The sequence below is a fragment of the Streptomyces sp. NPDC020875 genome, from assembly GCF_040641415.1.
In the GTDB taxonomy this organism is placed as follows: domain Bacteria; phylum Actinomycetota; class Actinomycetes; order Streptomycetales; family Streptomycetaceae; genus Streptomyces.
The window spans coordinates 1-56,692 of the sequence record NZ_JBFADP010000042.1; the positions used below are offsets into that span (position 1 = coordinate 1).

The following is a 56,692-nucleotide window of genomic DNA, read 5'->3' on the forward strand; positions in this document are numbered from 1 at the left end:
AGCCGGGGGTCCTCGGCGATGGCGGCGGCGGCCCGGTATTCGGCGGCGTGGGCGTTCCCGGCGGCCGCGGCGGCGTCGGCGGCCCTGGCGGCGGCCAGTTCGGCCCGGGTTTCGGCGGCGGCGGTCTCCTTGGCGCGTTCGGCGGCGGTCCGGCCGGTCTCGCGGGCGGCGTCCCAGGCCGCGACGGCGGTCTTCTCGGCGTCGCTGGCGGCGAGGGCGGCCCTGGCGGGGTCGGCGTCGGGGGCCGTGTCGTCGAGCCAGCCGGCCCGTACCGCCTCGTCGGTCTCCTGGGCCACTTCGGCGAGTCGCTGGCGGAGGTGGCCGATCTCGCTCCGGGCGCGCTGGGCGGCCGTGGCGGCGGCGGTGGCGTCCCGGTGGGCGGCCTCGCCCGCCTCCTGGAGGGTCGCGGAGCGTTCCTCCTGTTCGTTGGCGAGCCCTTCGCCGCGTTCGGCGGCGGCGTGCAGGGCGCGGACGAGGTCGGCGGCGGCCCGGGCCCGGGCGGCGAGTGCGGGCGCCGCGTCGCGTTCGGCCTCGCGGATGGCCGCGGCGACCCGGGCGGAGCGGTCGGCGGCGGCCCGGTGGCGCAGGACGGCCTCGGCGGCCTGCCAGGCGGAGTGCAGGGTACGCGCCTCGGTGAGTTCGCGGCGCTGGGCGGCGGCGCCCTTCTCGGCCGCGGCGAGGGCCAGGGAGGCGTGCCGGTAGGCGAGTTCGGCGGCGACGAGGGCGCTGCGGCCGCGGGCGTGTTCGGCCTCGGTGACGGTGTGGGCGGCGGCGGTGACCTGCTGGGCGAGGTCGGCGGCGCGGCCCCGTTCGGCACCGGCGCGGGCGAGGAGGCGCCGGGCGAGTGTTCTGGTGCGGCGCTCGGCGGCGGTATGGATCTCCCGGGTCCGGCCGCGGCGGTCGGCGGCCTCGACGATCCGGTGGAGGAGGTCGACGGAGCCCGCGGTGAAGTCGCGTTCGGCGGTGAGTTCGGCCCGGCGGCCCAGTTTGTCGCCGAAGCCGCCGACGAGGTCGGCGAGACCGTCGGTGTCGCGGGTGTCGGTGACGGCCCGCAGCAGCAGATCGGTGAAGTCGGAGTCCTTCTTGACCGCGAAGAGTCCGGCGGCCTCGCCCTCGTCGGCGTTCATCTCGCGCTGGTAGCGGAAGAGTTCGGGGTCGAGGCCGAGATCTCCGAGGTGCTCGTTCCAGCGGTCGTGGATCTCCTCCCAGTGGACGTCGAGATGGGGGTACGCCTTGCCCGCGTCGGTCAGCGCGTCGCGGAAGCCCTTCATGGTGCGGCGGCGGCCCCGGGCTCCGGAGGCGCCTTCGGCGGCGGGCCGTACGGCGGTGGACTCGGCGACCGGGAGGGAGTCGAGGCCGAGTCCGGGGCCGGGCCGGAAGGAGTACCACGCCTCGGCGAACTTGCGGGGGTCGTTGGAGACCTGGCGGCCGCGCCATTCGCTGACCTTGCCGACGACGACCGGTTCGCCGGTGAGGGTGTGCTGCCATTCCAGGGCGACATGGCCGCAGTCGTCGGCGAGCAGGAATTTGCGCAGTACGCCCGAGCTGGCGCCGCCGAGGGTGTTGCGGTGGCCGGGCAGCATCACCGAGAAGATCAGCTTGAGGAGTACGGACTTGCCGCCGCCGTTCTCCAGGAACAGGACGCCCGCGGGGGCTGGGCGGCGGGGCGGGCCGACCGGCTCTTCCTCGAAGAACTCCGCCTGGGTGGGCGCGGGGTCGGGTACCGGGTCGCCGACTCCGCGCAGATCCAGCACGGTGTCGGCGTAGCGCGCACCCGCGGGCCCGATGGAGTAGAGGCGGACGCGGGACAGCTCGTACATGGCTACGGACTCTCAGGGGTCGACTGGTCGGGGCGGGCGGCGAGAAGGCGGTACGGGCGGCCCGGTGGGTGGCCGGGCCCGGTCAGGCGTGGAAGGGGAGACCGGCGTCGGCGGCCAGTTCGAGGTCGTCGCCGTCGGGCGGGGGCAGCAGGGTGGCGGTGCCGTCGCTGACGGGGACGACGCCGAGGTCGAGGAGTTCGGCCATGGCGGCGGTGCCCGCTAGATCGCGGACCTGGAGCTGGTAGCGGGCGGTCGTCCGATAGGTGCCTCCGGCGTCGTCGCCGGTGCGCTGGAGGAAGCCGGAGTCGGTGAGGAAGGCGGCGGCCTTGCCGACGATGCCGGTGGTGGAGCCGGCGAGTCTGCGGGCGTCCTTGGTGGCTCCGGTGGCGCTGCGGCGGGCGTAGACGCGCCAGGCGGATTCGAGGCCGGGGGCGCCGGTGGCCGGGTCGGTGTTCTCCCCGGCTTCGTCGGCGCGCTCCTCCAGTCGGCGGCACGCCTGGCGGACGAAGGCGTCGACGCCGTTGACGGTGACCCGGCCGATATAGCCGTCGTCGGCGAGGTCCTCGGGGCGGGGGAAGGCCATGGCGGCGACGGCGAGATGGGCCAGTCCGTGCAGAAAGCGGTCGGCGGAGTCGGCGGAGGCCCGGCGGGCGTAGTCGCCCATCCGGACGGCGAAGACGGAGTCCTCGCCCGCGGTGACGGCCATTCCGGCGCGCGGGGAGACCTCCAGGACGACGAGTCCCAGTCCGGTGGCGACGGCGTCGGCGAGCCGGGCGAAGGCGGTGTCCTCGCGGTAGCGGCGGAGGAGGTCGGCGTACTCCGCGTCGCGGGCGGGGAGCAGTTTGGGCTGGAGGCCGAAGGAGACCAGGCGCGCGGCGTCGGCGGCGTCGGCCGGGGTGATCGCGGGGGCGCCCGGGCCCGGGGACCCCGCGGGCGCGTCGGCCGTGTCGCGCCGGGGGTCGCGCTCGATCTGCGGTTCGGTCACTGGACGGGCTCCTCGTGCGGCTGCGGGGTGCGGTGGTACGGGGCGGTGCGCTCGGGTACGGCGCCGGGGGCGCGGCGGTCCGGGCGGGGCCCGCCGGGAGTCACGCGGCTTCCGTGCGGTCGGCGGCCATCCCGGCCGCGTCGAGCAGGGCGGTGCCCAAGATGAGATCGGCGCCGCCGAATTCGGGGTCGTCGAGCCGGGTGCCGTCGTCGACGGCGAACAGCAGCCGCTCCTCGCCCTGGCGGTAGGCGGTGCCGACCGGGGGGCTGGCGGCGTGTACGGCGAGCAGGGCGACGAGATACGGCAGGTCGGGGTCCTGGCGGCGGGCGTCGGCGAGCAGTCCGGAGAGGCGGCGCGGCGCGTCGTGTTCCAGGTCGAGCAGTTCCATCGCGCGGGCGAGCTGTTCCTCGGAGAAACGGCTGTCGTCGGGGGTGGCGATGAGATCGGGCTCGGGCATCTCGGCGCCCAGGTGTTCCCGTTCGACGGGGGGTGTGAGCAGCAGCTCGACCAGGTCGCCGACCCGGACGGACGAGGGGGTGCGCAGTCCGGTGCCCTGGGTGAAGAAGGCGTCGGTGACCCTGATCGCGGATTCCAGGGGCAGCGGCAGGAGGGGTGCGACGAGCTGGCCGTAGAGGTCGAGTCCGGTGCGGGTGGTGGGCCGGGCGAATGCCTGCCGGTCCTGTTCGGCGCGGAAGAGGGGGCCCGCCTCCAGCAGCCGGGACTGGAGCTGGGTGTGGCGGCGGATGCAGTCCTTGACGATGTCGACGAGTTCGGCGGCCCGCCGCTTGTGCTCGGGGTCCTCGGCCTCGTCGCGCGCCTTGCGGATGTTGGTGAGGATGGCGTTCTCGTGGCGGTAGCGGTCGGCGACGTGGTCGAGGGCTTCGGCGATCATGTCGGGGACCGTGTTGAGCCAGTCCACCGCGCGGACGTTGCGCCGGGTGGCCTCAAGGGTGCGGCGGAGGGTCTCCGAGTACTGCACGGTGCGGTAGCGGGCCTGTTCGGCGGCGAGCTGGGCGTCGGCCAGTCTGCCCCGGCTGATCAGGACCTCCAGCTTGACCTCGGCGGCGATCTGGGCGCTGGTGACATCGGTGTCGAGGGCGCCGACGAGGACGTTGACCGCCTCGTCCGTGGTGCGCAGATAGACCGCTCCGCCGTAGCCGGGGACCTCTTCGACGAGTTTGAAGTCGTAGTCCCGGCGGGTGTAGACACCGTCCGCGCCGAAGGTGCCGTAGACCGCGCGGAAGCCGCGGTCGACGCTGCCGACGTTGATCAGGTTCTCCAGCACCCAGCGGGCGACGCGCTCGTGTTCGGCGGCGGGACGCGCGGGGGCCTGGGCGGCGACCCGGGGCAGCAGTCTGGCGATGATCTGCTCGTGGTCGGCGCCGGTGTCGAAGTCCATGTTGAGGGTGACGAGGTCGATGGCGGCGAGGGCGACCTCCGCCATCGCGTAGACCGAGTACTCGCCGGCGAGGTTCGCCTTGCGGACGTCGAGGTCGTGCAGCGGGGCGGTACAGGCGAGCGCGCGGAGCCGCCGCGCCAGCCCTTCGTCGGCGGCCGGGCCCTGCGCGGGTCGCGGCCCCGGGCTGAGCTGGGGCGGAACGGGTTCCGTCGAGGCGGGCGAAGTCACGGTGGACAGATTAGGTCCTCGCACTGACAACGGTCGAAACGGCGAAACGCGACAGTTGTCCGGATGGCGTCGCCGGACGGCGGGGCCGGGGGCCCGCTCGCCCGGCGCGCCGCCCGCGGGGGCGGTCAGAACGCGTCGGTGTCCTCGTCGGCGACGACCCGGCCGTAGACCTCCACGAGCTGGGCGCGGGAGTCCTCCAGGTAGTCGGCGAGCAGCCGCTCGGCGGCGGTCCGGTCGCCGTCGCGGAGGGCCTCGAGGATCGTCCGGTTGCGCAGGAGGTAGGGGCGGTGGAGACCGCGGGGGTCGTCCACGACGTGGAAGGCGAGGCGCAGCTCGGCCAGGACGCCGCGCATCAGTTCGTCGGTGCGGGCGCTGCCGGCCAGGGCGACCAGCTCGCGGTGGAAGTGGATATTGGCGGTGGCGACCCCGGTCCAGTCCCTCTCGTGCTCATGGCGCTCGCCGGTGGCGACGGCCGCCTCGAGACCGTCGAGGGAGTAGGGGGGATCGCCCAGGTCGTGGACGACGGCGCATTCGACGAGCCGGCGGGTGCGGTAGATGTCGGCGACGTCGCGGACGGCGAGTCTGCGGACGAAGACGCCCCGGTTGAGCTGGTGGACCAGCAGCCGTTCGTGGGTCAGCAGCCGGAACGCCTCGCGGAGCGTGTTGCGGGAGACGTTGAGGGCCTTGCCGATGCCTTCCTCGGAGAGCCGTTCGCCCGGCCGGAAGTAGCCCTCGGCGATCCGGGTGCGCAGGATGTCCGCGACCCGTTCGGCGGTGCTGGTACGGCTCAGCAGCGCCCGGTCGTCCGCGAGACCGCCCTCGGTCGCGCCGGTTCCGCTCGTTCCCCGTCCGGTTGTCGCCACAACACCCCTTCTCTCCCGTCGCGGCCGTTTCAACCCGGCGCACGGTAGCCATCGTAGAAGGACGCAACGAGCCGACGCGCCCCTTGTCGGATCGTTCAACAATCCTCTAGCTTGACGGAACAGGGTCGCTGCCGCCCCGCGGGCGGTGCCGCCCGTGCTCCGCTCCGACGTCCCATGCGCTTCTTCCTGCTGCGAGGTGCAGATGAGTACGGTCCGGGTACAGCCGACGAAGGATGGATCCACCGAGGACACCGGCGCGTTCGCCTGGTTGAGGGCGCTCGGCCCGCGCGGACGCCGCGCTTTCGGCGGTGCGTTCGGGGGCTATGCCCTCGACTCGTACGACTACTTCACGCTGCCGCTGAGCATGATGGCCATCTCGGCCTACTTCTCCCTCGACAACGGGCAGACGGGGCTGCTGACCACGGTCACGCTGGTGGTCTCCGCCGTGGGCGGCGCGCTGGCCGGGATCCTGGCCGACCGGATCGGCCGGGTGAAGGCGCTGATGGCGACCGTGATCACGTATGCGGTCTTCACGGTGGCCTGCGGCTTCGCCCCCAACTACGAGACGCTGCTGGTGTTCCGCGCCCTCCAGGGGCTGGGCTTCGGCGGCGAGTGGGCGGTCGGGGCGATCCTGGTCGCGGAGTACGCACGGGCCGAGCACCGCGGTCGTACCCTCGGCGTCGTCCAGAGCGCCTGGGCCGTCGGCTGGGGGCTCGCGGTCCTCGTCTACACCCTGGTCTTCGAACTGCTCGACCCGGACACCGCCTGGCGGGTCATGTTCTTCACCGGCGCCGCCCCGGCCCTGCTGGTGATCTATGTACGACGGCATGTGAAGGACGCGCCCCGGGTGGAGACGGCGCTCGACGGCGGTGCGCGGCGCGGTTCCTTCCCGGCAATCTTCCGGCGGGACCTGCTGCGGGTCACGCTCTTCGCCACCCTGCTCTCCACCGGCGTCCAGGGCGGCTACTACACCCTGGCGACCTGGGTACCGACCTACCTCAAGCAGGAACGCGGACTGACCGTGGTCGGCACGGGCGGCTATCTGGCCCTCCTGATCTCCGGCGCCTTCCTCGGCTATCTGACCGGGGGCTATCTCACCGACCGAATAGGCCGCAAGAACAACATCCGGCTCTTCGCGGTGCTCTCGGCGGCGGGTGTGCTGGCCTACTCGCAACTGCCCGCCGGGGAGAACGGGCTGCTGCTGGCCCTCGGGTTCCCGCTCGGGTTCTGCATGTCGGCCATCTTCAGCGGATTCGGCTCCTTCCTGAGCGAGTTGTATCCCACCGAGGTCCGCGGCACCGGCCAGGGCTTCACCTACAACAGCGGGCGGGCGGTGGGGGCCTTTCTGCCGACCCTGGTCGGCTTCCTCTCCGACAGCTGGGGGGTCGGCGGGGCGCTGGCCCTGGGCGCCGTCGGCTACGGTCTGGCCGTCGTGGCCCTGCTCGGCCTGCCCGAGACCCGGGGTCGGGAGCTGCTGTGACGGCGGAGCCCGGGCCGGGCCCGCCACCGTGTGATCACCGACCCTGACCCCCTCGGGGAGAGGAGCAACCGGATGTCCTGGGCGTCCATCGATCTCAACGCCGATCTGGGCGAGGGGTTCGGCCGCTGGCGGCTGACCGACGACCTGGCGCTGCTGTCGGTGGTGACCAGTGCCAATGTCGCCTGCGGCTTCCACGCGGGGGACGCGGCGACCATGCGGGAGGTGTGCGGCTGGGCGGCCGAGCGGTCGGTACGGATCGGGGCCCAGGTCTCCTACCGGGACCTGGCCGGGTTCGGGCGCCGGGCGATGGAGATACCGGCCCGGGAGCTGTCGGCCGAGGTCGCCTATCAGATCGGCGCGTTGGGCATCTTCGCCGCGGCGGCCGGTTCCCCGGTGTCGTATGTGAAGCCGCACGGCGCTTTGTACAACCGGGTGGTACGGGACGAGGAGCAGGCGGCGGCCGTGGTGGAGGGGGTACTGCTCGCGGACGAGCGGCTGCCGCTGCTCTCCCTGCCGGGGTCGGCGCTGCACACGGTGGCCGCGAAGGCGGGACTGCCCGTGATCACGGAGGGGTTCGCCGACCGGGCCTATACGGCCGAGGGCACCCTGGTGCCGCGGGAACAGGAGGGGGCGGTGGTCACGGACGAGGCGGCCGTGGTCGAACGGTCGATCGGCATGGCCCGCTTCGGGACGGTCACCACGCACTGCGGACGGGCCATCCCCATGCGGCCCAGGTCGCTCTGTGTCCACGGGGACACTCCGGGCGCGGTGGAGCTGGCCCGCCGGGTGCGGCGGGAACTGACGGAGGCGGGGGTCCGGGTGGAGGCGTTCGTATGAGGTCGTTGCGGGTGGGCGAGCGGGGGCTGCTGGTCGAGCTGGCGGACGGGGAGCAGGTGGGGGCGCTCCACGCGGAGTTGCTGCGCCGCCGCGCGGAGGGGCGGCTGCCGCCGGTGGCGGAGATAGTCCCCGCGGCCCGGACCGTACTGCTGGACGGTGTGGCGGACCCCGGGGGGCTGGCGATGGAGCTGGCCGGCTGGGAGCCCGCACCGCCCGTCGCCGAGGGCGCGGGCACGGTCGAGGTGCCGGTGCGTTACGACGGGCCCGATCTGGCGGAGGTGGCGGCGCTGTGGGGGGTACCGGTGGAGGAGGTGGCCGCGATCCACGCGGCGGCGGAGTTCCGGGTCGCGTTCTGCGGTTTCGCCCCCGGCTTCGGCTATCTGACCGGACTGCCCGCGCGGTACGCGGTGCCGCGCCGGGCGACGCCGCGGACGGCGGTGCCCGCCGGGTCGGTCGGTCTCGCCGGGCCCTATACGGGGGTCTATCCCCGGGCGTCGCCCGGGGGCTGGCGGCTGATCGGGCGGACCGAACTGGAGTTGTGGGATCCGGGCCGTGAACCGGCCGCACTGCTGTCACCGGGGGTACGGGTGCGGTTCGTGCCGCTGGCTTCATGACCGATCGGGCGGTGGCGGTGGTCAGGCCCGGGGCGCTGACGACGGTTCAGGACGCGGGAAGACCGGGGTACGCCCATCTCGGGGTGCCCCGGTCGGGTGCCCTGGACGCGCCCTCGGCCCGGCTGGTGAACCGGCTGGTGGGCAATCCGGCGGACGCGGCGGTGCTGGAGACCACCGTCGACGGCTGTGCGCTCCGGCCGCGCCGGGCGGTGACGGTGGCCGTCGGCGGGGCGCCCTGCGGAGTGCGGGTGGACGGGCGCCCGGTGGCGTGGGGCGCGCCGGTACGGGTGCCGTCAGGGGCGCTGCTGGACATCGGCCGGGCGACCTGGGGCGTGCGGACGTACGCGGCGTTCGCGGGCGGGATCGCGGTGGATCCCGTGCTGGGGAGCCGGTCGACGGATCTGCTGTCGGGGCTCGGGCCTCCGGTGCTCGCCGCCGGGACGGTTCTGCCACTGGGCATCCCGGGCGGGCCGCCGTCCGGTGCGGGCGGAGTAGTGCCGTGGCCGGGGCCAGCCGCCGCGCTGGTGTTGCGGATCCGGACGGGGCCGCGGGCGGACTGGTTCACCCCGGCCGCGCTGCGGGCCCTGGTCTCCGGTGGTCACCGGGTCTCCCCGGCGAGCAACCGGATCGGGATCCGGACGGAGGGCCCGCCGCTGGGGCGGGCGCGGGAGGGGGAGTTGCCGAGTGAGGGAATGGTGCTGGGCGCGGTCCAGGTCCCGCCGGACGGGCGGCCGGTGGTCTTTCTCGCGGACCATCCGACGACGGGCGGCTATCCGGTGGTCGCGGTGGTCGACGGCCGGGATCTGCCCGCGGCAGCCCAGGCGGTCCCGGGCACTCCGGTCCGGTTCGTCGCGCTGTCCTGACGCCGCCGGGCTCGTCGGACCCGTCGTCCGGGTACGGCCCGGACGGGCGGTACCGGCACGACCGGAACGGCACGTCGGAAGGGGTGGCGGGCGGCCGTCGGGCGAGGCCGGGCCGGTGGATCGCCGGGCCCTCGAAGGGGCGGGAATCGATGAAGCCGCCGGGCCCGTCGGGCACGGAGGACCGGAAGCGCCCCGAGGCAAGCCGCCGGGTGGCTCATCCGGGGTGCGCGGGGTGCTCCGGACGCGGGGGCCCGTCGGGGGTGCCGTAGCCTCCGCCGCCCGGGGTCACGACGACCAGGACGTCGCCCGGGGCGACCTCGGCCGTATCGGTTCCGGCGAGCGGGGTGACCGTACCGTCGGCGTGTTCGACCCGGTTCTCACCGAGCGCGCCAGGCGCGCCGCCCGCCATGCCGTAGGGGGCGATCCGGCGGTGGCCGGTGAGCAGGGCGACGGTCATCGGTTCGAGGAAGCGCAGCCGCCGGACGACCCCGTTCCCGCCGTGCCAGCGGCCCGCTCCCCCGCTGTCCGGGCGGACGGCGAAGGAGTCGACCCGGACCGGGTAGCGCCATTCGAGGATCTCCGGGTCGGTCAGCCGGGAGTTGGTCATATGGGTCTGCACGGCGTCGGCTCCGTCGAAGCCGTCGCCCGCGCCGGAGCCGCTGGCCACGGTCTCGTAGTACTGCACCCGGTCGTCGCCGAAGGTGACGTTGTTCATCGTGCCGGAGCCCTCCGCCTGGACGCCGAGGGCCGCGTAGAGCGCGCCGGTCACCGCCTGGGACGTCTCGACGTTCCCCGCGACGGTCGCGGCGGGCGGCTCGGGTGCCAGCATCGACCCGGGCGGTACCCGGATGTCCAGCGGTTCCAGACAGCCGCTGTTGAGGGGGATGTCCTCGCCGACGAGGGTACGGAAGACATAGAGCACGGCGGCCGTCACCACGGAGGTGGGCGCGTTGGTGTTGTCGGGCCGCTGGGGGGACGTACCGGTGAAGTCGATCACGGCGCTCCGGCGGGCGCGGTCGACCCGGACGGCGACCCGGATGGCCGCGCCGCCGTCCGTCTCGTAGGCGTAGGAGCCGTCGCCGAGCCGGGCCACGATCCGGCGGACGGACTCCTCGGCGTTGTCGCGGACGTGCCGCATATAGGCCCGCACGACATCGAGGCCGAACTGGTCGACCGTCTTGCGGAGTTCCGCGATGCCCTTCTCGTTGGCCGCGATCTGGGCGCGCAGATCGGCGATGTTGGCGTCGGGCGCGCGGGACGGGTGGCGGGCCCCGGTGAGCAGTTCCCGGGTCTCCCGTTCCCGCAGTTCGCCGTCCCGGACCAGCAGCCAGTTGTCGAAGAGGACGCCTTCCTCCTCGACGGTGGTACTGAAGGCGGGCATGGAGCCGGGGGTGATTCCGCCGATCTCGGCGTGATGGCCCCGGGAGGCGACCAGGAACAGCAGTTCGGTGCCGGAACCGTCGTAGACGGGGGTCACGACCGTCACATCGGGCAGATGGGTGCCGCCGTGGTACGGATCGTTGATCGCGAACACATCTCCGGGGCGCATTCCGTGGCCGGTGCCGTCCCGGTCGCGCCGGAGTACCTCCTTGATGGAGTCGCCCATGGAGCCCAGATGGACGGGGATGTGCGGGGCGTTGGCGATCAGATTGCCCTCGGCGTCGAAGAGGGCGCAGGAGAAGTCGAGCCGTTCCTTGATGTTCACGGAGTGCGCGGTGTTCTCCAGCCGGACGCCCATCTGCTCGGCGATGGCCATGAAGAGGTTGTTGAAGACCTCCAGCAGTACGGGGTCGACCGCCGTCCCGGCGGCGGCCTCGGCCGGGCGGGGTGCGACGCGGGTGAGCAGCAGATGGCCGCCGGGGCCGGCCTCGGCGCGCCAGCCGGGGTCGACGACGGTGGTGGCGTCGTCCTCGGTGAGGATCGCGGGTCCGGTGACGGTGTCGCCGGGGCGCAGGTCCGCGCGGCGGTGCAGGGGGACGTCCCGGCGGGCGCCTTCGGCGTGGAGGGGGACGAGGGCCCGGGGCGCGGGCGGTCGTCCCGGGTGGCCGGCGGGTGGCGGCGCGGCTTCGTCCGCCGGGTGCCGCTCCCCCGCCGCGCCGGTGGCCTCGACCGATACGGCCGCCAGGATCAGGGGTTTCGCCATGGTGAAGGCGTATCGGGCCCGGTGGGCGGTCTCGAAGGCGGCCCGCATCGCGGTGGCGTCGGCGAGCGGTACGGGCAGCCCGGAGTCCGTGCCCTCGTAGCGGATGACGACCCGGGCGCGGGTGGTGATGGACTCGTCGGGTACGCCGTCGGCGCGCAGTTCGGCCCGGGTGCGGTCGGCCAGCCGGTCGCACAGCTCCCGGACCCGGGCGACGGCGGCTCCGGTGAGTACGGTCTCCACGGACCGCTCCCGGATCGCGGTGGCGTCGGCGAGCCCGATGCCGTGCGCGGAGAGCACCCCTGCGAGGGGCGGTACGAGGACGGTGCCGACGCCCAGGGAGTCGGCGACCGCGCAGGCGTGCTGGCCGCCCGCGCCGCCGAAGGAGGTGAGGGCGTAGCGGGTGATGTCGTGTCCCCGCTGTACGGAGATCTTCTTGACCGCGTTGGCCATATTGAGGACGGCGATCTCCAGAAAGCCCGCGGCGACCTCCTCGGGGGTGTGGCCGGTCCCGGTCTCGCGGCGGACGCGCTCGGCGAGTGCGGCGAACCGCTCCCGGACGACGCCCGCGTCCAGGGGCTGGTCGCCGTCGGGTCCGAAGACGGCGGGGAAGTGGCCGGGCTGGATCCGGCCGAGCATCACATTGGCGTCGGTGACGGTCAGCGGCCCGCCCCGGCGGTAGCAGGCGGGGCCCGGGTCGGCGCCCGCCGAGTCGGGCCCCACCCGGTAGCGGCGGCCGTCGAAGTGGAGGACCGAGCCGCCGCCTGCGGCGACGGTGTGGACGCTCATCATGGGGGCACTCATCCGCACCCCCGCGACCCGGGTGCCCAGTTCGCGTTCGAACTCCCCGGCGTAGTGGGACACATCCGTGGACGTACCGCCCATGTCGAAGCCGATGACCCGGTCGTATCCGGCCAGGGCGGCGGTCCTGACCATGCCGACGACACCGCCCGCCGGGCCGGAGAGCACGGCGTCCTTGCCCCGGAAGTGGGCGGCCTCGCGCAGCCCGCCGTTGGACTGCATGAACAGCAGCCTGATCCCGGGGAGTTCGGCGGCGACCTCGTCGACGTACCGCCGCAGGATCGGCGAGAGATAGGCGTCCACGACGGTGGTATCGCCCCGGGGCACCAGTTTGATCAGCGGGCTGACCTCGTGGGAGCAGCTGACCTGGGTGAAGCCGAGGTCGCGGGCGGCCGCGGCGACCAGGGTCTCGTGTTCGGGATGCCGGTAGCCGTGCAGCAGGACGACGGCGGCGGAGCGCACCCCGGCGGCCCGGACGGCGGCGAGGCGTTCGGTGACGGCGGTGAGGTCGAGCGGGCGGACGACCGTGCCGCGGGCGTCGATCCGTTCGGGGATCTCCACGACGTGGTCGTAGACGGGAGACGGCAGCTCGATCCGGCGGTCGAAGATCCGGGGCCGGTTCTGGTAGGCGATGGCGAGGGCGTCGCCGAAGCCCTCGGTGATCAGCAGCGCGGTGGGTTCGCCGCGCCGCTCCAGCAGGGCGTTGGTGGCGACGGTCGTCCCCATCCGGACCGTGCCGACCCGTTCGGCGGGCACGGGTTCGCCGGGCGCGAGGCCGAGGATCAGCCGGATCCCGGCGACGGCGGCGTCGCGGTACCGCCCGGGGTCGTGGGAGAGGAGTTTGCGGGTGACGAGCCGTCCGTCGGGCCGTCGCCCGATGACATCGGTGAAGGTGCCGCCTCGGTCGATCCAGAACTCCCAGCGCCCGGTCATATCCCCATTCTGAACCGGCGGGGGTGCCGCCGTGGGTCTTTCCGGCCCGGCCCGGGGCGGCGTCCCCGGCTCCGGCTCCGGAACCGGAACCGGAACCGGCGCCGGGTGATCACGTAGGTCCGTACGGCACAGCCGGGGCAGGGTGCGCGGACGCGCCTTGGGGGCCGGTCGCGGTCGGCGCGTACGGCCGGGGAGCCGGTACGGAGCCGGTTACGGACGCGGCATACGGCGTCGCGGCCGACCACCGGGCCGGGAAAAGAGCGGAGCCGGTCGGCGCGTACGGCCTCACGGCGGCCGGATACGGCACCCGTACCCGGGGCCGGTCACGAAGCGGACGCGCGGACGGCGCGCGAACTCGCACCCGGCGGCGCGGCGGGGCCGCCGCGCGGTGATGGTCGTACCGGCGGGGTTCCGCCGCCCGGCGGGTTCGGTGCCGGGCGGCGGGGCGTACGACGGGTGCGACGGGTACGACAGCGGGTCAGTGCGGCGGGCCGTCCGCGGCCATCCGGCTCCGGACCACCGTCTGGACCTCGGCCTCCTCCGCCGGATCGGCGGCGAGGCGACGGAACCGTTCCGCGACGCGGAGGTCGCCGGTCGCGGCGTGGTGGGCGGCCACCTCGCGGGTGGTCTCCTCGCAGTCCCACAGGCATTCCACCGCGAAGCCGGTGGCGAAGGACGGGTCGGTCGCGGCCAGGGCGCGGGCCGTCCGGCCGCGCAGGCAGGAGGACGCGGTCTCGCGGTAGACATGGCGCAGTACGGGAGCGGCGCAGCCGATGCCGAGCCGGCCCGCGCCGTCGACCAGGGTCCAGAGCAGGAGGGAGTCGGGGCCCTGGGCCCGGACGGTTTCACGGAGGGCGCCGAGCACGAGCCGGGCGTCGTCCGCCCCGCCCCGGCAGGCGAGCACCCCGGCGGCGGAGGCGCCGAGCGCGTCGGGCCGCTGGACCCAGCCGCGGGCCCGGTCGACGGCGGCCTCGCCGCACATCCGCTCGAACGCGGCGACGGCCGCGTCGGCGACGGTACGGGAGCCGGTGGAGACCGCGTACTCGATCAGGTCGAGGACGGCGGGGTCGCCGCGTTCGGCGAGATAGTGGAGCGCCGCGGAGCGTGCGCCGTCGGCGCCGTCGCGCGCGGCGACCAGGACGGCGGGCCGGTCGGCTTCACCGGCGACGGCCGCCAGGCAGCGGGCCGCCGGGACGTGCAGGGGCGTGCCGCGCTCCTGGCCCTGGTCGGCCCAGTCGAAGACGGACTGCACGCTCCAGTCGGGCCGGGGGCCGGAGGGCCGCATCTGGCGTTGCCAGCGGTCGAAGGAGCCGGCCTCACTGGCGGCCCGCACCCGGGCCCCGACGTCCTCGCGCGGATCCTGGGCCCAGAGCCGCCAGGGCCGGGGCTCGAAGGCGTCACGGACGGCGGCGGCCAGTTCGGCGTCGCCTTCCGGTCCGGCGGGGAATCTGGCGAGTACGGGCTCGGCGAGGGCGCGCAGCCCAGCGTCGTCGTCACGGAGCGCCAGCTCGTCGAGCGCCCACTCCCAGTTCGACCCGCGGGCGGCGTAGTCGCGCAGCAGGGCGAGGGCGTCGGGCCGGCCGTAGGCCGCGAGATGGCCCAGGACGGCGAGCGCGAGCCCGGTCCTGGACTCGTCGGTGTCGAGGACGTCGTCGGCGTCGGACAGGTGGCGCCGGATCTCCTCCAGACCTCCGTGGAGGTCGAGGTAGAGCCGGGCGTAGTAGAGGGAGCGGTTCTCGACCTGCCAGTCGTGGCGGGGATCGTTCAGCACGCAGTGGTTGAGGGCGGCGAGCGCCTCGTCGCGGGGGGCGGCGAGGGCGTGCAGCGTGCCGTCGCCGCGGCCCCTCTGCAACAGGCCGAGCAGGGTACCGCTCGGCGCTATGACTGGATCGAACATGGGGAAAGCCTCACATCAAGCTCTCGACGCAACCGGGGACGGAGATGCCTAGGCCGCGCAACAGCCCGGGGAACCGGCCGTCGCCTGGTTCGTCCTCCACGCACGTCGCTTGGTGTAGACCATCTTCCTCGCCTCTCGTCGGTGGGTCCCCGGGGGAACTCCCGGTGATGTCCGGGACGGGACCCGTCGTCATGATGACCCACCCATATCGCCACCGCGACCACATTTACGACGTCCTTTGCCGGTGATCCCCGCATTCGGCACGCGGGGACTCCGGGACGGAGCCGGAAACTCTCCGTGACGAAGGGGTGAATCCGTTCGGTCGCCTCAGCGGTCGCCGGGGTGGCCGAACAGTTCCAGAAGCTCTGTCTTCCCAAACATTCGCGCGGTATCCACGGCGGAGGGCGTTCCGGCCCCGGGATCGGCCCCGTGGGCGAGCAGCACGCGGACGACCTCGTCCTCGCCCTTGAAGACGGCTCCGGCCAGCGGGGTCTGGCCCCGGTCGTTGACGCGGTCGGGCGCGGCACCCCGGGCGAGCAGCGCCTCGACGGCGGCGGAGTGCCCGTGATAGGCCGCGAGCATCACCAGGGTGTCGCCCCGGTCGTTGGTGAGGTCGGCGGGGACTCCGGCGTCGACATACGCGGCGAGCGCCTCGGTCTCCCCGCGGCGCGCCAGGTCGAAGACCTTGGTCGCGAGTTCGACCACGTCCGGGTCGGGGGACTCACTCATCGCGGGGACCGCCTTTCACTCGTCGGTGCCGTTCGGCGCGGCCGGCGTGTGTGCCGTCTCCGGCTCCGCCGACCTGGGCGTACGGCGGGAACAGCCGTACGAGCGACGGACAGCGTACTGCCCGTACGCCCGGTGCCGTCCCGGCGGTCGCCGGGACGGCCGCGATTCCGCCGACCGGTCGCGCCGTCCGGCTGCCGGGGTCCGGCCCGATCACCGGTTACAGATGGTTTGTCCGCTACTTTGGTGAACATTCCAGCTTTTCACCCTTTTGCACCTTTAATCACATATGCACTTCCTGTGAGGCTGGAAGTACTCAAGGTGACTGTCCCCTCACCCAGGAGAACATCATGATCCTCTCCATCTCGGGCGTGGTCCTGCTCGCGATCATCGTCTTCCTCTTCTTCAAGAAGGACGGCCTCAAGGCGTCCCACGCGCTGGTCTGCGCCCTCTTCGGCTTCTTCCTCGCGGGCACCGCCATCGCGCCCAGCATCACCGCGGGCAGCCAGAGCCTGGCCAGCCTGCTGGGCGGCATCAAGTTCTGATCCGCCGAGGCCGTTGTCACCGTCAGCCCCGCCTTCGAGGACCCCCAGGATCAGGAGTACGACGTGGCCCCGCGACCACTCACCCGCATCATGAGCAGCGGAACCGCGCGGCTCACCCGGAGCCGGGAGCTGGCCCGCTCGGCCGGTGCCGGGGCCACGGACGTGCTCCATCCGCTGATCGTCCTCTCCCGGGGGCTGCGGGAGCTGACGGGCGCGGCCCGGCGGCGCTGGGCCGACACCCCCAAGGAGAAGCGGGGTCCCGCCCTCTTCTTCGCGGGTGCCGGGGTGCTGCTGGTCGCGTTCGTCCCGTACGGACCCCTTTCGGCCCTGATCGCGCTGATGGCCGCCGCCGCCTGGAAGGGGCGGGCGCCCGCGCCCGTCGACAAGGGGCCGGACGAGGCGGAGACCGGACGGCTCCAGGCCCTCTACGAGGCTCTGGTGCCGTACTTCGCCGTCCCCGACGACCCGGCTCCGCTGTTCGCCCCCGGCGGCCGGTGGGAGAGCGCCTTCTCCGACGCGGCCTTCGACGACGCCGGACGGCTGACGGCGCTCCGGATCCGCTACCCGGCCTACTTCACCGACGGCGAGGCCGCGTCCCGGGCCCGGGTGGAGCAGGTGCTGTACGCCAAGTCGGGCCGGGACCGCGAGTACCGGTTCGGCTGGGACGAGGAGGGCAACGAGCTGACCCTCGGCGTCCTCGCGCCGCTGCCGACGACCGTCGTGGCCCAGCACTTCGTCACCGCCCCCGGGGAGACCGTCCTCGGCTTCACCGACGAGGGCGCGGTCCGGCGGACCCTGCCCGTCCGGGACCGGGACGCCTCCGGCGACGGTGAGGGCGACGGCGTACGGGACGCCCCGCCGGTGATCTGGCGGACCGGCCCCCGCTCGGCCGAACCGCACCTCCTGGTGGCGGGCGAACCCGGCGGCGGCGCCTCGACCCTGCTGCGGTCGATCGCCGTCCAGGCGCTCCGGCACGGCGGTGACGTCCTCGTCGTGGAGGGCGGCGGTACGGGCGAGTACGCGTTCCTGGCCGGCCGGGTGGGCGTGGTGGGCGTCGAGTGCTCCCCCGACGGCGCGGCCGAGGCGCTCGACCGGGCGGCCCGGGAGACCGAGCGGCGGCTGATCTCCGCCAACCGGGCCCGGCAGGCCGGGCTGCCCGCGCCCACCGACACCCGGCGGCCGCTGTGGATCCTGGTGGACCGGCCGTCGGCCCTGGCGCATCCGGCCGCCGCCGACGGGCGCCCCGACCCGCAGGAGCTGCTGCACATCCCGCTGCGGCACGGCCGGGCGGCCGGGGTGATCGTGGTGGTGGCCGAGCAGGCGGACCGTCTGGACTCCCTCACCGACGCGGTACGCGATCACACCCGGGCCCGGGTGGCGCTCGGTCGCCTGACGGCCGGCCGGATCGCCGAGGTCCTGGGCGAGGGGCCGCCGTCGACCCCGCTCGCGCAGGTCCCGCCGGGGCGCGGCTACGCCCGGCTGGGCACCGGTCCCGTACTGCGGATGCAGGTACCGGAGACCCCGGACCCGTACGACGACGCGACCGACGAGACCAGCCGCGAGGCCGTACTGGAGCTGCTGCCGGAACGCCATGACGAACTGCCGGACCAGGACCAGGACCGGGACCAGGAACCGGAGCCGGAGCCGGGCGATCGTCCACGGATCCCGGCGGCACTCCCGGCGGACGGCTGACGACGCCTCGGACGGCCGCCCGTACGGGTCGTCGGGCGGCCTCCCGTACGGGTCCGAACGCCCGGGACGCACACACGCAGTCGCCGGTCCCCGGACCGCGGGTGGCCGCTCGCGCGGTTCCCGCGCCCCTCGACACCGTCACCCGAGCCCGCGCGCAGGCATCCAGAGGCCGGACCGCACCCTCGCGCACCGGCGCGGCCGGACCATCGCCGGCCGGCCGCCCGAGGTCCCGTCAGGCCACGAAGGTCCGCTGCGGCTCCGTGCCCGTCGTGCCGCCGCGTTCCACCAGGCGGGCCGCCGCCGCCAGCCGGGTCGCGGCCTCGTCGGCGACGGGCCCGGTGACCGTGAACGGCAGCCGTACGAACCCCTCGAAGGCCCCGTCGACACCGAACCGGGGCCCGGACGGCACCCGGATGCCCACCCGCTCCCCCGCCTCCGCGATCCGGGAACCCGACAGTCCGCCGGTCCGCACCCAGAGCGTCAGCCCGCCCGCGGGCACCGTGAATTCCCACTCCGGCAGTTCGCGGCGGACCGCGGCGACCAGTGCGTCCCGGTTCTCCCGGGCCTGGGTCCGCCGGACGGCGACCGCCTCCTCCCAGCCACCGGTCCGCATCAGCCAGTTGACGCCGAGCTGCTCCAGGACGGGGGTGCCCAGGTCGGCGTAGGCGCGGGCGGCGACGAGGGAGCGGATCACATCGGGAGCGGCCCGGACCCAGCCGATCCGCATCCCCGCCCAGAACGCCTTGCTGGCCGAGCCCACGGTCACCACCGTGCTGCCTGCCGGGTCGAAGGCGCAGACCGGCCTGGGCCGGTCGGTCCCCTCGTCGAGCCGTAGCTCGGTCATGGTCTCGTCCACCACGAGTACGGTCCCGGCGGACCGGGCCGCCTCCACGAGTCCGCGCCTCCGCTCCTCGTCGGCGAGCGCGCCGGTGGGGTTGTGGAAGTCGGCGACGACGTACGCCAGCCGGGGCGCGGCCTCCCGCAGCACCTGCCGCCAGCGGTCCAGATCCCAGCCGCCGAGCCCCTCCAGCATCGCCACCGGGACCAGCCGGGACCCGGCCTCGCGCATCAACTGGAGGATGTTGGCGTACGACGGGGACTCCACGGCGACCCGCTCGCCCCGCCCCGCGAAGAGATGGCAGAGCGCGTCCATGGCACCCATCGCGCCGGTGGTCACCATGATCTGTTCGGGCATGGTGGGGATTCCGCGGGCCGTGTACCGCTCGGCGAGCAGCTGCCGCAGGACGGGGATGCCCGCCGGGTAGTCGCCGTGGGTGTGGGCGTACGGCGGCAGCTCCTCCAGGGCGCCCTGTATCCCCCGGGTGAGCCAGGGCTCGGGGGCGGGGAGGGCGGCGCAGCCGAGGTCGATCATGGAGCCGAGGGCTTCGGGCGGCAGGGGTTCGAGGCCGCGCGCGGGCAGTGGATTGCCTGCCGGTACGGCGGTCCAGCTCCCGGATCCCCGGCGGGACTCCAGGAAGCCCTCGGTGCGCAGCGCCTCGTAGGCGGCGGCGACGGTGGTCCGGCTGACGGCCAGCGCCAGGGCCAGCTCCCGCTCGGCGGGGAGCCGGGCGGCGACCGGGACGCGGCCCTCCAGGACGAGGACGCGGATCCCGTCGGCGAGGGCCCGGTAGGCGGGCGGCTTGCGGGTGCCGGGCCCGGCCGGGCGGGGCTGCTGGGCGGCGAGCTGACGGGCGAGCTGGGCCGCTCCTACGGCAGAAGTCCACCGAGACAAGGAAATCAGTCCACCTTCCGCGAATTGGCCATGGCTGGCATCCAGCCCATGGCCACAGGGTGACATAAGTCAGTCCACTGAGACCAGGAGGGGGCCAACCGTGTCCACCGAGCCCGCGCCCGAGGAAACCCGGCGGCATGCCCCCGCCGATCGCCGGAACGTTCCCGCCGACGGGCGGGCGCCCTCGGCCGAGACCGGCGGCACGGCGGACGGTACGGCCGGGGCGCCGCCCGCCCCCGGGAGCAGACGGCTCGCCCGCCGGCTGACCCAGCTCTACGCCGGACTGGTGCTGTACGGCGTCAGCTGCGCGCTGATCCTCCGCGGCGGGCTCGGCCTCGAACCGTGGAACGTCCTCCACCAGGGGCTCTCCGAGCGCACCGGGCTCTCCATGGGCGTGGTGATGACCGCGGTCGGCGCCCTGGTGCTGCTGCTGTGGATCCCGGTCCGGCAGCGCCCGGGGCTGGGCACGGTCTCCAATGTGGTGGTGATCGGCTTCGTCATGGACGGGGCGCTGATGGTGCTGCCGGAGCCGGAGGGCCTGGCCGTACGGATCCCGGTGATGGTCGCCGGGATCGTCCTGAACGGGGTGGCGACGGGCCTCTACATCGCGGCCCGGTTCGGTCCGGGGCCCCGGGACGGCATCATGACCGGACTGCACCGGGCGACGGGGCTGTCGATCCGGCTGGTGCGGACGATCGTCGAGGTGACGGTGGTCACCACCGGTTTCCTGCTCGGCGGCACGGTCGGCGTCGGCACGATCGCCTACACCCTGGCCATCGGCCCGCTGGCCCAGTTCTTCCTCCGGATCTTCGCCGTTCCCGAGCCGGACGCCCCTGGCCGGGTCGTGGCCGGGGGCACCCCGGGCCGGGTGATACTGCGGCGGTGACCAGCGTGCCCCCGCCCCGGACCCATCCGTATCTCGACCACCCCTCGGTGGTGCCGTTCGCGCACCGGGGCGGGGCGGCCGACGGCCTGGAGAACACCCTCAGCGCCTTCCGGCGCGCCGCCGCCCTCGGCTACCGCTGGTTCGAGACCGATGTCCACACCACCGCCGACGGCCGTCTGGTCGCCTTCCACGACGAGACGCTGGACCGGGTCACCGACGCCCGGGGGCGGATCGCCGAGCTGCCCTGGTCCGAGGTGCGGCGGGCCCGGGTGGGCGGGGTCGAGCCGCCGGTGCTGCTGGAGGAGCTGGTGGAGGAGTTCCCCGAGGCCCGGTGGAACGTCGATCTGAAGGCCGGGTCGGCGGTGGAGCCGCTGGTGGAGCTGGTCCGGCGGGCGGATCTGTGGGACCGGCTCTGCGCGGGCTCGTTCTCGGAGGGCCGGATCGCCGCAGCGGCCCGGCTTGCGGGCCCCCGGCTGGCGACGTCGTACGGCGTCGGGGGCGTCGTCGGACTGCGGCTGCGGTCGCTCCGGATCCCGGCGCCGCTGCGGCCCGGCGCGGTCTGCGTCCAGGTCCCGGAGTACCGGGGCGGGGTCCGGGTGGTGGACCGCAGGTTCGTCGCCGAGGCCCGGCGGCGGGGGCTGAAGGTCCATGTCTGGACGGTGAACGACCCCGTCCGGATGCGGGCCCTGCTCGACCTGGGCGTGGATGGCATCATGACCGATCATCTGGAGACGCTGCGCGCGGTGCTGACCGAACGGGGAGCCTGGGTCTGATCCGCCGCGTCCGCGCCACGAGAGACGAGGGGGCGCGGCATGGTCGCCGAGATCACGGAACCGGCGGGCCACGGCGGCGAGGACGGCGACGGAAGCGGGGGCGGGAACGGCGGCCCGGACCGGCGGGAGCTGGCCCGGCAGCGGCACGGCTGGTACTTCTACGACTTCGCCTGCTCCGTCTACTCCACCAGCGTCGTCACCGTCTTTCTGGGGCCGTATCTGACCGAGGTCACCAAGACGGCGGCCGGGGCCGACGGCTATGTCCACCCCCTGGGAATACCCGTCCGGGCCGGTTCCCTCTTCGCCTACGCCGTCTCCGTGTCGCTGGTGCTCGCGGTGGTGCTGATGCCGCTGGCGGGCGCCTGGGCGGACCGCACGGGCCGGAAGAAGCCGCTGCTGGCGGCCTCCGCCTATATCGGGGCCGCCGCGACGACCGGCATGTTCTTCCTCGACGGGGACCGCTATCTGCTGGGGGCGGTGCTGCTGATCGTCGCCAATGCCGCGCTCGCGGTCTCGATGGTCCTCTACAACTCCTATCTGCCGGAGCTGGCGGAGCCCGCCGAACGGGACGCGGTCTCCTCCCGGGGCTGGGCCTTCGGCTACACCTCGGGCGCCCTGGTCCTGGTCCTCGATCTGGTGCTGTACGGGAACCACGAGGGCTTCGGCCTTTCGGAGTCGGAGGCGGTACGGATCTGCCTCGCCTCGGCCGGGCTCTGGTGGGGCGCGTTCACCCTGATCCCGCTGCGACGGCTGCGGGACCGGCGGATCCCGCCCGGGGAGCGGGCCGCGGGCGCGGGCGGGCTGCGGCAGCTCGCGGCCACCCTGCGGGACATGCGGCGGCATCCGCTGACGCTCTCGTTCCTGCTGGCGTATCTCGTCTACAACGACGGCATCCAGACCGTGATCTCCCAGGCGTCGGTCTACGGCCAGGAGGAGCTGGATCTCGGCCAGACGACGCTGATCGTGGCGGTCCTGCTGGTGCAGGTACTGGCCGTGGCGGGGGCGCTGGGGATGGGGCGGCTGGCCCGGCGGTACGGGGCGCGGCCGGTCGTCCTCGGCTCGCTCGCCGTCTGGACCCTGATTTTGGCGGCGGCCTACTTCCTGCCCGCCCGGGCCCCGGTCTGGTTCTTCGGTCTCGCGGCGGCGATCGGCCTGGTCCTGGGCGGCAGCCAGGCGCTGTCCCGGTCCCTCTTCTCCCATCTGGTGCCGCGCGGCAAGGAGGCCGAGTACTTCTCCGCGTACGAGCTGAGCGACCGGGGGCTGAGCTGGCTGGGACCGCTCGTCTTCGGTCTCGCGTACCAGCTGACCGGGAGCTACCGGGACGCGATCCTCTCCCTGGTGGCCTTCTTCGCGATCGGTTTCGTCCTGCTGGCGAGGGTGCCGCTGCGGCGCGCGGTGGCCGCGGCGGGCAATCCCGTACCGGACCGGATTTAGACCTTGAAGTGAAAGGCCGGTAGTGTACGCGTTTGGCCTGCCAGGCGGACCGTTACTGCGCACGGTGAAAGCGACATCACTGGGTGACACTTTCTGCCAGATGTGACAAACCGGGCGTCGGCGGGTACCCCAACACGGGGGAAGCAGCGGCACGACGGGCGACGCATGACCCGGAACGGGAATCTTTACGGCCGACCGGACGTTGACCGGATGACGACGACAGCGACACCTGTCCTGTGGGCGACAAGCCCGGGAGGCACGATTCATGAGTGAGCGAGCTCTCCGCGGCACGCGACTCGTGGTGACCAGCTACGAGACGGACCGCGGCATCGATCTGGCCCCGCGCCAGGCGGTGGAGTACGCATGCCAGAACGGACATCGTTTTGAGATGCCGTTCTCGGTGGAGGCGGAAATTCCGCCGGAGTGGGAGTGCAAGGCGTGCGGCGCCCAGGCACTCCTGGTGGACGGCGACGGCCCCGAGGAGAAGAAGGGCAAGCCCGCTAGGACGCACTGGGACATGCTCATGGAGCGGCGGACCCGCGAGGAGCTGGAGGAGGTCCTGGCCGAGCGGCTGGCGGTCCTGCGCTCCGGCGCCATGAATATCGCGGTGCATCCGCGGGACAGCCGGAAGTCCGCGTGAGTCCGTCCGTCCGGATCGTCTGACGGTACGGACGGATAGCTCGGCCGGCTTCCGCGACCATCGAAACGCCCGCGGGCCGGGTCACCTGAAGGTGACCCGGCCCGCGGGCGTTTTCCGTGCACCTACGTGCGGGGGCTCCCGTACGGGATCCGCTCACATCTGGGCGCGGTCCGCCGCCCGGACGCCACCGGGGCCGTACGTCCGGGAGAGCGGCTCACGGCCCCGCTCCCCGGATCGCGGGGCAGACAGCCGGAGACGCCTGCCCCCGCCACCGCGGACCTGAGGGGCGCAGCCGCGCGACCCGCCACGAACCCGACCGGTCGGCCCGGCGACCGCCTACGGTCGCCGGGCCGGCCGGTCGTATTCACCCAAGACGCCCTACGGGCGCTCGTCGGGGCGGATGACCCGGCCCTCGATGATCTTCGGGGGGCCGTCGGCGTCCTCCGGCCGGGCGGACGGGCTCGCCGGGGCCGGGTCGACGACCTCGCCCGGTACCACCTTGCCGTCGGGACGGTGGATCCTGGCCTGGTTGAAGGCGTCGCCGATCGTGCCCGGCGCGGCGGCCCGCATCCGGCGCTCCACCGACCGTTCGAGGGACCGGCTCAGCGCCTTGCGCACCGGCGGCACCAGCAGCACCAGACCGAGGGCGTCGGAGGCGAACCCGGGGGACATGATCAGCACCCCGGCGAGCATCAGAAAGCCGTTGCCCGAGGATTCCGGCGCCTTCGCCGGGTCCGCCCCGGGCTGCTGGGCCCGCTGCAGGGTCTCGCTGAGGTTCCGGAAGGCGTTGCGGCCCGCCCGCTTGACGATCGCCGCTCCGGCCACGGCCTGGGCGATCAGCAGCGCGAACAGCGGGAGTACCCCGATCGCCCCGCCGACCAGGATCAGCAGCCAGATCTCCAGCGCCAGCCAGCCGAGCGCGGCCAACGGGAGCAGCCTGCGGAAACGTGAGCTCTGGGGTGCCGTCGGGGGCACGGAACCGGTCGTCATGACCCCAGTGTGCCTGGGCGGGCGCCGCTCCGGCACGGCCGGGTGATCTTCGACCGGCTCCCGGGCCGCCGCCCGCCCGTACGAGCCCGACGGATCCCGACGAGTCCCGAGGGGCCCCCGCGCCCCGTACGGGCCGTTCCGGCCGGGGCGGGCGCCCGGAGCGGGTCAGGGCGCCGACCGGCCCCGGAAACGGTTCGCCCGGTCCGACAGGCCCCAGCCCGCGACCCGCCACAGCGCCTCGACGGCGATGTCCCGGTTCATCTTGGAGTCGCCCAGCTCCCGCTCGACGAAGGTGATCGGGACCTCGACCACGTGATACCCGGCGGCCACCGCCCGGCGGGCCAGATCGACCTGGAAGCAGTAGCCCTGGGACGCGACCTCGGAGAGCCCGAGGCCGCGCAGCGTCTCGGCCCGGAAGGCGCGGTAGCCGCCGGTGACGTCCCGGATGGAGATGCCGAGGAGCAGCCGGGAGTAGGTACTGCCGCCCCGGGAGAGGAATTCGCGGTACTTCGGCCAGTTCACCACCCGGCCGCCGGGGACCCAGCGCGAGCCGAGTACGAGATCGGCGCCCTTGAGCGCGGTCAGCAGCCGGGGCAGTTCCTCGGGCTGGTGGGAGCCGTCGGCGTCCATTTCGATCAGTACGCCGTAGTCGTGCTCCAGGCCCCAGGAGAAGCCCGCGAGGTAGGCCGCGCCCAGGCCCTCCTTGCCCTTGCGGTGGAGCACATGGACCTGTTCGTCCTCGGCCGCCAGCTCGTCGGCCAGCTTTCCGGTGCCGTCGGGGCTGTTGTCGTCGGCGACCAGCACGTCCGCGTCCGGGACCGCGGCCCGGACCCGGGACACGATCTTCTTGATGTTCTCCGCCTCGTTGTAGGTCGGAATGATCACCAAGGCTCGGCCGAGTGGCCCGTACCGCCTCTGGACCCCGCGGTCCGTAGCGCCCTCGTTCACTGCTGCCCCTTCATGTCGTGCACAGGGACCCACCTTAGCGATCGCGGGGCGGCGGGCAGCGGCGGCTCGGGATATGGGGTGTCGGGAAAGGGCCGCCGGGGCGCCTCGGGGGCGGCGGACGGTGCCGGAGGCGAGGGCCGGACGGATCGGGGACCGGCGTCCTTCGGGCCGACCTGGGACCCGCTGGCTGCGGATCGACCGAGAGCCGTTGTCTACTGAACGCCGGACCCCTATCCGGGTCACACCTGCCGACCGGCTGAAACCTTCCCTCGCCCCCGAGGCGCGGGCGCTGGACCTGGCTCCCAGTGGCAGCGCTCCGGTGCGGTGCGCTGCCCCATGGCCCAGCGGCGTTCGAGACGTGTGTGGATGCTCGTCCGGTCGGACGTCCTGTGGTGGACTCGGCCGAACCTACCCGCCCCTGGGCGCTCCGTGTCAACAGTCGTGCGATCTGGGCGGTTTGCCCAATTCACCCGACCGGCACCGCAGACCCGCAGGTAGCGGCGGAGAGCCCGGAGGGCCGGGCCGTTGAGCGAAATGTCCGGACGTCACCCATTGAGACGATCGAAGATGATTTGTCCGGACACAACTGTACGAAGACAGAACGGCAGTTCGGCACCGGGGGTCAGGTCCGGCAGCCCCGGGGTGCCGGAGCGGGGGTCGGTGGACCAGCGTGCCACCCGGTCGTCGGGGGCCTGGACCACCAGGTCGCCGGTCCGCCAGACGGCGTAGTCGGCGGGCGCCCCGGGGACCAGGGTCCCCGCGTCGTCCCGGCCGACGGCCCGCCAGCCGCCCCGGGTGTGGGCGGTGAAGGCGGCCCGGACCGAGATCCGGTGCTCGGGCGTCCGGTGGAAGGCGGCGGCCCGGACCGTACCCCACGGGTCCAGCGGGGTCACCGGGCTGTCCGAGCCGAGCGCGAGCGGCACCCCGGCGCGCAGCAGGGCGGCGTACGGGTTGAGGGTGCGGGCCCGTTCGACGCCGAGCCGTTCGGCGTACATGCCCTCGTCGCCGCCCCAGGCGGCGTCGAAGGCGGGCTGGACGGAGGCGGTGAGCCCGAACTCGGCGAAGGCCGCGATGTGTTCGGGGGTGAGCATTTCGGCGTGTTCGACCCGGTGGCGGGCGGCCCTGATCCGGGCGGTGCCCAGCCGGTCGGCGGCGGCCCGTACGCCGGTCACGACGGCGGTGAGCGCGGCGTCGCCGATGGCGTGGAAGCCGGCCTGGAGCCCGGCCTCGGTACAGGCGGCGACATGGGCTGCGATCGCGGCGGCGTCGAGGTGGGCCTTACCGGTGTGATCCGCGTCGGCGTAGGGGGCGTGCAGACAGGCCGTGTGGGAGCCGAGGGAGCCGTCGGCGAAGAGGTCACCGGCCGCGCCCAGGGCGCCCAGGGCGCGGATCCGTTCGGCGTCCTTCGCGTCCGCGACGGGTTCGGCCCAGTAGCCGACGACCCGGGGGGCGGGGCCGTCGGCGGCGAGGGCGAGCAGTCCGGTGAGGTCGGCCTCGGAGGAGATCTCGGGCCCGGCGCACTCGTGGAGGGTGCCGATGCCGAGGGCGGCGGCCCGGTCGAGGGCGGCGCGCTGGGCGGCCGTCCGCTGGGCGGGGGTGACGGCCGCGTGGGCGGCGGCGCGTACGGCGTGGTGGGCGGCGTCGGTGAGGGGGGCCTCGGGGTGGTAGCCGGTCAGCCCGGTGACGCCGGGGACCAGGTCGAGGAGGGCGGTGGTGGCGACGGCCGAGTGGACGTCGACCCGGGGCAGATAGAGCGGCCGCCCGCCGGTCGCCTCGTCGAGTTCGGGCCGGGACGGCGGCCGCCGCTCGGGCCAGCGGGCCGCGTCCCAGCCGCCGCCGAGCAGGACCGCGTCGCCCGGGTGGGCGGCGGCGTGCTTCCGTACCAGCGCCAGCGCGTCGGCGAGGGACGCGGCGCCCGACAGGTCGAGTCCGGTGAGCGCGAGCCCGGTGGCCGTCGTGTGCACATGTGCGTCGGTGAACGCCGGGGTGACGAGCGCTCCGGCGAGGTCGACGGTCTCGTCGACGCCGTCGGTGAAGGCGTCGGCCGCCCCCTCGGAGCCCACCCAGGCGATATGGCCCCGCTCGACGACCATCGCCGTGGCGAAGGGGTCGGCGGGGCTGTGGACCTCGCCGCCGCGCAGCAGAACGGTCCGCTCGGAAACATCGGGAGCGCCGGGAACGGGGGCGGTGCGATCACTCATGGCGCCCAGCCTAGGCCGTGTCCGGAAAGCGACGCCGCACGCCCGGGGGGGGCGGGCGGACGGGGGGTCAGAGGCTCGGGGGGCGGGCTTCGTAGGGAGTCGAGAGGACGACCGTCGTCCGGGTGGAGACCCCGGCGAGGGTACGGATCCGGGTGAGGAGGTTCTCCAGGCCGGTCGGGGTGGCGACCCGGACCTTGAGGATGTAGTTCTCGTCGCCCGCGACGCTGTGGCACGCCTCGATCTCCGCGACGCCCGCGAGGCGTTCGGAGATGTCGTCCGGCGCGCTCGGGTCGAAGGGCTTGACCGAGATGAACGCCGTCAGCGGCAGCCCGACGGCCTCCGGGTCGACGACGGCCGCATAGCCCCGGATGACACCCCGCTGCTCCAGACGGCGGACCCGCTGATGCACCGCCGAGGTGGACAGGCCGGTGGCCTTGCCCAGGTCGGTGTAGCTCATCCGCCCGTCCTTGACGAGCAACTCGACGATCTGACGATCCAGCTCCTCCATGCGCATCAACTTAATTGCCCGCGGGGGTTCCGGCACACCGCTCGGCGGCCCGGCGGGCCCGGCGACCTATCGATGTGACGAACGCCACAGGATTGGAATGGTCTTGACCGTAACCGGATGGTTATCCACCACTGCGGATGGGAAGTGCTTGGTGTGGTCGAGGCCACACGAGCCAGGTTGGCCCACCCGAGGGGGAGATTCTCCATGCAGAGTGTCAAGAACAGTGTTCGTACCGAACCGGAGCCCGTTGATCCGGCCGAGACGGCCGGGTCCGCGGAGTCCGGGAGGGCCGCCGAGCCGGACGAGGTGAACGCGTACGAGACCTTCGAGATGTTCCGGGTCGTCTGCCCGGACTGCGCGCAGCCGATCGCGCTGCTCGCCGACGAGGACGTACTGCCCGAGCACGCCCTCTGCCCCACCCCCTGGAACCCCTTCGGACTGACCGTGTGCGCGGGCACCGGCCGGTCGTCCGCCGAGGCGCGCTCGGCCGACGAGGACCCGGAGCCCCAGGAGCAGGAGATGGGTCTGCTGCTGACCCTCCCCCAGGGGCTCGACTGGCGGATGCAGCCCTTCTCGCACGTCGGCGGCCCCGGGTCGCGACCGCTGCGCAGGCTGCCCGCGATGCGCGACCGCGCGGCCTGATCCCGGCCGCCACGACGGCGCCGGGCGCCCGCTCCACGGACCGGGGCGCCCCGCCACCACCGGGACCGGGCGGACCACCGCCCGGCCGTTCGGCAGGGGCAGGCCGACAGCCCGCCCCTCCCCTCCTCAGCCGGTCTCGGGACCGGTGAGATGACGGGCGATCACCATCCGCTGGATCTGGTTGGTCCCCTCCACGATCTGCAATGCCTTCGCCTCGCGCATGTACCGCTCGGCGGGGAAGTCCGCGGTGTAGCCGTAGCCGCCCAGTACCTGCACGGCGTCGGTGGTGACGCTCATCGCCGCGTCCGTACAGAAGAGTTTGGCCATCGCCGCCTGCCGGGAGTAGGGCCGTCCCGCGTCCCGGAGCCGGGCGGCGGTCAGATACAGCGCGCGGCCCGCCTCCACCTTGGTCGCCATATCGGCGAGCAGGAACCGCATTCCCTGGAAGTCCGCGATCGGCCGGCCGAACTGGCGGCGTCCGGCGGCATAGCCCACCGCCTCGTCCAGCGCGGCCTGGGCGATCCCGACGGCACAGGCGGAGATCCCCAGCCGACCCGCGTCCAGCGCCGCCAGGGCGATCCCGAACCCCTGCCCCTCGTCGCCGATCCGGCGGCTGTCGGGGACCCGGACGCCGTCGAAATTGAGCTGGGCCGTGGGCGACCCCTTCATCCCCATCTTCCGTTCCGGGGCGGCCGGTACGAGCCCCTCGGCCCCGCCGGGGACCAGGAAGGCCGTGATCCCCCGGGCACCGGGGCCGCCGGTCCGGGCGAAGACGGTGTGGAAGTCGGCGATCCCGCCGTGGGTGATCCACGCCTTGGTACCGGTGATCACCCAGTCGTCGCCGTCGCGCTCGGCCCGGGTGCGCAGGGACGCGGCGTCCGAACCCGAGGACGGCTCGGAGAGGCAGTACGCGCCCAGCAGACCGCCGCCCAGCATCGCGGGCAGCCACTCCGCCCGCTGCTCCTTGGTGCCGTATCCGGCGAGGGCGTGGCAGGCCAGCGAATGGACGCTGACGCCGAGGCCGACGGTGAGCCTGGCCGCCGCCAGCTCCTCCAGAACCTGGAGATAGACCTCGTACGGCTGCTCCCCGCCGCCGTACTCGGCACCGTACGGGAGGCCGAGCAGTCCGGATTCGGAGAGCAGGGCGAAGGTGTCGCGCGGGAACTGCCCGGCGTCCTCCTCGTCGGCGGCGCGCGGGGCGATCTCCCGCCGGGCGATCTCACGGGCCAGGGCGATCAGCTCCCCGGCCTCCTCGGTCGGCAGCTGACGTTCCACCGGCTGCGGGGCACGGTCGGACATAGCGCGCTCTCCTCCCTGTCGGGCGCTGCGGTGCCACGCGTCGACGGGTGTGCGCGCGCCACCGTTTTCTGCCGTGCCGATGCTGCCTTCCCGGATCGCGGAAAGGCCCCATGTCGGCGGTCGGCGCGTTGAGTATGCCCGATCAGCGCACCGCCGTCACCGGGTGATTTCCCGGCCGGGATACGACCGCGAAATCACCCGGTGACGACGGCGGCCGAGTGCTGTCAGAGCAGGCCCAGCCGGGTGACCAGAACGGCGACGAGGACGACCAGCGTCCAGCCGAGGATCTGCTCCAGCAGATCGGCCCGGTCGCCGGGGCCGCCGGTCCGGGCGCGGGCGGCCGGGGCGGTGGACGGGGAGGGTACGGAGGCGGCGGCAGCGGTCATGGCGGTCCCACTCGGTCGGTCGGCTCGGACATACGCCCCGGATCCGGTACGAAGCACCCCGGAACGTTGCGACCACAGTGCCATCCGGGCCGCGCGACGGCAGTGACCTGGGTCTCGTCACCGCGTCGCCCGGCCCCCGGGCGGCACGGGCTCAGTGGATGCCGTGGGCGGCCAGGGCCCGGCGCTGGGCGGGGGTGGGCCGCTCGGGCCAGAAGAGGTAGCAGACCCCGCCCGTTCCACTTCTGACCCGGCCGTTGGCGTCGTAGCGCTTGGTACGGAGCCAGATGTTCTCCCACTCCCGGCGGCGGTAGACCCGGCGGACGGCGGGGTTGTCGTCGGACGCCGGGTCGTTGGCGATCACATCGCCGTCGGGGGTGAAGCCGATGACGGTCATCAGATGGCCCGCGGTGCCGTAGCCCGCGCCGGTCAGCTCCTCCGCGCGGAAGGACTGGGAAGTGATGGCGGGGATCCCGGTCCGGACCAGGCGCTCCAGTTCGGTGACCGAGCCGAGCCGGGTGACCACGGCGTTCAGACCGGGGTAGGTCGCGGCGTAGGCGGCGTTGAAGGGCCAGTTGCCGCAGCCCTGGTACTGGTAGTCGTAGGTGAACCGGGCCGCGTGGCAGATCTGCGGATCGTCGTAGGCCGGGTTCACCCAGGCCAGTTCGTCCGCGGTGGGCTTGCGGCCCCAGTACTCGATGATCATCTGGGCGGAGGTGGGGCTGCACCATGCCTCGCCGCCGTTGTCGTACTCGGGGTAGCGGCCGATGTGGATGTTCTGGGAGTACCTCGGTACGGCCAGCTCGCGGGCCGGTCCCGGGGTGGTCTCCGGGACGGTGAAACGATCCGGCACAGCGGAGGCCATCGCGCCCAGCCGCCAGACCGTGGGGGTGGCCCGGCTGTCCGGCCTGCGATGGAGGGTGAGCCGCAGCCGGTACGCCACCAGCCGGGTACCGCTCGCCGCGTCGTCCACGGAGAGGGTGTCGGTCCAGACGGTGGCCCGGCCGTCGGTCTGGCCGTCGACGGAGGTACGGCGGATGTCGCCGTCGCCCGCCGCCCAGCGGCCCAGGACGAACCACGGGGTCTCGGCGCCGTCGGCGTAGGTACCGCGGAGTTCGACCGTGAGCCAGGTCCCGGCCGGGGTGTGGGCGTTCCAGGACGGGACGATCTCGGTCGCCGGTACGTCGGGGCGGTGCTCGGGCGAGACCCAGACCGCGTACTCCCAGGGCTCGGTTCGCCCGGTGTGCGGATCGGTGTAGTCGGCGACCCCGGCGGGCCGGCCGAACGCGACACCGGGGCGGCGGCCCGCGACGACCCGGACTCCGTCGGCCTCCCCGCAGCGCCAGTCGGTGTAGGAGGTCCAGAAGCGGTTGTCCACGAGCCGGGCCGACCGCGCGGGGGCGGCGGGGGACCCGGGGGCGGTGGACGGCGTGGGCAGGGCCGCGGCCCGGGTGGCGGCGGTGAAGGCCCCCGCGCCGGCGGCGGCCGCGATCGCGGCGCCCAGCACGGTCCTGCGCGTGGTGGCTCTGGCCATGGTGACCCCCAAGTCGGACGCGCCGCCGGAGACGACGCTGACGAACGCCGGGACGGCCGGGCGGGAACGGAACCCGGAACGGTCGCCGGCGGAGCGGAAATCATCGGTGGACCGCCGGGGCTCCGGTGTCGGCGACCTCCGCCGGACCGGGCCCGCCGGACCGCGACGGGCCCACTATCACCCGGCCGCCGCCCCCGGGGCCAGCGTTCCGGAGCCCGGGCCGCGCACCAACATTGGTCGGACCACTGACGGCCCGTCCCCCGCCGCCCGACCCCTTTAGGCTGGACGCATGGATGACGCGCTGGACCGGCTGGCCGGGGAGGTGTACGCGGCGGAGCCCTCGTGCGGCCCGGTCCGGCTGATCGCGGTCGACGGCCACGCCGGATCCGGCAAGAGCACCTTCACCGGACGGTTCGCGGCGGCGCTCGCCGCCCGGGCGCCCGGCGGTACGGAGCCCCCGGTCGGGGTGCTCCACCTCGACGACCTCGCCAGTCACGAGGCGTACTTCGACTGGACCGGGCGACTGCTCGACCAGGTGATCGAACCCCTCTCGCGGGGCGTGAGCGCGCACTACGAGCCGTACGACTGGAATACGCGCCGCTTCACCGCCCCACGCGCCCTGCCGCCCTCCCCCGTGATCCTGATCGAGGGCGTCGGCGCGGGCCGGGCCGCGCTCCGGCCCCGGCTGGCCCGCCTCCTGTGGATGGAACGGGCGCCCGAGGAGTCCTGGCCCCGGGGCCGTGACCGGGACGGCATCGGACTTTCGGCCTTCTGGGACTCCTGGAGCGTGGCCGAGACCGGTCATTTCCTGGCCGATCCGTCCCGCCCCCATGCCGACACTCTGATACGGGAGTGCCATGAGGGATACCGGGTACTCCCGGGACCCTCCGCGACCGCATGAGAGCATCACTTCATCACATAGGGTGACCGCCGCTCCCGGTCGTACAAAGGTGTCGGGAATCCGCCTCACGAGTACCTGAACTCCGCTTGACCCAGGGGGTGTACAGGTCTTACGTTCTCAATGTGCGGCTTTCGAGCCGCCGCAGACGCGAAGCCCCCGGTTGTTCCCCCGTGATCGGGGGCTTCGTTCTGCCCTCGGCCGCCCCTCCCGCGCCCTCCGCCGCCCGAGTGCCCTAACCCTCGGTCACCGCCGCGCGATCGTCCCCGAGCCCTTAAGCCCGGTGACCGCGCGCGGGTACGATTCCCTCGCGTGGGACCGCTTCCCGTCCCCGTAGGTCGGCGTCGTCCGGCGCCGAGGCGGTTCAGTCGGTGTACTTATGGGGGACCTGATGGACCTCGGCACGCAGGGCGCTCCGGCCCCGGCCGATCTCGCCTGGGTACGCGGAGTGGACGCGTACACGATGGGCGCCTATCCCCAGGCCGAGGAGGAGTTCCGGGCCGCGGTCCGGCTCGACCCCGGCATGGCCGACGGCTGGCTCGGGCTGCACGCCCTGCGGGTCGACACCACCGACGCCCTGCTGCGGATGTACCGCGCCCGGGACCGCTTCGGCGAACAGCGCGCCCGCCACCGCCGGACTCTCAACTCCTGGTACTGGCTCGGCTGGTGGGTCCAGCCGGTGCTGGAGAGCCCGCGGGATCTGCTGCTGGCCCACGCCTCGCACTGGCTCGACGGCCGCCACGTACCGGAACTGGACCGTGCCCTCGCCGGACTGCCGCCGGTCGACACCGACCCCCAGGTGCGCTTTCTGCACGCCTGCCGGGCCTATCTGGTCAAGGACTGGGAGCAGTTGGTCCGGCATACCGAGCCGCTGGTGAACGATGCCCTGCTGGGGATCGAGGCGGGGCTCTTCGCCGGGATGGCCCGGGTCAGGCTGGAGATGTACGGCCAGGCCGAGCCGCTGCTGTCGACGGCGCTGATGCGCTGCCGCAGCGAGCAGCCGCAGCGCAAGGAGCTGCGGTACTGGCTGGCCCGGGCCCACGAGGGCACCGGCCGTACGGCGGCGGCCCTGCCGCTGTACCGGGCCGTGCACCGGGTCGATCCGGGCTTCATGGACACCTCCGCCCGGCTGGCGGCGATCGCCGAGTACGACGGGATGGACCCGCTGGATCCGCTGGGCGCCGACGGGGTCGCCACCGCCCTGGCCGCGGGTTACGACACCCCCTCCGGGGCCGGTCTCGCGGTCTCCCTCGCCGGATACGGGCCGGGGCCGGAGACGGCGGACACGGAGGCCGACGGAACCGCCCCGGACGGCGCCCGGCCGGGTACCGACCCGGCGGCGGCCCAGCCGTCCGGCACCGTCTCGTCCCCCTCGACCGCCCCGGGACCGCAGCCGCCGGGCGGCGCGCGGTCCGCTCCTGCCCCCGCTCCCCCGTACCTCTCGGGACCCACCGATCCGGCGCTGCTCGCCGAGGCGCTGGCCGAGCTGGAGCGCATGGTGGGGATGGAGCCGGTGAAGCGGCAGGTCAAAGCGCTCTCGGCGCAGCTGGAAATGGCCCGGCTGCGGGCCGACCAGGGGCTGCCCGTCCAGCCGCCGAAGCGGCACTTCGTCTTCTCGGGCCCCTCCGGGACCGGGAAGACCACGGTCGCCCGGATACTGGGCCGGGTCTTCTACGCGCTGGGGCTGCTCGGCGGCGACCATCTCGTCGAGGCCCAGCGTTCCGATCTGGTCGGCGAGTTCCTGGGCCAGACGGCGGTGAAGGCCAATGAGCTGATCGACTCGGCGCTCGGCGGGGTGCTCTTCGTGGACGAGGCGTACAGCCTCTCGAACTCCGGCTACGCCAAAGGCGACGCCTACGGGGACGAGGCGCTCCAGGTGCTGCTGAAGCGGGCCGAGGACAGCCGGGACCATCTGGTGGTCATCCTGGCGGGCTATCCCGAGGGGATGGACCGGCTGCTGGCTGCCAACCCGGGGCTGACGTCGCGGTTCACCACCCGGGTCGACTTCCCCTCGTACCGGCCGCTGGAACTGACCCGGATCGGTGAGGTACTGGCGGCCGAGAACGGCGACGAGTGGGACGAGGAGGCGGTGGAGGAGCTGCGCTCCATCTGCGGCCATGTGGTCGACCAGCGGTGGGTCGACGAGCTGGGCAACGGCCGCTTTCTGCGGACGCTCTACGAGAAGAGCTGCGCCTACCGGGATCTGCGGCTCTCCGGCTATCCGGGGACCCCCACCCGGGAGGATCTGTCGACGCTGCGGCTGCCGGATCTGATGCAGGCGTACGGCGAGGTGCTGTCGGGGCGCGGACCGCTGGACCGGGGCCCCGGGGAGCCGCCCGCGCCGTGAGCGGACGGCTCCCGGGGTCGTTCCCCGGTGATGCTTCAAGGGGTCGTACGGCTGCCTGAGCCCGGCGGCGTACGCGGGCGTACGGTCCGGGTCTCGGGGTCGTACGGTCACTCGGTCCCGGTGGTGCTCCTGGCCTCGACCAGGGCGCGCAGGGCGCGGGCGTCGGCGATGGCCTGCTCCCGGGCGATCCCGGGCTGGATGCCGAGGGCCGGGGCACTGCTGCCGTCGCTGAGGTCGAGGAAGACCCAGGGGTCGCCCCGGCGGAGATTGACCCGGACGATCTCGGCCCAGGCCAGCCTGCGGGTACGGGTGAAGTTGACGACGGTGACGCCCTCGTCGTCGGCGACCACCCTCGGGCGGGCCAGCAGCCAGAGCACGAAGAAGAAGCCCGCGGCGGTGGTGACGAAGCTGATCCGCTCCCCGAGGCTGAGCTTCTCCAGGACGAGACCGGTCCCGGCGATCACGGCGAACATCACCGCGCCGACGGAGAGCAGCACGATCCGGGTGCGGTGGGGCCGGAAGGTGACCGGGAGCGCGGGCGGCCCGGCGGGCCCGGCCGGGGCGGGGGCGGACGACGCGGATGCGGACATGGTCACGGAATTCCTCAGAGCCGGCAGGCGTGGATGGCGGTGGTGAGAATGGCGCGGGCGCCCAGTTCGTAGAGGTCGTCCATGATCCGCTGGGCCTCCTTGGCGGCGACCATCGAACGGACCGCGACCCAGCCCTCGTGGTGCAGCGGGGAGATCGTCGGGGATTCCAGACCGGGGGTGAGGGCGACGGCCTGCTCCAGGTGCTCGACCCGGCAGTCGTAGTCCATCATCACGTACGCGCGGGCGACCAGGACGCCCTGGAGGCGGCGGAGGAACTGCTGGATCTTGGGGTCGTCGGTGCCCGCGCCGCGACGGCGGATCACCACGGCCTCGGAGGTCATGATCGGGTCGCCGATCACCTCCAGACCGGCGTTCCGCAGCGATGTGCCGGTCTCCACCACATCGGCGATGATCTGGGCGACGCCCAGCTCGATCGCGGTCTCCACGGCGCCGTCGAGGTGGACGACGGAGGCATCGATACCGTTCTCCGCCAGGTGCCGGGCGACGATGCCCTCGTAGGAGGTGGCGACCGTCATCCCGCCGAAGTCCTGCGGGCCGCGGGCGGTACCGGGCCGGGTGGCGTAGCGGAAGGTGGAGCGGGCGAAGCCGAGTTCGAGGATCTCCTCGGAGTCGGCGCCGGAGTCCAGCAGCAGGTCACGGCCGGTGATGCCGATGTCGAGGCGTCCGGAGCTGACGTAGATCGCGATATCGCGCGGGCGGAGGTAGAAGAACTCCACCTCGTTCTCCGGGTCCACGAGTACCAGCTCTTTGGACTCCTTGCGCTGCTGGTAGCCCGCCTCATGGAGCATCGCCGCCGCGGGTGCGGACAGTGAGCCCTTGTTGGGGACGGCGATGCGCAGCATGGGATCGGCTTCCTTACGTGACGTACGGGATGACGGACTTCGAAACTTCAGGACTTCGGAACTTCAGCAGTTCGCGAGTTCGGAACTTCGGGAGTTCAGGAGAGGGGCACGGGTTCGGGTGAGCGGAACGGGCCGGGGGACGGTCCCCGGCCCGCCGGCGGGCGTGGGCCCGGCTCAGAGATGGGCGTAGACGTCGTCGAGGGAGATCCCCTTGGCCACCATCATCACCTGGACGTGGTAGAGCAGCTGGGAGATCTCCTCGGCGGCGGCTTCCTTGCTCTCGTACTCGGCGGCCATCCACACCTCGGCGGCCTCCTCGACGACCTTCTTGCCGATGGCATGGACGCCGTTGCCGACCAGTTCGGCGGTGCGGGAGGTCGCGGGGTCGCCGGTCGCCGCCTTCTGCTGCAGCTCGGCGAAGAGTTCTTCGAAGCTTTTGCGGGTCGTGTTCGCCATGATGGTCTCAGGGTACGGGGTCCGGGGTGCCGCTCAGCGCCAGGGTTCGCTCACCGAACGGAGCGTCGCGGCGGTGGCGACGGCGGCGGTCACGGCCTCGTGGCCCTTGTCCTCGCGGGATCCCGGCAGCCCGGCCCGGTCGAGGGCCTGCTCTTCGGTGTCGCAGGTCAGCACGCCGAAGCCGATGGGCACCCCGGTGTCGACGGAGACCTTGGTGAGGCCCTGGGTGACGCCCTGGCAGACGTAGTCGAAGTGGGGGGTGCCGCCGCGGATGACGACACCGAGGGCGACGACTGCGTCGTAGCCGCGGCCCGCGAGGACCTTGGCGACCACGGGCAGCTCGAAGCTGCCGGGGACCCGCAGCAGGGTGGGTTCGTCGATGCCCAGCTCCCGCAGGGCGCGCAGGGCGCCGTCGACGAGGCCGTCCATGACCTTCTCGTGCCACTGGGCCGCGATGACGGCGACCCGGAGGTCTCCGCAGTTCCGTACGGACAGTTCGGGTGCGCCCTTGCCGCTCACGCTTCTCCTCGGGAGGTCGGATGGATCGATCGGGTGGAACGGGTCATGCCTGTGGTGCGAGAGGTACTGATGGTTCGGCCGGTCCGGTGGGAACCGGTACCAGTGGAACCGATGGAGCCGGTGGTACGGAAGGGGTCACTGATTGCCGCAGGCGGAGACCGCGGAGGGGTCGAGCCAGGGCAGGTCGTGGCCCATCCGGTCGCGCTTGGTCCGCAGATAGCGCAGATTGTGCTCACCGGCCTGGACCGGCATCGGCTCCCGGCCGTGGACGGTGAGCCCGAGGCCGGTGAGGGCGCTGATCTTGTCGGGGTTGTTGGTCATCAGCCGCAGTCCGCGGACCCCGAGGTCGGCGAGGATCTCGGCCCCGGCGGCGTAGTCCCGGGCGTCGGCGGGGAGGCCGAGCTCCAGATTGGCGTCGAGGGTGTCGGCGCCGCGTTCCTGGAGTTCGTACGCGCGCAGCTTGGGCAGCAGCCCGATGCCGCGTCCTTCGTGGCCGCGGAGGTAGACCACGACGCCCCGGCCCTCGTCGGCGATCCGCCGCAGGGACTCCTGGAGCTGGGGGCCGCAGTCGCAGCGCAGGGAATGGAAGACGTCGCCGGTCAGGCATTCGGAGTGGACCCGGACCAGGACGTCGTCGGGGTCTTCGGAGAGATCGCCGTGGACCAGGGCGACGTGTTCGACGCCGTCGCGGACCGAGCGGTAGCCGTAGGCGGTGAACCGGCCGAAGGCGGTGGGCAGATCGACCTCGGCCTCCCGGAGGACGGTGGGTTCGGTGGCCTTGCGGTACGCGATGAGGTCCTCGATGGAGATGATCGTCAGGCCGTGCCGCCGGGCGAAGGGGATCAGCTCGGGCAGCCGCAGCATCACCCCGTCCTCACCGGCGATCTCCACGATCGCCCCGGCGGGGCGGAGTCCGGCGAGCCGAGCCAGGTCGATCGCGGCCTCGGTGTGGCCGGGGCGGGCGAGCACTCCCCCGGGCTTGGCCCGGAGCGGGAAGACATGGCCGGGGCGGACCAGGTCGGACGGTTCGACGGTGCCGGAGGCCAGCAGTTGCAGGGTGGTGGCGCGGTCGGCGGCGCTGATGCCGGTGGTGACGCCGTAGCGGGGCGCGGCGTCGACGGAGACGGTGAACGCGGTCTGCATCGACTCGGTGTTCCGCTCCACCATCTGCGGGAGGTCGAGCCGGTCGAGTTCGTCGCTCTCCATCGGGGCGCAGATCAGCCCCCGGCACTCCCGCATCATGAAGGCGACGACCTCGGGGGTGGCCTTCTCGGCGGCGATGACCAGATCGCCCTCGTTCTCCCGGCGCTCGTCGTCGACGACCACGACCGGGCGGCCCGCCGCGATCTCGCGGACGGCCTGTTCGACGGGGTCGAGGGCGAAGTCCTCGACATTGTCGGTGGAGTACCACGTGGGTGCCGGGATCATGCCGGTGTTCCTTCCAGTACGGGGGTGCGGGAGCGCAGCCACCAGTCGCGCAGTCCCCACAGGACGAGGGCGAAGTAGATCAGGTAGACCAGGCCGGAGAAGGCGAGCCCGCTGTTGAACGCGAGCGGTACGCCGACGATGTCGACCAGGAGCCAGGCGAACCAGAACTCGACCAGTCCGCGGGCCTGGGCGACCATCGCGACGACCGTGCCGACGAAGATGTAGGCATCGGCCCAGGGGCTCCAGGAGAGCGACGGGTAGAGGGTGAAGAGCCCGCCGACGGCGGCGGTGCCGACGGCCGCGCCGCCCGCGAGGAGGGCACGCTCGCGCCAGGTGGCGAAGCGGACCGCGACGGAGCCGTCGCGGGCCATCCGGTCGCCCCGGGTCCACTGCCGCCAGCCCCAGACGGCGACCGCGATCACCAGGAGCTGTTTGCCGACGCCGCCGGAGAGCTGGGCGGAGGCGTAGGCGGTGACGAGGACCGCGCCGGAGGCCAGCTGGGCGGGCCAGGTCCAGATGGAGCGGCGCCAGCCGAGGGCGAGGGCGACCAGGCCGATGACATTGCCGATCATGTCGGACCACATGATGGTCTGGCCGAAGGCGGTGAACGCCTCGGCGTTCAGCCAGGACGCGGTCATGGGGTGTTCTCCCCCGTTCCGGTACGGGCGCCGAGCAGCCGCTCGACGTATTTGGCGATCACGTCGACCTCCAGGTTGACCGGGTCGCCGGGGCCCTTCACTCCGAGGGTGGTCAGGGCGAGGGTGGTCGGGATGAGGCTGACGGTGAACCGGTCGTCACCCGCGTCGACCACGGTCAGGCTGACCCCGTCGACGGTGATGGAGCCCTTCTCGACGACATAGCGGGCGAGCTGGGCGGGGAGGGCGATCTCGACGGTCTCCCAGTGCTCGGACGGGGTGCGGGAGGTGATGGTGCCGACGCCGTCGACATGGCCCTGCACGATATGGCCGCCGAGCCGTCCGCCGACGGCCGTGGGGCGCTCCAGATTGACCCGGGCGCCGGGCTCCAGCGCGCCCAGGCTGGAGCGCTTCAGGGTCTCGGCCATCACATCGGCGGTGAACTCGCCGTCGGCGGTCGCGACGACGGTGAGGCAGACACCGTTGACGGCGATGGAGTCGCCGTGCCGGGCGCCGTCGGTGACGACCGGGCCGTGGAGCCGGAAGCGGGCGGCGTCGCCCAGGTGCTCGACGGCGGTGACCCGGCCCAGTTCTTCGACGATTCCGGTGAACACTCTCAGCGCTCCTTGGGTGTGGTGGCGGGCACGGCGGTGATCCGCAGATCGGGACCGATCCGGACGGCCTCGGTCATGTCGAGACGCAACGCGTCGGCGATCGTGCCGATTCCTCCGCCGGTGAGGGCGGCGGGGCCGGCGCCGAGGAGGACGGGGGCGAGATAGCCGACGACCCGGTCGACGGCGCCCGCCGCGACGAAGGCACCGGCGAGGGTGGGGCCGCCTTCGAGGAGGACGGAGCGGATGCCCCGCCCGTACAACTCGGTCAGCAGGGCCGGGACGGAGAGCCCGGTGCCGGTGTCGGCGGCCGGGAGCCGTACTACGTCAATACCGGTACCGGTGCCGGTGCCGGTGATCCGCCCGGTGTCGGCGTCCTCGGCGACGGCGATCAGGGTGGGCGCGGTGTCGTCGAGTACCCGGGCGCCGGGGCGGACGGTGGCCCGGCTGTCGAGGACGACCCGCAGCGGCTGGACGGCGCCGGGAACGCCGCGGACCGCGAGCTGGGGATCGTCGGCGGCGAGGGTGCCGGAGCCGACGACGACGGCGTCCGCCTCGGCCCGCAGCCGGTGGACATCTGCCCTGGCCTCGGGGGACGTGATCCAGCGGCTGGTGCGGTCCTCGGCGGCGATCCGGCCGTCGAGAGTGGCGGCGTACTTCCACAGCACATGGGGGCGGCCGGTACGGACGGCGGTGAGCCAGACCGTGTTCCCGTCCCGCGCCTCGGCTTCGAGCAGCCCTTCCTCGACCGTTATCCCGGCGGCCCGCAGGGTGGCGGCGCCGCCGGTGGCCAGCGGGGTGGGGTCGGGGACCGCGTAGACGACCCGGCGGATCCCGGCGTCGATCAGGGCGCCGGTACAGGGTCCGGTGCGTCCGGAATGGTCGCACGGTTCGAGCGTGACGTACGCCGTACCGCCACGGGCCAGGTCACCGGCGGCGGTGAGGGCGTGGACCTCGGCATGCGGTCCGCCCGCGCGCCGGTGGTAGCCCTCGCCGACGGTCCGGCCGGTGCCGTCCGTGACGACACAGCCGACGACGGGATTGGGGCTGGTGGAGCCGAGGCCGCGGGCGGCGAGCGCGATCGCTCGGCGCATGGCGGCGGTGTCGGCTGCGGTGACCACCGGGTCCTCCTGCCTCTCGGGCACGGACTCCGGGGCCTGTCGATGACGACAGAAGGACGCGCGGTCCTGTCGTGAAAACGGCCGCGCCGGGCCGTGGACGGACGACCACCGGCCCAGAAGCAGGGCGGCGATCAGCTCCGTACGGCCGACGGGCCCCGAAGGACCGCCCGCCGCGCACTGCCTCCCATCCGGACTTTCACCGTCGGTCCAGGAGTTTCACCTGGTCAACCGACCACTGGAGGTGGCCGGGTCGCGGACTTTAACCGCCGGCTCGGAATTGCACCGACCCCGGAGTGCGCTGCTGCTGATACAGGCCCCAGTGTGCCATGGGGCGCTATGGGCCGAATGGAGGATTCGCTGTGGCCTGACTCACAGGCGGCGCGAGCCCTCTCTTGGAAGCCGGGTTGCGCCCGGCGACCCGATGTCGTTCGCGGCCCGCCCCACCGTCGTGGCTGGTCGCGCAGTTCCGCCCCCTACGCCTTCGGCAATGGGGGGACCCCCGGCGCCTCGGCTCTCCTGGGCACCGCCCCAAACCCGGGTCTCGCCCAGCGACCTGATGTTTGTTCGCGGTCCGCGGCCCGCCTGTGGCTGGTCGCGCAGTTCCCCGCGCCCCTAAATGCTCTCCCCGGCACGGCCCCTGAAAGGGGGGCCGCCTCTCTGCGAGGGCAGGGAAGAAAACAACCCGGGTGGCGCTGGGGGTCCCCCATGCCGGAGGCATAGGGGACGGAACTGCGCGAACAAACACGACGGTGGGGCGGACCGTCGACAAGATCAGGCGGCCGGGCGGCCCGCGTCGCGAGGAACGGCCGGGATGGGCTATTGACGCAGTGGTCTAGTCCTTTTAGTGTCGGCGCCACTCCGCACTCACACGCGCGCGGGGTGCGGACGCCCGGCGGCGGAGTCCCGGCCCTTGCCGCCGCCGGGCGTCCCGGCGTGCCCTCGCGCGCCGCCCCCGAGTCAGCCCAGGACCCGGACCGGACGCCCCGCCAGGAACGCCTCGACGTCCTCCACCGCCTGGCCGAAATAGCCCTCGTAATTGCGCCGGGTCACATAGCCGAGGTGCGGCAGCCCGAGGAAGTTCGGGGCCGTACGCCACGGGTCGTCCGCCGCCAGCGGTTCGGTGGCGAAGACGTCCGCGCCCGCGCCCGCGATCCAGCCCTCGCGCAGGGCCCGCAGCAGCGCTTCCTGGTCGACGATGCCCGCCCGGGAGGTGTTGACGAGGAAGGCGGTACGGCGCATCCGCCTCAGTTCGGGCTCCCCGACGAGACCCCGGGTGCGGTCGCCGAGCACCAGATGGACGGTGACGAAGTCGCTGGTCTCCAGCAGTTCTTCCTTGGACGCGGCCGGGATCACGCCCTCGGCCGCCGCGCGCTCCGGGTCGAGGTTCCGGCTCCAGGCGGCGACCTCCATCCCGAACGCGGCACCGACCCGGGCGACCCTGGTCCCGATCTTGCCGAGGCCGAGGACCCCGAGCCTGCGGCCGTGCAGATCGGCGCCGAGGGTCTGCTGCCAGGGGCCGCCGGAGCGCAGGGCGGCGTTCTCCACGGCGACGCCCCGGGCGAGTCCGAGGATCAGGGCCCAGGTCAGTTCGGCGGGCGGCTCGGGGTTGCTGGCGGTACCGCAGACGGTGACCCCGTGCCGGGCGGCCGCGGCCAGATCGATCGCCGCGTTGCGCATCCCGGAGGTGATCAGCAGCCGGAGCCGGGGCAGCCGGGCGATGAGTTCGGCCGGGAAGGGGGTGCGCTCCCGCATGATCACGACGATCTCGCAGTCGCCGACGGCCGAGACGACCGCGTCATGGGTGGGCAGCGGATCGCGCAGGAACCGGGTCTCGACCCGGTCGCCGAGCCGGTCCCAGTCGGCGAGCGACCGGGCCACGTCCTGATAGTCGTCGAGTACGGCACACCTCAGGGTCCCGTTCCGCCCGGCGGACTCGCCCGCGTCCGCCGCGCCCGTAACCCGCGCCGTTTCCACCGTTTCCGCCGTCTCCCGCGTTTCCGCCGCTCTCGCCGGTTCCGTCATCCCGTCAGCCTCCTCGGTCGCCGATCGACCGGAGCGTAATGCACGTCCACGCGCCCCCGGCGCACAACCGAGTTCGGCCGTTGTCGGGCGACGGCGGGCGCGTTGCACGGCAACACCAGGACCCGCGGCCCGGCCCCGGACCCGTCGAACCCCACCGGACCTGCGACGACGCGGTGTTGCACGGTCCGGGGCGGCAAACGCCCGGCGGTCGTGTCGTTGCCATTCACCGGGCTCCGGCCGCGCAACACCCCGGCCGCGCCCCATGCTGTGGCTCACCTTCCGGCAGCCGTCCGGAGGGGCCCGGCCCCGCCGCGTCCGGTGGGGCGTCGTAGGAAGGAAGGGACGCCATGGAGCGCCCGCTGCTGTCGTTGAGAGCCACCCTCGTGCTGTTGCTCGCGGTACTCGCCGGGGTGGGGGCGGGGGTCCTCGCCGGGGTCGCGGGCGAGGGCACGGCGCGCAGCGTGCTGTGCGGACTCGCCGCCGCGGGCCTCGCGGTGCCGTTCTTCGACCGGCTGGTCGGACCGGCCGAGCGGTCCGGCGGCACGTCCGGCGGCACGGACGCGGCGGGCGCCGGGGCCGGAGGCGAGGGCCGTGGCTGAGGGAGTGAACGGGGTGGCGGCCGAAGGGGTGCGGGGCGTGACCGAGCTGAAGGCGCTGGGCCCGGGGCTGACTCCGCAGGCCCGCGCGCTCGCCCAAGAGTTGCGCGGGCTGTTCCGGGCGCTGGGCGTCTCCGTACGGCGGTACGCGGCACGGCGGCTGCGGGACCCCGGCACGCTCTCCCGCTATCTCAACGGGACCCGGGTGCCGCCGTGGGAGGTGGTGATGGACCTCTTCACGGATCTCGCCGAGCACCGGGGCACGGCGGTCACTCCGCAGACGGTGGAGCTGGTACGCCGACTCCACCGGGAGGCACTGGCGACCTCGGCCCCCTCACCGGGACAGGCGGTGGAGGTGCTGGAGCGGCAACTGGCCGACGCCGACCGGATCTCGCGCCGCTCGACCGTCCGCGGTGACGTGCTGGGCGAGGCCCTGCTGGACCGTCAGCACCAGATCGCCGATCTGGAGGTACGGATCAGTGAGCTGGAGGCGGACCGGAGCGCCGAGCGCGAGCGGGCCGACCGGCTGGCCGAGGCGGCCCCCGACGTATCGGACCTCTTACGGGAACGGGACACCCTCCAGGCCCAGGTGGGGCGGCTGGCGGAGGAACTGACCGCGACCCGGCTCCAGCGGGACCGGGCCGAGCAGCGGTGCGGGCTGCTGGAGCGGCAGCTGGAAGCCATGGAGAAGGTCCAGCGCGGCGACGGTCTCCCGCCGCTGGTCCCGACGGCGGGGCCGGTCGCGCGAAGCCTGCCGAAGGTGCTGATCGTCGACGACCAGAAGGACAATCTGATGGCCATGAAGGCGGTGCTGTCGACGCTGGACCAGGAGCTGGTGGCGGTCTCGTCGGGGCGGGACGCGCTGAAGGCGCTCCTCGACCACGACGACTTCGCGGTGATCATCATGGATGTCCAGATGCCGCTGATGGACGGCTACGAGACAGCGGCGCACATCAAGCGGCGCGGCCGGAGCAGCAACGTACCGATCATCTTCCTGACCGCGATGGGCGCCGACCCCGAGCACTCGGCCCGGGGCTACGCGGCGGGTGCGGTGGACTACATCGGGAAGCCGTTCGACCCGTGGGTGCTGCGGGCGAAGGTGGCGGTCTTCACGGGCATCTACCTGGAGCGGCACGGGGACGCCGCGCGCTGAGCGAAAGGGGCCCCGGGACGGGCAAGCCGTCCCGGGGACGGTGCCGGGGAGAGGCTTTTAGGGGCGCGGGGAACTGCGCGACAAGCCACCGGCGGCCCGCAGACCGCCGACAACGCCAGGTCGCCGGGCGAGACCCGGGTCTTCGGGCGACGCCGTGGAGGGCCAAGGCGCTGGGGGTCCCCCCATCGCCGAAGGCATAGGGGGCGGAATCGCGTGACCAGCCACCGGAGGTCCGCGGGGCGCGTGCCGCGCCGTGCGGACCCCGGCCCACCGATCCGTCCCAGAACCCGGGCCGGGCCGTCCGCACGGCTCCACCCTGCGGGTACCCGGAGCCGTACCGGTCATGCCCGTAAGGCTCCGACACCCCGTCACACCCCGCCGGACACGGCTCCACCGGCCAGGGCCGGGCCCCCGCAGCCGGGGGCTACGCGTCCGGGGCGAAGAGGGCTTCCTGGGCGTCGTCGCGGGCGGTGAGGAGGGCGCCGCGGAGGACGGCCGGGCCGCCGAGTTCGCCGGGGCGGACCTCCGTGGGCAGCGGGTTGAGGGCGGCCAGCCGGGTGGCGACCCTGGCCGCCAGGTCCGCGCCGCCCGCCAGGCCGATCTCGCCGCCGAGTACGACGCATCCGGGGTCGACGATCGAGGTGACGGCCGCGGCGCCGACCGCGACCCGCTCGGCGAGGGCGTCCAGGAAGCCGTCGGCCCCGGCCGTGACGGCCTCGGCGACGACCGCCGACGCGGTGGGCTGCGACGCGTCGGGCGACTTGAGCCCGTGCTCGGCGGCGAGTTCGCCGATCGCCGCCGAACCGGCCAGCGAGTGGAATCCGCCCGCGCAGCCGGAGGCCGACGGCAGCCCGCCGGTACCGGGCACCGGCAGGAAGCCGATCTCGCCCGCTCCGCCGGAGACCCCCCGGCGGAGCCTGCCGTCGAGGAAGAGGGCCGCGCCCACACTGCGGCCGAGCCAGAGGAAGGCGAAGGTGTCCCGGTCGCGGGCGGATCCGGAGCGCTGCTCGGCGACCGCGGCGAGGTTGGTCTCGTTCTCCAGCACGATCCGCGCGGAGAGCCGCTGCTGGAGTTCACCGGCGACGCTGCGGTGCCAGCCGGGCAGCGCCGAGCCGCGGAGTTCGCCGGTACCGGGGTCGATCAGCCCGGGGACGCCGACGGCGACCGTGTGCAGCCGGGTGGCCCCGGCGTCCCGGGCCGTGTCCTCCAGCAGCGCCGCCACCCGCTCGACGGCGGGGCCGGTCCGGGCGTCCCGGGTGATCGGCAGGGACGCCTCGGCGATGGTCGCCCCGAGGAGGTCGGCGACGACCAGGGTCACCCCGTCGGTCCGGACGTCGAGGGCGGCCAGATGGGCGCGGTCGGCCACGATTCCGTAGACCCGCGCGTTGGGGCCTCGGCGCCGGGCACCGGTCTCGCCGACGATCCGGATCAGCCCCGAATCCTGGAGACGTTCGACCAGATCGGCGACGGTCGGCCTCGAAAGGCCGGTCAGAACCTTCAGCTCACCTGCCGTCAGTGGGCCTTCGCGCTGGAGGAGTCCCAGGGCGAGGCGGTCGTTGATGACCCGGGCGGTGCTCGGGGATGCGGCCATGTCGGAATCCTTCCAGATCGGTTTCCGTGTCCGGCCGAAGGGTCACGGAGAGAGGGAGGCGTACGGGAGAAAGGCCCGGGAACCCGGGAATCCGGGACCTTGAGGACCGGGGTCGGCGTACCGGACTCGGCCGGTCCGGCGAGCCGTCCGGACGGCCCCCGGGAGGAGCACCTGGACGAGCACCCGGAAGGGCGTCGGGAAAAACAAGATGACAGGCGGTTAATTATCAGGCAGGCTTCCTGATAGTTTACGGGAGGTCGCGGAGGCGCGGCCTCCGAATCACCGGGAGGGGTGGACGTATGGCGTCGGGCGCGAAGGTTCTCGACCCGGGGAAACTGCGGCGGGCGCGGTTCGCCCTCGCCGCGGTGTTCTGTGTGCACGGGGCGGTGGCCGGCAGCTTCGCCACCCGGATCCCCTGGATCACGGATCACACCGGGGTCAGCGCCGGACAGCTCGGGCTCGCCCTCGCCTTCCCCGCGATCGGCGCGTCGCTCGCCATGCCGCTCGCCGGGGCGATCAGCCATCGGCTGGGCGCGCGGACGGCCCTGCGCTGGCTGCTCGCGCTGTGGACGCTCGCGCTGACGCTGCCGTCGCTCGCGCCCGATCTGTGGGTTCTCTGCGCCGCCCTCTTCGTCTACGGGGCCACGTCCGGCACCTCGGACGTGGTGATGAACGCGGTGGGCGTCGAGGTCGAGCACCGGATGGACCGGTCCATCATGTCCGGGCTGCATGGAATGTGGAGCGTCGGAGCCCTGATCGGTTCGGCGGGCGGCACGCTCGCCGCGCATCTGGACACCGACGCGCGGATCCATCACGCGCTGGCCGCCGCGATCCTCACCGTCCTCGGGGTGCTGGCCGTCCGGGGGGTCCTCGACGTCCGCAGCAGTCCGGACGAGGAGCCGCCGCCGCGTTTCGCGATCCCGCCGAAGTCGGCGGTGGTGATCGGGGCGATAGGGTTCTGCGCCGTCTTCGCCGAGGGCGCCAGCCTCGACTGGTCGGCGGTCTATCTGCGGGACGTTCTCGACACCTCCCCCGCGCTGGCCGCCGCGTCCACCACGGCCTTCGCCCTGACCATGGCGGTGGCCCGGCTGGCGGGCGACCGGATCGTGGACCGGTTCGGGGCGGTGCGTACGGTACGGACCGGCGGAGTGGTGGCGACCGTCGGCGGGGCGCTCGTGGTGCTGGCCCCGCATCCCGCGACGGCGCTGGTGGGCTTCGGTCTGATCGGGCTCGGGATCGCGGTGGTCGTCCCGCTGGCCTTCGCGGCGGCCGGGCGCAGCGGCCCGCGGCCCGCCCAGGCCATCGCGGGTGTCGCCACCATCACCTACACCTCCAGCCTCATCGCGCCGTCGGCGATCGGCGGAATCGCGGATGTGACGAGTCTGGTGGTCTCCTTCGGCCTGGTGACGGTGCTGGCGTTCGGGCTGGTCCTCGGGGCCGGTGTGCTCCGTTCGGCGGGCCGGGAGAGGGTGGCGGGCGGCAGTGCCGAGCACTCCCCGGCGGATCTCACGGCCCGGGAACCACGCGGGTAGTCGTCTCTTGGTCATCGGCGTGCGGCGGTACGAAGCGGCCGCGCACGGCATCCGGTGGCACTCTCCCCTGGGCGCCGCTCCTCGATCCGGCCCCGGACGGGCCCACTGCCACCCGTCCGTCCGGGGCCCTTCCCCCCTCTCCCCGTGGCTCGCCGTCTCTTCCGTACGGGGGTTTTCGGCCAGCCACCGTCCATACGGCCGGGCCCTCGACCGGGAGCAGGACCCGGGATCGCGGCCGTACGGGACCGGGTCCGGTCCGGGTGACGCGTACGGCTCCTCGGGCACCGGCCTCGGGGAAGCGCCCTCGGTCGTTCCCGGGCGGCGGCCGGTGGCCGGGCGGCGACCCCGGCGGGCCGCCTGGTTCGCGCCCGTGCGCCGAACGGCCGAAAAGTGCCACTACCATGGCGCCGATCGGCCGCGACCGCGTACCGATCGGCCGGGCCGTCACCCCGGGACGACCGTCCCGGCCGCGTGCTCCGGTCCCCTCGGACCGAACCCTGTGAGAAGTGGAGCCGCCCGGTGAACCTCGGCGTGCGTTGGACCCTGCACGGCGACGGGCGGACCCCCGCTCCGGGTGCCGTCGTCCGCCCCGACGAACGGCTCTCCTGGCCGCGGACCGCGGGGCTCGGCGCCCAGCACGTGGTCGCGATGTTCGGGGCGTCCTTCGTAGCTCCGGTATTGATGGGGCTCGACCCCAATCTCGCGATCATGATGTCCGGTGTCGCCACCATGATCTTCCTGCTGGCGACCCGCGGCCGGGTCCCCAGCTATCTGGGCTGCTCGCTGTCGTTCGTCGGCGTCGCCGCGGCCATCCGGGCGGGCGGCGGCGACAGCGCCACCGTCACCGGAGCGGTCTTCGTGGTCGGCGTGGCGCTGTTCCTCTCCGGACTGGCGGTCCGCCGGTTCGGCGCCCGGATCATCCATGCCGCGATGCCGCCGATCGTCACCGGTGCCGTGGTCATGCTGATCGGCTTCAACCTGGCGCCGGTGACCGCCAGCACCTACTGGCCGCAGGACCAGTGGACGGCGCTGCTGGTGATGCTCTTCACCGGCCTCGCCGTGGTCTGTCTGCGCGGCTTCTTCTCCCGGATCGCCATCTTCCTCGGGCTGGTCTTCGGCTACGGCCTCTCCTGGGTGCTCGACCGGACCTTCGGCCGGATCCACTCCCCGCTGGGCGGCGGCGAGGCCGTGGACCACTGGCGGCTCGATCTCTCCGGGGTCGGCGACGCCGCCTGGGTCGGGCTGCCGTCATTCCACGCGCCCTCGTTCGAATGGTCGGCGATCCTGATCGCGCTGCCGGTGGTGATCGCGCTCGTCGCGGAGAACGCCGGGCACGTCAAGGCCGTGGGCGAGATGACCGGGGACCCGCTGGACGACAAGCTGGGCACCGCGATCGCGGCCGACGGCGCGGCGTCGATGCTCTCCACCGCCGTGGGCGGCCCGCCGAACACCACGTACTCCGAGAACATCGGCGTCATGGCGGCGACCCGGGTCTACTCCACGGCCGCCTACTGGGCCGCCGCCGTCTTCGCCCTGCTCTTCGGGCTCTGCCCCAAGTTCGGCGCGGTCGTGGCGGCGATCCCGGGCGGGGTGCTGGGCGGGATCACCGTGATCCTCTACGGCATGATCGGTCTGCTGGGCGCCCAGATCTGGATCAACGCCAAGGTGGATCTGAGCAATCCGCTGAACCTGGTCCCGGCCGCTGCGGGCATCATCATCGGGGTCGGCGGGGTGTCGCTGAAGGTCACCGACGACTTCGAGCTGGGCGGGATCGCCCTCGGCACCATCGTCGTCATCACCGGCTACCACGTACTGCGGGCCTTCGCCCCGGCCCATCTGAAGACCCAGGAACCACTGCTGGACGAGGGCACGTCCCGGTACGACACCGACACCGGCGCCGACAGCGACCCGGACTCCGGCTCCGGTTCCGCGGGCACCACGGGACCCGGCCAAGGACCCGCCAAGGGCTGACCCTTGGTCCGTTCCGGGGACGCCCCCGGCGATCCGGCCCGGGGCGGGGGCCCGGCTGGGACCCTGCCCCCATGGTCCGGATCGAGGAAAGCGCAGCGGTCGGCGTGGCGGACGTGGCCGACCGGATGCGGGCGCTCGGCGCCCGCTGGCCCGCCCGTGACGGCGTGGCCGTCTTCAACCGTGTCTATCTCGCGGTCACCGAGGACATCGCCCGGCGGATCGACCGGGGCGAGTTCCCGGACCGCCGGGCGGCGACCGTCCTCGACGTGCTCTTCGCCGAGCGGTATCTGTCGGCGGTGGGACGGGCCGAGTCCGGCGGGCGGCCACCGGCCTGCTGGCGGCCGCTGTTCCAGTACCGGCGCCATCCCGGCGTACGGCCGCTCCAGTTCGCCCTGGCCGGGATCAATGCCCATATCGGGCACGATCTGGCGCTGGCGGTGGTCGACACCTGCCGGGCGCTGGACTGTGCCCCGCCCGAGCTGGAGAACGAGTTCGACCAGGTCGGGGAGGTGCTGGTGGTACTGGAGGAGCGGATCCGGGAGGAGCTGATGCCCGGCCCCGATCTGCTGGAGGTGGCCGATCCGCTGACCCATCTGGTGGGGGCCTGGAGTCTGGACCGGGCCCGGGACGCGGCCTGGTCGGCGGCCCGGCTGCTCTGGGGCGTACGGGAACTCCCCGGGCTGACGGAGGAGTTCACCGAGCGCCTCGATACCGGGGTCGGGCTGGTCGGCCGCTGTCTGCTGACCCCCTGGCGCTGACCGGGCCCCGGGCGGGGCGCCCGGCAGGCCGGGAAACGCCCCGGCGGCCGGACACCGCGCCCGGTCCCGGACGACGGGGCCGGAACGCGCAAGCGCCGGACCGCGCGGGGGCCGGTCAGGCGTTGACGCCCGCGTCGACGGTGATCGCCGTGCCCGTGATCAGCCGTCCGCCCGGTCCCGCGAGATGGGCGACGGTCGCGGCCACGTCGTCCGGGTCGAGAAAGCTGCCGAGCAGTGTTCCGGCCAGGATCTCCTCGGCGCCCTCGGCGTCCGCCGGGTTCATGTCGGTGGCCGTCGGGCCGGGGTTGACGGCGTTGACCGTGATGCCGCGCGGCCCGACCTCGCGCGCCAGCGCCCGGGTCAGCCCGGTCACGGCCGACTTGCTCATGGTGTAGAGCACGGCATTCGCCAGGACGGCCCGGTCGGAGAGATTGCTTCCGATGGTGATGATCCGGCCGCCCCTCGGCAGATGCCGGAGCGCCGCCCGGGCCGCAACGAACGGCGCCTTGGCGTGGATGGCGAGTACCCGGTCCAGTTCCTCGGCGGTGACGTCCTCCACGGGCCCGTACGGGAACACCCCGGCATTGTTGACCAGGACGTCCAGCCGCCCCAGCTCCGCCGCCGTCCGGTCGACCGCCGCCGTCACCGCCGTACCGTCGGCCGCGTCGGCCTCGATCGCGACCGCCCGGCGGCCACCCGCCTCCACCTCGGCGACCAGCGCCTTCGCCTTCTCGGCGCTGGTGGGCGAGACATAGGTGAACGCGACGTCCGCCCCCTCGCCCGCCAGTCGGCGGACGACGGCCGCCCCGATCCCCCGGCTGCCACCGGTCACCAGAGCCGCCTTGCCCAGCAGTGCGCCCATGACTGCGCCCCCATTTCCGTATCGAATGACACAGAAATACGATCACGCCCCGGGGAAGCGCGTCAAGGTATATTTTTATCGAGCGACACAGAATGATCCGGGGGCGTTCTCACCGCCCCGGCGGTCGCCGTGAGAAACGAGGAGGGACCGGTATGGCGGGACGTGGACGCCCCAGGAGTTTCGACCGGAGCGTGGCCCTGACCCGGGCGATGGAGACGTTCTGGCGCCGGGGGTACGAGGCCGCGTCGCTGACCGAACTCACCGCCGCCATGGGGATCAACTCCCCCAGTCTCTATTCCGCCTTCGGTTCCAAGGAGGCCCTGTTCCGGGAGGCGGTGGAGCTGTACGCGGCCACCGAGGGCGCGCCGATCGACCGCGCGCTGACCGAGGAGCCGACGGCGTACGAGGCGGTCGCCGCCGTGCTCCGGTGGAACGCCCGCGCGTACACCGGCGACGGCCGGCCGACCGGCTGCATGATCGTCCTGGCGGCCGTGAACACCACCGACGAGGCGGCCCGGCGGTGTCTGGCGGAGGTCAGGGCCGCGGGCATCGACCAGTTGCGGGAGCGGCTGGAACGGGGCGTGAGGGACGGGGAACTGCCGCCGGACGCGGACACCGTGACCGCTGCCCGCTTCTACACCGCCGTCATCCAGGGAATGTCCGTCCAGGCCAGGGACGGGGCCGGATACGAGGAGGTGGCCCGGGTCGCCGAACAGGCGATCGCCGCGTGGGAGACCGTGACGGGCGGCGCGGTCCCGGACGTCCCGGACGGCCCCGCCGCTCCGGATCCGTACGGGGCGGGGCGACCGGCAGCCGGTCCCGGAACCGCCGGCTCCGGGACCGCCGCGTCCACCGACCGGACCGGCTGACCGGACGGGACCGGCCCCTGACGGGCAGCCGGGCGGCCGGGCGGCCGGGGCCTCCGGCCGGACCGGCGCTCAGTCCTCCGGCAGTTCCACGGGCGCGATCTCGTCGTAGAGGTCGCCGGGACCGGGATTGGAGGGGTCCGTCGCGCCGCCGAAGTGCCGCATCACGCCCCAAACGGCGTTGAGGGCGGTCTGTACGGCGCCCTCGGCCCATCCCGCCGTCCAGGAGATGTCGTCGCCCGCGAGGAAGATGCCCTGCATGTCCGCGGGCAGCCGGTCCTGCATGAAGTGGGTGAAGAGCCGCCGCTGATAGCGGTAGTGACCGGGCAGATTGGCCTTGAACGCGCCCATGAAGTAGGGCTCGTTCTCCCAGGAGACGGTGACCGGGTTGCCGGTGATGTGGGCGCGGATGTCGACATCGGGGTAGATCTCGCCGAGGGACTTCAGCATCACCTCCATCCGCTCGTTCGCCGACAGCGGCAGCCACTTCAGGCTGTCGTCGCACCAGGTGTACGAGAGGCAGATCACGGCGGGCCGGTCCGGACCGTCGTCCAGCAGATACGTACCCCGGGTCATCCGGTCGGTGAGCGTCATCGACATGGTGTCCCGCCCGGTCACCGGGTTCTTGTCCAGCCAGAACGGCCGGTCGACCGGGACGAACAGCTTCGAGGACTCCATGTAGTGGGTGCGCTCGATCGCGGTCCAGTGGTCGATCGGGAAGAGCGCGTCGTCACAGGCGATCTTGGACAGCAGCATCCAGGACTGGGCGGTGAAGACCGCCGCGCGGTAGGTACGGATGTCCCCGGCGGCGTCCGTGACGGTGATCCGGTTGCCCGCGGTCCGGTGCAGCCGGGTCACGGCGGGCCGGTGGCCGCCCTCGTGCAGCGACGCCAGCGACGTGCCCTGCGGCCAGTGGACGATCTTCCCCGGGGCGCGCTCCCAGAGCCGCAGCGGAAGCTGCTGGCTGCCCTCGACGATGCCGCGGTGGTGGTCGTCGGCCTCGGAGTAGACGACCCGGAGGATCTCCAGGATGGAGTTGGGGAAGTCGGTGTCCCAGCCGCCCGTGCCGAAGCCGACCTGGCCGAAGATCTCCCGGTGCCGGAAGGAGCGGAACGCCTCGGAGGCGCAGAGGAAGCCGTAGAAGGTCTGGTTGTCCAGCCGCTCCACCAGCCGGGCCCAGATCTCCCGGATCCGGGGCACGTCGCGCTCCCGCATCGCCCGGTTCATCTCGGTGAAGTCGGCGCCCTCCTCCAGACAGGCGTTCCAGGCGTCCATGACGTCCCGGTAGACCTGCGGGAGGTCGGCGATGGTCTCGGCGTAGTGGGACTCGCCCTTGAGGTCGACCACGGTCGACGGGGTCGAGGGCGCCAGCGGATTGGGGAACGGCCTGGTGGTGAGCCCGACCAGGTCGATGTAGTGCTGGAGGGCCGTCGAGGACGGCGGGAAGCGCATGGCGCCCATCTCGGCGGTCAGCCCGGGATCGCCGCCGTCGAAGCCGACCGTCCGCAGCCGTCCGCCGATCCGGTCGGCCTCGTAGAGGACGGGCTTGAGCCCCATCTTCATCAGCTCGTAGGCGGTGATCAGGCCGGAGAGTCCGCCGCCGATCACCGCGACCTCGGTCCCGTGCTCGGTCGCCGGGATCTGCCCGAGCCCGGCGGGATGGGCCAGGAAGTCGTCGTAGGCGTAGGGGAAGTCCGGCCCGAACATGGTGATCGGCGGCTGCGCGTCGGTGTGCTGGACGGCGGTGGGCACCGTGGACGTCATGGGGTCGAACTCCTAGCAAGGACAACGAAAGGCGACCGGCGCACCGGGCGGTGGCACCTCGGAAGTTCCGGGGGTCCGGGGCGGGATTCGGCGGGGCGGGATCCGGGCGACGGGGGTGGTGGAGCCCGTACGCCGGGCCTCCCAGAAACCTACGGTTTCGCCGTCATCCGGGACAAGGCGCGTCCGTTGCGCCCCGGCGGACGATTCATTGCGTCTCCCGGGCCCCAGGCGTCGATTCGTTGTGCGTGGCGTCGCCGCAGGTGGCGCGGGGTGCCGTACGGCCGGGGACGGACCGGAACCGGTACGGGCTACGCCGCACGGGGGAGGCCGGGTGCCGACTCGGGGCCGATGCGGCGCGGCGGGGTCGGGCGGGAGGGTCGGGGACGTACCGCCGGGGCCGCCCCGGCCCGGCGCACCGACCGCGAAAGGAACCGCCGTGCTCCGGTTGTCCCGTCCGTCCCGTCACCACCACCCGGGCGACCGGCGCGAGGGGCCGCCGGTCCCCGGGTCCCGCCACGAGCCGCCCGGGCGGGCCCGTCAGGCGGGCGGTCCCGAGGAGTAGCGGCGCAGCAGCGGGGAGAGCACCAGCACCGACTTGGTGCGCTCGACGAAGGGCTCCCCCGCGATCCGCTCCAGCACCCGTTCGAAGTGGCGCATATCGGCGGCGAAGACCTGGACGATGGCATCGGCCTCGCCGGTGACGGTGGAGGCCGACGCGACCTCGGGATACCGTTCCAGGCCCCGTTCGATGGCCTCCGGGGACGTATTGCTGCGGCAGTACAGCTCGATGTACCCCTCCGTCTCCCAGCCGAGGGCGGCGGGATCCACCCGTACGGTGAAGCCGGTGATGGCGCCCGTGTCGCGGAGCCGGTCGACCCGGCGTTTCACGGCGGGGGCGGAGAGACCGACGAGGGCGCCGATATCGGCGTAGGAGCGGCGGGCGTCCTCGGCCAGGGCGTGGACGATGCGTTCGTCGAGGTCGTTGAGTCGCACGGAGGGTGGGTCACTCTTCTTCGGTGGGCCGGTCGTCCCGGGCGGCGCGGGCGGCACGGCGCCGTCGCCCCGGTTGGAACGCAGTAGAACACACCGCCGGGCCACGGGCGTCCCGGCACGGACGCGCCGGTCGCGCCGCGCACCCGGAACGGGCCGCGCGGGCCGTGCCGGGCGGGTCCGTACGGTCCGTACGGAGACGGCCCGGCGCCGGGCCACGGGGGTGCCGGGCGCCGGGACCGCGGCCCGGCCACCCGGAGGACCGGGCGGCCGGGCCGTGACCGGGCGTCAGCTCCAGCTGGCGTGCAGCGGCTTGCCCTCGGCGTACCCCGCGGCGCTCTGGACACCGACGATCGCCCGCTCGGCGAACTCCTCCAGCGACCCGGCACCCGCGTAGGTGCAGGAGGAACGGACACCCGCGATGATCGAGTCGACCAGGTCCTCGACGCCCGGCCGGGCCGGGTCGAGGAACATCCGCGAGGTGGAGATGCCCTCCTCGAAAAGCGCCTTGCGGGCCCGGTCGTACGCGGACTCATCGCTGGTCCGGTTGCGGACGGCGCGCGCCGACGCCATCCCGAAGGACTCCTTGTACGGCCGCCCGTCGGCGGTGTGCTGAAGGTCGCCGGGGGACTCGTACGTCCCGGCGAACCAGGAGCCGACCATCACATTCGACGCCCCGGCGGCCAGCGCCATCGCCACATCGCGCGGGTGCCGCACGCCGCCGTCGGCCCACACGTGCTTGCCGTACTTCTTCGCCTCGGCGGCACACTCCAGGACCGCGGAGAACTGCGGCCGGCCGACGCCGGTCATCATCCGGGTGGTGCACATGGCGCCCGGACCCACACCGACCTTGATGATGTCGGCGCCCGCCTCGATCAGATCCCGTACGCCCTCGGCGGCGACGATGTTGCCCGCGACGACGGGGACCTTCGGGTCGAGGGAACGGACCGCGCGGACCGCCGCGATCATGCTCTCCTGGTGGCCGTGGGCGGTGTCCACGACCAGGGTGTCCACACCCGCGTCGAGCAGCTGCTTCGCCTTGCCCGCCACATCTCCGTTGATACCGACGGCGGCGGCGACCCGCAGCCTGCCCGCGGCGTCCACGGCGGGGGTGTAGAGCGTGGCGCGCAGGGCGCCCTTGCGGGTGAGGATGCCGACGAGACGGCCGTCCTCGTCCACGGCCGGGCTGTAGCGGCGGTTGGCGTTGTCGAGCTTGGTGAACGCCTCCCGCGGGTCTATGTCCGCGGCCAGCAGCACCAGATCCCGCGACATCACCTCGGAGAGCTGGGTGAAGCGGTCGACACCGAGCAGATCGGCGTCGGTGAC

At 73.4% G+C, this 56,692-nt stretch carries 47 protein-coding genes, 1 pseudogene and 1 riboswitch (1 of these 49 cut by a window edge); of the genes and pseudogenes, 19 read left to right on the forward strand and 29 right to left on the reverse strand.

Annotated elements, in window-relative coordinates; translation table 11 throughout:
* The 4 genes and pseudogenes from AB0G74_RS23440 to AB0G74_RS23455 all read right to left on the reverse strand — a co-directional run.
* Positions 1-1,820 (reverse strand): annotated as a pseudogene (locus AB0G74_RS23440) (hypothetical protein); the annotation flags it as partial.
* Positions 1,821-1,902: 82 nt separating this feature from the next.
* Positions 1,903-2,805 (reverse strand): hypothetical protein, encoded by a 903-nt coding sequence (locus AB0G74_RS23445; RefSeq protein ID WP_361149436.1) that lies wholly within the window; start codon positions 2,803-2,805, stop codon positions 1,903-1,905.
* Between the two features lie 100 nt (positions 2,806-2,905).
* Complete coding sequence (locus tag AB0G74_RS23450; protein ID WP_361149439.1) at positions 2,906-4,432, reverse strand: hypothetical protein; 1,527 nt, start codon at positions 4,430-4,432, stop codon at positions 2,906-2,908.
* 125 nt (positions 4,433-4,557) lie between these two features.
* Entirely contained in the window at positions 4,558-5,295 is a 738-nt protein-coding gene (locus AB0G74_RS23455) for a GntR family transcriptional regulator (protein WP_361149442.1), read from the reverse strand.
* Positions 5,296-5,497: 202 nt separating this feature from the next.
* Here AB0G74_RS23455 and AB0G74_RS23460 point away from each other — a divergent pair, with 202 nt between their 5' ends.
* The 4 genes from AB0G74_RS23460 to AB0G74_RS23475 all read left to right on the forward strand — a co-directional run bounded on the left by AB0G74_RS23460 (position 5,498) and on the right by AB0G74_RS23475 (position 9,089).
* Positions 5,498-6,775 carry an MFS transporter gene (locus AB0G74_RS23460; RefSeq protein ID WP_361149444.1) on the forward strand — a complete coding sequence of 426 codons (1,278 nt, stop codon included), beginning with the start codon at positions 5,498-5,500 and terminating at the stop codon, positions 6,773-6,775.
* A 72-nt stretch (positions 6,776-6,847) separates the two neighbouring features.
* Positions 6,848-7,612 (forward strand): 5-oxoprolinase subunit PxpA, encoded by a 765-nt coding sequence (locus AB0G74_RS23465; RefSeq protein ID WP_361149447.1) that lies wholly within the window; start codon positions 6,848-6,850, stop codon positions 7,610-7,612.
* Positions 7,609-8,226, forward strand: a complete 618-nt coding sequence (locus tag AB0G74_RS23470) for an allophanate hydrolase subunit 1 (protein ID WP_361149449.1) — start codon at positions 7,609-7,611, stop codon at positions 8,224-8,226. The genes AB0G74_RS23465 and AB0G74_RS23470 overlap by 4 nt, the downstream gene beginning before the upstream one ends.
* Positions 8,223-9,089, forward strand: coding sequence for a biotin-dependent carboxyltransferase family protein (locus AB0G74_RS23475; protein ID WP_361149452.1), 867 nt, complete (start codon positions 8,223-8,225; stop codon positions 9,087-9,089). The genes AB0G74_RS23470 and AB0G74_RS23475 overlap by 4 nt, the downstream gene beginning before the upstream one ends.
* A 214-nt stretch (positions 9,090-9,303) precedes the next feature.
* On the opposite strand, the gene AB0G74_RS23480 is transcribed toward AB0G74_RS23475, so the two are convergent.
* The 3 genes from AB0G74_RS23480 to AB0G74_RS23490 all read right to left on the reverse strand — a co-directional run bounded on the left by AB0G74_RS23480 (position 9,304) and on the right by AB0G74_RS23490 (position 15,589).
* The gene (locus AB0G74_RS23480) at positions 9,304-12,963 is read right to left on the reverse strand and encodes a hydantoinase B/oxoprolinase family protein (RefSeq protein WP_361149455.1); all 3,660 of its coding nucleotides are present in this window, start codon (positions 12,961-12,963) and stop codon (positions 9,304-9,306) included.
* 478 nt (positions 12,964-13,441) lie between these two features.
* Positions 13,442-14,860: a HEAT repeat domain-containing protein gene (locus AB0G74_RS23485; protein WP_361149458.1), complete on the reverse strand. Its 1,419-nt coding sequence runs from the start codon at positions 14,858-14,860 to the stop codon at positions 13,442-13,444.
* Positions 14,861-15,187: 327 nt separating this feature from the next.
* A complete protein-coding gene (locus tag AB0G74_RS23490; RefSeq protein ID WP_361149461.1) occupies positions 15,188-15,589 on the reverse strand; it encodes an ankyrin repeat domain-containing protein in 402 nt (133 codons plus the stop codon).
* A 347-nt stretch (positions 15,590-15,936) separates the two neighbouring features.
* Here AB0G74_RS23490 and AB0G74_RS23495 point away from each other — a divergent pair, with 347 nt between their 5' ends.
* Both AB0G74_RS23495 and AB0G74_RS23500 read left to right on the forward strand, forming a co-directional pair.
* Positions 15,937-16,131 carry a hypothetical protein gene (locus tag AB0G74_RS23495; protein WP_358824785.1) on the forward strand — a complete coding sequence of 65 codons (195 nt, stop codon included), beginning with the start codon at positions 15,937-15,939 and terminating at the stop codon, positions 16,129-16,131.
* Between the two features lie 63 nt (positions 16,132-16,194).
* Complete coding sequence (locus AB0G74_RS23500; RefSeq protein WP_361149464.1) at positions 16,195-17,823, forward strand: ATP-binding protein; 1,629 nt, start codon at positions 16,195-16,197, stop codon at positions 17,821-17,823.
* 232 nt (positions 17,824-18,055) lie between these two features.
* Here the strand turns inward: AB0G74_RS23500 and AB0G74_RS23505 are convergent, their stop codons facing one another.
* Entirely contained in the window at positions 18,056-19,555 is a 1,500-nt protein-coding gene (locus tag AB0G74_RS23505; RefSeq protein ID WP_361149467.1) for a PLP-dependent aminotransferase family protein, read from the reverse strand.
* Positions 19,556-19,817: 262 nt separating this feature from the next.
* Between AB0G74_RS23505 and AB0G74_RS23510 the strand changes: the two genes are divergently transcribed.
* The 4 genes from AB0G74_RS23510 to AB0G74_RS23525 all read left to right on the forward strand — a co-directional run bounded on the left by AB0G74_RS23510 (position 19,818) and on the right by AB0G74_RS23525 (position 23,288).
* The gene (locus tag AB0G74_RS23510; protein ID WP_361149600.1) at positions 19,818-20,441 is read left to right on the forward strand and encodes a hypothetical protein; all 624 of its coding nucleotides are present in this window, start codon (positions 19,818-19,820) and stop codon (positions 20,439-20,441) included.
* Entirely contained in the window at positions 20,438-21,214 is a 777-nt protein-coding gene (locus AB0G74_RS23515) for a glycerophosphodiester phosphodiesterase (protein ID WP_361149469.1), read from the forward strand. The genes AB0G74_RS23510 and AB0G74_RS23515 overlap by 4 nt, the downstream gene beginning before the upstream one ends.
* Positions 21,215-21,253: 39 nt before the next feature.
* Positions 21,254-22,648 (forward strand): MFS transporter, encoded by a 1,395-nt coding sequence (locus AB0G74_RS23520; RefSeq protein ID WP_361149472.1) that lies wholly within the window; start codon positions 21,254-21,256, stop codon positions 22,646-22,648.
* Positions 22,649-22,913: 265 nt separating this feature from the next.
* On the forward strand, positions 22,914-23,288 hold the full coding sequence (locus AB0G74_RS23525; RefSeq protein ID WP_003959706.1) for an RNA polymerase-binding protein RbpA: 375 nt from the start codon (positions 22,914-22,916) through the stop codon (positions 23,286-23,288).
* A gap of 378 nt (positions 23,289-23,666) precedes the next feature.
* Here AB0G74_RS23525 and fxsA read toward each other — a convergent pair whose 3' ends face one another.
* The 4 genes from fxsA to AB0G74_RS23545 all read right to left on the reverse strand — a co-directional run bounded on the left by fxsA (position 23,667) and on the right by AB0G74_RS23545 (position 27,935).
* Positions 23,667-24,278 carry an FxsA family membrane protein gene (gene fxsA, locus AB0G74_RS23530; protein ID WP_361149473.1) on the reverse strand — a complete coding sequence of 204 codons (612 nt, stop codon included), beginning with the start codon at positions 24,276-24,278 and terminating at the stop codon, positions 23,667-23,669.
* Between the two features lie 165 nt (positions 24,279-24,443).
* On the reverse strand, positions 24,444-25,226 hold the full coding sequence (locus AB0G74_RS23535; protein ID WP_361149476.1) for a polyprenol monophosphomannose synthase: 783 nt from the start codon (positions 25,224-25,226) through the stop codon (positions 24,444-24,446).
* A 545-nt stretch (positions 25,227-25,771) separates the two neighbouring features.
* Positions 25,772-27,427, reverse strand: a complete 1,656-nt coding sequence (locus tag AB0G74_RS23540) for an amidohydrolase family protein (protein ID WP_361149478.1) — start codon at positions 27,425-27,427, stop codon at positions 25,772-25,774.
* A 67-nt stretch (positions 27,428-27,494) separates the two neighbouring features.
* Positions 27,495-27,935: an Lrp/AsnC family transcriptional regulator gene (locus AB0G74_RS23545; RefSeq protein WP_361149481.1), complete on the reverse strand. Its 441-nt coding sequence runs from the start codon at positions 27,933-27,935 to the stop codon at positions 27,495-27,497.
* 204 nt (positions 27,936-28,139) lie between these two features.
* Here AB0G74_RS23545 and AB0G74_RS23550 point away from each other — a divergent pair, with 204 nt between their 5' ends.
* Positions 28,140-28,577, forward strand: coding sequence for a hypothetical protein (locus tag AB0G74_RS23550; RefSeq protein WP_361149483.1), 438 nt, complete (start codon positions 28,140-28,142; stop codon positions 28,575-28,577).
* A gap of 126 nt (positions 28,578-28,703) precedes the next feature.
* On the opposite strand, the gene AB0G74_RS23555 is transcribed toward AB0G74_RS23550, so the two are convergent.
* The 3 genes from AB0G74_RS23555 to AB0G74_RS23565 all read right to left on the reverse strand — a co-directional run bounded on the left by AB0G74_RS23555 (position 28,704) and on the right by AB0G74_RS23565 (position 31,793).
* Positions 28,704-29,876, reverse strand: a complete 1,173-nt coding sequence (locus tag AB0G74_RS23555; RefSeq protein WP_361149486.1) for an acyl-CoA dehydrogenase family protein — start codon at positions 29,874-29,876, stop codon at positions 28,704-28,706.
* 224 nt (positions 29,877-30,100) lie between these two features.
* Positions 30,101-30,262 (reverse strand): SCO1431 family membrane protein, encoded by a 162-nt coding sequence (locus AB0G74_RS23560; RefSeq protein ID WP_361149489.1) that lies wholly within the window; start codon positions 30,260-30,262, stop codon positions 30,101-30,103.
* Positions 30,263-30,413: 151 nt separating this feature from the next.
* On the reverse strand, positions 30,414-31,793 hold the full coding sequence (locus AB0G74_RS23565) for a peptidase C39 family protein (protein ID WP_361149492.1): 1,380 nt from the start codon (positions 31,791-31,793) through the stop codon (positions 30,414-30,416).
* 289 nt (positions 31,794-32,082) lie between these two features.
* On the opposite strand from AB0G74_RS23565, the gene AB0G74_RS23570 reads away from it, so the two are divergent.
* Both AB0G74_RS23570 and AB0G74_RS23575 read left to right on the forward strand, forming a co-directional pair.
* Complete coding sequence (locus tag AB0G74_RS23570) at positions 32,083-32,694, forward strand: hypothetical protein (RefSeq protein ID WP_361149494.1); 612 nt, start codon at positions 32,083-32,085, stop codon at positions 32,692-32,694.
* Positions 32,695-33,082: 388 nt separating this feature from the next.
* Complete coding sequence (locus AB0G74_RS23575) at positions 33,083-35,038, forward strand: AAA family ATPase (protein WP_361149497.1); 1,956 nt, start codon at positions 33,083-33,085, stop codon at positions 35,036-35,038.
* Between the two features lie 107 nt (positions 35,039-35,145).
* Here AB0G74_RS23575 and AB0G74_RS23580 read toward each other — a convergent pair whose 3' ends face one another.
* The 9 genes from AB0G74_RS23580 to AB0G74_RS23620 form a co-directional block, all read right to left on the reverse strand.
* Complete coding sequence (locus AB0G74_RS23580; protein WP_361149499.1) at positions 35,146-35,628, reverse strand: PH domain-containing protein; 483 nt, start codon at positions 35,626-35,628, stop codon at positions 35,146-35,148.
* Positions 35,629-35,642: 14 nt separating this feature from the next.
* Positions 35,643-36,491, reverse strand: coding sequence for an ATP phosphoribosyltransferase (gene hisG / locus AB0G74_RS23585; protein ID WP_361149502.1), 849 nt, complete (start codon positions 36,489-36,491; stop codon positions 35,643-35,645).
* Positions 36,492-36,665: 174 nt separating this feature from the next.
* Entirely contained in the window at positions 36,666-36,947 is a 282-nt protein-coding gene (locus tag AB0G74_RS23590) for a phosphoribosyl-ATP diphosphatase (RefSeq protein WP_358824813.1), read from the reverse strand.
* Positions 36,948-36,980: 33 nt separating this feature from the next.
* Positions 36,981-37,466, reverse strand: a complete 486-nt coding sequence (ribH, locus tag AB0G74_RS23595) for a 6,7-dimethyl-8-ribityllumazine synthase (protein WP_361149505.1) — start codon at positions 37,464-37,466, stop codon at positions 36,981-36,983.
* Positions 37,467-37,601: 135 nt separating this feature from the next.
* Positions 37,602-38,894, reverse strand: a complete 1,293-nt coding sequence (locus AB0G74_RS23600) for a bifunctional 3,4-dihydroxy-2-butanone-4-phosphate synthase/GTP cyclohydrolase II (protein WP_361149509.1) — start codon at positions 38,892-38,894, stop codon at positions 37,602-37,604.
* Positions 38,891-39,532: a nicotinamide mononucleotide transporter family protein gene (locus AB0G74_RS23605; RefSeq protein ID WP_361149512.1), complete on the reverse strand. Its 642-nt coding sequence runs from the start codon at positions 39,530-39,532 to the stop codon at positions 38,891-38,893. Before AB0G74_RS23605 ends, AB0G74_RS23600 begins: the two co-directional genes overlap by 4 nt.
* Positions 39,529-40,143: a riboflavin synthase gene (locus AB0G74_RS23610; RefSeq protein WP_361149515.1), complete on the reverse strand. Its 615-nt coding sequence runs from the start codon at positions 40,141-40,143 to the stop codon at positions 39,529-39,531. The genes AB0G74_RS23605 and AB0G74_RS23610 overlap by 4 nt, the downstream gene beginning before the upstream one ends.
* A gap of 2 nt (positions 40,144-40,145) precedes the next feature.
* Positions 40,146-41,261 (reverse strand): bifunctional diaminohydroxyphosphoribosylaminopyrimidine deaminase/5-amino-6-(5-phosphoribosylamino)uracil reductase RibD, encoded by a 1,116-nt coding sequence (ribD, locus tag AB0G74_RS23615; RefSeq protein WP_361149518.1) that lies wholly within the window; start codon positions 41,259-41,261, stop codon positions 40,146-40,148.
* Positions 41,262-41,431: 170 nt separating this feature from the next.
* Positions 41,432-41,562: riboswitch (FMN riboswitch) on the reverse strand.
* Between the two features lie 656 nt (positions 41,563-42,218).
* The gene (locus tag AB0G74_RS23620) at positions 42,219-43,283 is read right to left on the reverse strand and encodes a D-2-hydroxyacid dehydrogenase family protein (RefSeq protein ID WP_361149520.1); all 1,065 of its coding nucleotides are present in this window, start codon (positions 43,281-43,283) and stop codon (positions 42,219-42,221) included.
* A gap of 347 nt (positions 43,284-43,630) precedes the next feature.
* On the opposite strand from AB0G74_RS23620, the gene AB0G74_RS23625 reads away from it, so the two are divergent.
* Together AB0G74_RS23625 and AB0G74_RS23630 are read left to right on the forward strand one after the other, a co-directional pair.
* Positions 43,631-43,882 carry a hypothetical protein gene (locus tag AB0G74_RS23625; RefSeq protein ID WP_361149522.1) on the forward strand — a complete coding sequence of 84 codons (252 nt, stop codon included), beginning with the start codon at positions 43,631-43,633 and terminating at the stop codon, positions 43,880-43,882.
* A gap of 37 nt (positions 43,883-43,919) precedes the next feature.
* Complete coding sequence (locus AB0G74_RS23630; RefSeq protein ID WP_361149603.1) at positions 43,920-45,032, forward strand: response regulator; 1,113 nt, start codon at positions 43,920-43,922, stop codon at positions 45,030-45,032.
* A 424-nt stretch (positions 45,033-45,456) separates the two neighbouring features.
* Here AB0G74_RS23630 and AB0G74_RS23635 read toward each other — a convergent pair whose 3' ends face one another.
* Positions 45,457-46,623, reverse strand: coding sequence for an ROK family transcriptional regulator (locus AB0G74_RS23635; protein ID WP_361149524.1), 1,167 nt, complete (start codon positions 46,621-46,623; stop codon positions 45,457-45,459).
* Between the two features lie 299 nt (positions 46,624-46,922).
* On the opposite strand from AB0G74_RS23635, the gene AB0G74_RS23640 reads away from it, so the two are divergent.
* The 3 genes from AB0G74_RS23640 to AB0G74_RS23650 all read left to right on the forward strand — a co-directional run bounded on the left by AB0G74_RS23640 (position 46,923) and on the right by AB0G74_RS23650 (position 50,884).
* Entirely contained in the window at positions 46,923-48,155 is a 1,233-nt protein-coding gene (locus tag AB0G74_RS23640) for an MFS transporter (RefSeq protein WP_361149527.1), read from the forward strand.
* Positions 48,156-48,674: 519 nt separating this feature from the next.
* A complete protein-coding gene (locus AB0G74_RS23645; RefSeq protein ID WP_361149530.1) occupies positions 48,675-50,126 on the forward strand; it encodes a solute carrier family 23 protein in 1,452 nt (483 codons plus the stop codon).
* Between the two features lie 71 nt (positions 50,127-50,197).
* The gene (locus tag AB0G74_RS23650; RefSeq protein WP_361149533.1) at positions 50,198-50,884 is read left to right on the forward strand and encodes a DUF5995 family protein; all 687 of its coding nucleotides are present in this window, start codon (positions 50,198-50,200) and stop codon (positions 50,882-50,884) included.
* Between the two features lie 115 nt (positions 50,885-50,999).
* Here the strand turns inward: AB0G74_RS23650 and AB0G74_RS23655 are convergent, their stop codons facing one another.
* Positions 51,000-51,746: an SDR family oxidoreductase gene (locus tag AB0G74_RS23655; protein ID WP_361149536.1), complete on the reverse strand. Its 747-nt coding sequence runs from the start codon at positions 51,744-51,746 to the stop codon at positions 51,000-51,002.
* Between the two features lie 152 nt (positions 51,747-51,898).
* Between AB0G74_RS23655 and AB0G74_RS23660 the strand changes: the two genes are divergently transcribed.
* Positions 51,899-52,615, forward strand: a complete 717-nt coding sequence (locus AB0G74_RS23660) for a TetR/AcrR family transcriptional regulator (RefSeq protein ID WP_361149539.1) — start codon at positions 51,899-51,901, stop codon at positions 52,613-52,615.
* A gap of 69 nt (positions 52,616-52,684) precedes the next feature.
* Here the strand turns inward: AB0G74_RS23660 and AB0G74_RS23665 are convergent, their stop codons facing one another.
* From AB0G74_RS23665 to AB0G74_RS23675, 3 genes are all read right to left on the reverse strand, one after another.
* Complete coding sequence (locus AB0G74_RS23665) at positions 52,685-54,376, reverse strand: NAD(P)/FAD-dependent oxidoreductase (protein ID WP_361149542.1); 1,692 nt, start codon at positions 54,374-54,376, stop codon at positions 52,685-52,687.
* 537 nt (positions 54,377-54,913) lie between these two features.
* Entirely contained in the window at positions 54,914-55,369 is a 456-nt protein-coding gene (locus tag AB0G74_RS23670; RefSeq protein WP_361149545.1) for an Lrp/AsnC family transcriptional regulator, read from the reverse strand.
* Between the two features lie 285 nt (positions 55,370-55,654).
* A protein-coding gene (locus tag AB0G74_RS23675) for a GuaB1 family IMP dehydrogenase-related protein (RefSeq protein ID WP_361149547.1) crosses the window boundary here: on the reverse strand, positions 55,655-56,692 show its 3' portion. 429 nt of this gene lie beyond the right edge of the window; the window shows 1,038 of its 1,467 coding nt (coding positions 430-1,467); its start codon lies beyond the right edge, outside the window — the gene reads right to left on this strand; its stop codon occupies positions 55,655-55,657.

Coding starts and splice junctions, on each gene's coding strand:
- AB0G74_RS23460 (WP_361149444.1), top strand. CDS start 5,498: ATGAGTACGGTCCGGGTACAGCCGACGAAGGATGGATCCACCGAGGAC.
- AB0G74_RS23520 (WP_361149472.1), top strand. CDS start 21,254: ATGGTCGCCGAGATCACGGAACCGGCGGGCCACGGCGGCGAGGACGGC.
- AB0G74_RS23640 (WP_361149527.1), top strand. CDS start 46,923: ATGGCGTCGGGCGCGAAGGTTCTCGACCCGGGGAAACTGCGGCGGGCG.
- AB0G74_RS23550 (WP_361149483.1), top strand. CDS start 28,140: ATGCAGAGTGTCAAGAACAGTGTTCGTACCGAACCGGAGCCCGTTGAT.
- AB0G74_RS23565 (WP_361149492.1), bottom strand. CDS start 31,793: ATGGCCAGAGCCACCACGCGCAGGACCGTGCTGGGCGCCGCGATCGCG.
- AB0G74_RS23660 (WP_361149539.1), top strand. CDS start 51,899: ATGGCGGGACGTGGACGCCCCAGGAGTTTCGACCGGAGCGTGGCCCTG.
- AB0G74_RS23590 (WP_358824813.1), bottom strand. CDS start 36,947: ATGGCGAACACGACCCGCAAAAGCTTCGAAGAACTCTTCGCCGAGCTG.
- AB0G74_RS23655 (WP_361149536.1), bottom strand. CDS start 51,746: ATGGGCGCACTGCTGGGCAAGGCGGCTCTGGTGACCGGTGGCAGCCGG.
- AB0G74_RS23605 (WP_361149512.1), bottom strand. CDS start 39,532: ATGACCGCGTCCTGGCTGAACGCCGAGGCGTTCACCGCCTTCGGCCAG.
- AB0G74_RS23475 (WP_361149452.1), top strand. CDS start 8,223: ATGACCGATCGGGCGGTGGCGGTGGTCAGGCCCGGGGCGCTGACGACG.
- AB0G74_RS23575 (WP_361149497.1), top strand. CDS start 33,083: ATGGACCTCGGCACGCAGGGCGCTCCGGCCCCGGCCGATCTCGCCTGG.
- AB0G74_RS23485 (WP_361149458.1), bottom strand. CDS start 14,860: ATGTTCGATCCAGTCATAGCGCCGAGCGGTACCCTGCTCGGCCTGTTG.
- AB0G74_RS23470 (WP_361149449.1), top strand. CDS start 7,609: ATGAGGTCGTTGCGGGTGGGCGAGCGGGGGCTGCTGGTCGAGCTGGCG.
- AB0G74_RS23490 (WP_361149461.1), bottom strand. CDS start 15,589: ATGAGTGAGTCCCCCGACCCGGACGTGGTCGAACTCGCGACCAAGGTC.
- AB0G74_RS23635 (WP_361149524.1), bottom strand. CDS start 46,623: ATGGCCGCATCCCCGAGCACCGCCCGGGTCATCAACGACCGCCTCGCC.
- AB0G74_RS23665 (WP_361149542.1), bottom strand. CDS start 54,376: ATGACGTCCACGGTGCCCACCGCCGTCCAGCACACCGACGCGCAGCCG.
- fxsA (WP_361149473.1), bottom strand. CDS start 24,278: ATGACGACCGGTTCCGTGCCCCCGACGGCACCCCAGAGCTCACGTTTC.
- AB0G74_RS23480 (WP_361149455.1), bottom strand. CDS start 12,963: ATGACCGGGCGCTGGGAGTTCTGGATCGACCGAGGCGGCACCTTCACC.
- AB0G74_RS23555 (WP_361149486.1), bottom strand. CDS start 29,876: ATGTCCGACCGTGCCCCGCAGCCGGTGGAACGTCAGCTGCCGACCGAG.
- AB0G74_RS23540 (WP_361149478.1), bottom strand. CDS start 27,427: ATGAGTGATCGCACCGCCCCCGTTCCCGGCGCTCCCGATGTTTCCGAG.
- hisG (WP_361149502.1), bottom strand. CDS start 36,491: ATGCTGCGCATCGCCGTCCCCAACAAGGGCTCACTGTCCGCACCCGCG.
- AB0G74_RS23545 (WP_361149481.1), bottom strand. CDS start 27,935: ATGGAGGAGCTGGATCGTCAGATCGTCGAGTTGCTCGTCAAGGACGGG.
- AB0G74_RS23570 (WP_361149494.1), top strand. CDS start 32,083: ATGGATGACGCGCTGGACCGGCTGGCCGGGGAGGTGTACGCGGCGGAG.
- AB0G74_RS23600 (WP_361149509.1), bottom strand. CDS start 38,894: ATGATCCCGGCACCCACGTGGTACTCCACCGACAATGTCGAGGACTTC.
- AB0G74_RS23495 (WP_358824785.1), top strand. CDS start 15,937: ATGATCCTCTCCATCTCGGGCGTGGTCCTGCTCGCGATCATCGTCTTC.
- AB0G74_RS23650 (WP_361149533.1), top strand. CDS start 50,198: ATGGTCCGGATCGAGGAAAGCGCAGCGGTCGGCGTGGCGGACGTGGCC.
- AB0G74_RS23620 (WP_361149520.1), bottom strand. CDS start 43,283: ATGACGGAACCGGCGAGAGCGGCGGAAACGCGGGAGACGGCGGAAACG.
- AB0G74_RS23465 (WP_361149447.1), top strand. CDS start 6,848: ATGTCCTGGGCGTCCATCGATCTCAACGCCGATCTGGGCGAGGGGTTC.
- AB0G74_RS23580 (WP_361149499.1), bottom strand. CDS start 35,628: ATGTCCGCATCCGCGTCGTCCGCCCCCGCCCCGGCCGGGCCCGCCGGG.
- AB0G74_RS23625 (WP_361149522.1), top strand. CDS start 43,631: ATGGAGCGCCCGCTGCTGTCGTTGAGAGCCACCCTCGTGCTGTTGCTC.
- AB0G74_RS23560 (WP_361149489.1), bottom strand. CDS start 30,262: ATGACCGCTGCCGCCGCCTCCGTACCCTCCCCGTCCACCGCCCCGGCC.
- AB0G74_RS23525 (WP_003959706.1), top strand. CDS start 22,914: ATGAGTGAGCGAGCTCTCCGCGGCACGCGACTCGTGGTGACCAGCTAC.